Here is a 57,671-nt window from a genome sequence, read left to right on the forward strand (position 1 = left end):
GCGTCTGTTAGATGAAGAAAAACTGGCGGTAGTTCCTGGCTCGGCTTTCGGGAAGAGCGGTGAAGGTTTCTTACGTCTTTCATATGCCTATTCAATTTATGAATTAAAAGAAGCTATCCAACGTTTGGAACGTTTTGTGATACGCTTAAAATAGCAGCAAGGAGCGGAAGAGATCCGCTCCTTTTTTTGTTGGTGCAACAAAGATATGATTGTTGTATAGAAAAAAACGCTAGCAGCGCTTTTCAAAGTGGGATATTTGAAAATAATTGATTTTCTAATTAAATAAATTTTTAGTTTATATAAAGCTTCTTCTCTAATTTCATAAAAAGCATTCTTACTTCATCTTATAAATGATAAGATGAAGCCATATCCTGGGGGATAAGAATTTTTTAAGGAGGCGTTTATGCTGACACGTTTCAAACAATCCAAACTGTTTTTTTGGACGGCCGAGATTGTCTTAACTATCATAGGTATTTATTTTCTGCTGCAAATGCCTAATATTTTTGAACCAGTGCTGGGGATGCTTTCTGCTATCATCATGCCGTTATTGATCGCTGGTTTTCTCTATTATATGTTCGATCCAATCGTTGTTTTTTTGGAGGAACGAGGAGGAGTACCGCGGGTGATCGGTTTTCTTTTGTCGTTTATCGTGATTGCCTTTATCATTGTTTTGATCATGATGAATGCCGTACCGAAGATGATCGAACAGACAGTCCAGCTAACACAAAATTTACCTGTTTATGCGGAGGAATCTGGCCGCTGGTTAAATGATTTAGCGAGTCGCGAGGAGTTTAAGAATTTCAATCTTGAAGAACAGCTTGCCGCGGCGAATTTGACGATCAATAATTTACTGAAGGTCGGGATCGTTAGTGTGACATCCAGTTTGTCGCGAATTGTTGGATTTGCGATGAAATTCTTTGTATTATTGTTCACTGTACCTTTCATTTTGATCTTTATGTTTAAGGACGGACATAAATTCTTGGATGCTGTTTCTCAATTCTTTCCATTATCGATTCGTAAAGAATTACGCCAAACGGTTCGAGAATTGAATGAAACACTGTCTGCTTATATCAGCAGTACGGTGTTAGATGCCTTTATCATTGGGATTTTAAGCTTTATCGCCATGACGATCTTTAAGCAGCCATATAGCTTGCTGCTGGCTCTTTTCTGCGGCGTTACCAATATTATTCCATATGTGGGTCCGTTCATCGGAGCTGTACCAGCCATCATTGTCGGTCTATTTATTTCTCCGCTGCAAGCATTGTACATGGGACTTTCTGTCTTGGTCATTCAGCAGTTGGATGGCAATTTAATCAAACCGCTGCTGTTCGGCAAGTCGTTGAATATCCATCCGTTAACGATTATTTTAGTATTGATTGGTGCGGGCAGTGTTGCCGGAATCGTGGGCATGCTGATTTGTATTCCGGTCTATGCCGTCATTAAAACGCTGATCATTAATATCCATAAAATCTATCAGCTTCGTCGTGAGAGCCATATCATTAAGGATAGCGGAGAAGGATAGCAAAATTTGAATAAATAAGAACCGTCATCCATAACAATTTGGATGGCGGTTCTTTTTGTGAAAAATTTCCATAAGTAGTGCATGAAATAAATAACTGGTTTTAATTCCAAATGTCAAAAATACGCAAAATTTTACTGAATATCGGTTTTTCCCGTTCGAATTTGAAGTGGTAGATTCCTAGAAGTGCGATAAACCAAATGGGTGAAAAGATCAAGGCCTCCCGTGTATCAGCAGCTAGTGCTAATACGAACAAGACGAATGCTAAGAAAATAAACACGAGATAGTTTGTATATGGAAACAGCGGTAATTTGAACGTATTCTTTGCGGCTAATTCTGGTTTCGTTTTGCGATAGCGCATATGTGTAAAGACGATCATTCCCCAAATAAAAATGAAACAGATCGTCGCGATCGAACTGATCATAGTAAAAATATGACTTGGGACGAAAAAGTTAAGGATTACGGCTAAAAAAATGACGAGTGTTGAAAAGACCAGCCCATTTCCTGGTACACGATTACGAGTCAATTTTGTAAAGCGGCTGGGTGCGCTGCCTTCTTGCGCCAGTGAACGAACCATTCGACTAGTGCTATAAATAGCGCTGTTGCAGGCAGACATGGCGGAGCTTAGAACGACTAAATTAACGATGGAAGCTGCTGCAGCAATCCCGATTTCAGAGAAGACTTGGACGAAGGGACTTTGGTCCGCCGACAAGCTTGACCAAGGATAGATCGACATGATCATAAATAATGAACCTAGATAGAATAAAATGATTCGTAATGGAATGGTATTAATCGCTTTTGGCAGAACAGTTTTAGGATCAGATGTTTCCCCGCCAATCAAACCGACTAATTCTACCCCGCAAAAAGCGAAGGTTGCCATTTGGAAGGAGAGGACAAAACCGCCTGCACCTTTGGGAAAGAACCCGCCGTGCCGCCATAAGTTGCTGATATCAACTGGGCCTGCACTCGTTTTGAAGCCTGTGAAGATCATAATTGCTCCCGTGACAATCAGCGCAATGATAGCTACAACTTTGATCAAGGCAAACCAAAATTCTAATTCGCCGAAAAGGCCGACCGCGACAAGATTCAAACCAAGTAAGAGCGCTAGGGCGATAATTTCAGGCAGCCATTGTGGAATGTCAGGTAACCAATAGTTAACGTACATGCCAGTTGCGGTTAAGTCAGCCATGGCGATGGCGATCCAGCAGAACCAGTAAGTCCAACCTGTTACAAAGGCCGCCTTTTTCCCTAAATAATCCGCGATAAATTCTAAAAATGAATGGTGGTTTAGATTTGAGAGCATTAATTCACCTAATGCGCGCATGATTAAGAAGATGACACAACCGGTGATGGTGTAAGATAGAAGAATCGAGGGACCAGTCAGCTGGATGGTTTTTCCGGCACCTAGAAACAGCCCCGTGCCAATAGCTCCTCCAATTGAAATCAATTGGACATGCCGATTTTTTAAACCTCTATCCAATTCTTCATGGGTTTCCAATAAAATCAGTCCTTTTTTTAAGATTAGAAAAAGTTTATCAGAAACGAATCAAAGGTTAAAATATTTTCCTCGAATTAACAGAATGGCTGGAATTTTCTAATAATTTTAAAATAACATAAAAATAAAAAGACTTACTAAAGATTTCACTATAACCTATGTTTTGCAAGGATTAAAATGCTATAATGTTGACAAAATACCTGAATAACTTCTTGCTTTGTTCGTTTTACTTTATATTGCATCAGATTAGAAAAACGGATCGTTCCTCAAAAGTAAAGATCACTTCCTAGAGGTGAGTGGGCCAGCAGGTTTAGTTGAAGGGATAGGATATGAACTTATATTTTCCATTCTTGGAAAATGAATGACATTAAAACAAATAAGGGGGAGCCGGTTTGAACAAAAAAACAATCGGTTGGTTGGTATTAGGACTGGTTGTGTTTGGCGCCGTAAGTTTTGCAAGCTATCACATCTTTCAAGAAAAAATGATCCAATCAGAAAAAGAAACCAAAAAGGTGCTGAATGAACGTTTATCCGATCTATATGAAGATCAGAAGTCTGGCTATTTCAAAGCAGACATTTCAGCAGATGCCTTTGATGATTTAGCAACTGAAGTGAAAAATCAACGTGGCGAGAGCCAGACCTTGGAAGATATTGATCACGCCAAGAAGAATTTTGAGATTCAAGAAGCTTTAAATGCTCTTTTTGAAAGTGATGTGTTAAACGGATTGGACTTATCCGCACACCCTATTTTAAAGAGCCCAGAGCAAGATAAAATCAAAGCGTTGAAGGATGAATTAAGCGAAAGTTCCGCGAAGGACAAAGATTGGGGTCAAGACATCAGTATGCTTCTGCGTATTGCCGAAACACAGTCGAAGGATTTTACAAATGCGGAGAGTGATGTGACGGATTTGTTGAATAAGGGGGATGGGTTGAGTCTATCGGACTATTTAGCAGGCGTAAAAACACTGGCGATCTTGCCAGATGGTAAATACAAACAACAGCTATTAGATAAATTGGACTCTGTCAAAAATCAGCTGGCGAATGAAAATAGTAGTTTTGCGACCCAAATCCAGCAAAGCGATGCCTCTATGGCAGCAGCAGAAAAAAGTTATCAAGAACGGCAAGCCAAAGCATTGGCCGAGCGCAACAAAGAACTAACAGAACTGAAAAAGACTTTAGCGGAGAAACAAGAGACATATGATTCGTATAAAGATATCCTGGATTCGATCGAAGACAGTAAAAACGATGACTCCTCTCGCAAAAGATCAGAATCAGAGTCTCGTTCTCGTGAAACCGATTCTTCAGGTTCTTCCAGCTCATCAAGCTCTAGCTCAAGTTCGTCTTCAGAAGACAATTAAAAAAAGAGCAACGATTTTCTAAGTGAAATCGTTGCTCTTTTTTAGTGTCATCTTTCCATTAGGGGATGCCTGATATTCTTCAAACAATGGGAAAATCTGAGTTCGCTTCTTGATATCCAGTTTGATAAAAATATTGTGGACGTGTGTTTTGACCGTCCCTAGTGAAAGAAAGAGCTGATCAGCAATTTCCTGGTTAGTCCGATGGAACATCAGCAGCTCAAAGACTTCCATTTCTCTCTGTGTGAACTGGTGAGCATGACAAAATTTTTGAATCAAAATCGATGCTTCCTGCTCTTCGGGTGTCGCATCCTCAGTCACTTGGCGCTCTTTTAAGAAGAAGTGGAACAGCAACAAGCAGACGGTGATAGAGAAAATATCTTCTGAGATACTCCGATTATAAATCTTGGTTGTTAATGAACTGTATTGATCCACATTGAAGATCACGAAACTATCTTCAATCACGATCAGGATACTGAAAAGAAAACTGACAATCGCTAATTTTTTCAAATAGCCTTTGTTAAGATCGGGTATCTCTTTTTTTGTGCCCCGCCAGCAGTAAAACCCTAAATAAAAGAGGAAGATCTGATTTCCTAAATAGTACAGCCATACTTTAAATGCTGAATTTGCCAGTAATGGTACGGTGACCATCCACACAGCTAAGGCGATTAATAAGCCGTAATGCAGTGTTTTGAGTTTTTCTTTACGTAATTCGGCAATGATAGAGATGGAGAAAAAGGCATTTCCCATAAAAATGATGGTCTTGACGGCAGGCGCGCTCATAAATGCTTGGTCGTAACTTTGAGCAAAGGAGTTGATGAATTCGGTCATATAAATAATGATGTTATCGAAAATGAAGAAGGCAAGATAGAGACTGATCAACAGGAATACTTTGTTTTTTTCTTTTAGATAGGAATTTATTGCAAAAGCCATAGTGATCGAATATAGAATGATCAAAAGAATATTATAAACGAAGATAGCTATCATATTGAATCCCCTTTCATTTCAGAATTAAAAATCGCATTTCTCAACCTAAGTATAACATCATTTATTCCTCCATCGTGTCAAAATACGCTAAACTTTTACCTAAACTTTTCTAAACCCTTGAAAAATAAAAGGTTTACATCTAAAAATAAACCAGCTAAAACTAGACGAATTTTATAAATGTTAGCGTTTACATCCTTTGGCTTATCGTAAACTTGTCCTTTTTTGCCTAAAGTAAAGATGCAAAAGCAAACAAATTACTTAGGAGGCGTCAACATGGCAAAAAGAGATTTTATTACAACAGAAAATTACACGAAGGAGGAAATTCAGTACATCGTTGATTTATCGTTGAAAATCAAAGCTTCTATTAAGAACGGTTTTTATCCGCCATTATTGAAAGATAAAGTGTTAGGCATGATCTTCCAACAATCTTCTACTAGAACTCGTGTTTCATTTGAAACAGCGATGACGCAATTAGGCGGACACGCAGAATATCTGGCACCAGGACAAATCCAATTAGGCGGGCATGAAACAATTGAAGATACAAGCCGTGTATTATCTCGTTTAGTTGATATCTTGATGGCACGTGTAGAACGTCACCACAGCGTGTACGATCTAGCAAACAACGCAACAATTCCAGTAATTAACGGAATGTCAGACTTCAACCACCCAACACAAGAATTAGGCGATCTGTGTACAATGATCGAACACTTACCAGCAGGCAAGAAAATCGAGGACTGCAAAGTATCCTTTATCGGCGATGCCACGCAAGTATGTTTCTCATTAGGTTTAGTAGCAACAAAAATGGGGATGGAATTCGTTCAATTCGGACCAAAAGGTTTCCAATTAAATGAAGATCATCGTGCAAGATTAGATGCGATCTGTAAAGAATCTGGTGGTTCATACACTGTTTCTGATCAAATCGAAGCAATTGAAGGTTCAGATTATGTTTACACGGATGTTTGGTACGGTCTGTATGAAGCAGAATTATCAGAAGAAGAACGCATGAGCACGTTCTATCCTAAATACCAAGTAAATGATGAATTGATGAATCGTGCTGGAGCGAATGCGAAATTCATGCACTGTCTGCCTGCGACTCGTGGTGAGGAAGTAACAGATGAAGTAATGGACGGACCTAATTCTATCTGTTTCGATGAAGCAGAAAACCGTTTAACTTCAATTCGCGGCTTGCTTGTTTATTTGATGCATGATTACGCGGACAAGAATCCAATTGATGAAAAGAAAAAAGCAGCAGCAAAAGCAGATTTGGAAGTCTTTTTAGGCAAAGCACTATAGACCCCAGAGGTGAGGAAGGAAATGATCTGCGGCTTTAAGTAAAATTCATCAAGATTATTTCCATTCGGGGATTGAGGAAATCCTCAATCCCTGTTTCCCTTGTACCGGAAAGGAAGAAAACAATGGGAGAAAAGAAGAAAAAGTTTAGTTTGATGAGTGCCATATTATCCGTTATCTGTGTCGTGTTCGTGGCAGAGGCAGCGGCGCCGGTCGCGGCGATCGGAAATTCGCAATTCTTTTGGTGGGTCTTTCTACTGATCGCGTTCCTTTTGCCTTACGGCTTGATGTCTTCAGAATTGGGAACGACTTATATTGGATATGGGGGAATCTACGATTGGGTGACTCAAGCATTCGGTCACCGCTGGGGTTCGCGGGTCTCTTGGTATTATTGGATCAATTATCCGTTATGGTTAGCTTCATTAGCTGTGGTATGTCCAGGACTATTGACCACGATTACCGGAATTGAGTTTCCGACGATAGCAGCAATTGTAATTGAGTTAGTATTTATTTGGCTGATTGTTTGGATCAGTTTTTATCCAGTCAGCGACAGCGTATGGATCTTGAATGGCGCGGCTGTTATCAAAATGATTTTGGCTATTTTGATTGGTGGATTAGGCGTCTATACCGCGGTTACAAAAGGTGTAGCTAATGAGTTCACACTGAAATCAATGCTGCCAAGCTTGGATTTGAATAGCTTATCCTTTATTTCGGTTATCATTTTTAATCTATTAGGTTTTGAGGTTATTTGTACATTTGCGGATGACATGGAAAATCCTAAGAAACAAATTCCGCAATCGATCATTGTCGGCGGTATCGTAATCGCTGCGATCTACATCTTCTCAGCATTTGGGATCGGTGTAGCGATTCCAACAGATCAGATCAGTACTGGAAGCGGCTTGATGGACAGCTTCAAGTTATTGACTGGTTCAACTGGCGGCTGGTTCATTATTTTAATGGCGTTCTTGTTCTTGCTTACACTATTCGGCAATATGATTTCTTGGTCGCTTGGGGTGAACAACACCGCATGCTATGCCGCTGAAAATGGCGACATGCCGAAAATTTTCGCGAAACGCGGTGGAAAAGATGAAATGCCGATTGGTGCAGCTATCATGAATGGTATCGTTGCCTCTGTCGTAGTTGTGATCGCGCCGATTTTACCGAATCAAGATTTATTCTGGGCATTCTTCTCATTGAACTTAGTAATGTTCTTGATGTCTTATGTACCAGTATTTCCAGCTTTCTACAAATTAAGAAAAATCGATCCAGACACACCACGACCATTTAAAGTTGGCGGCAGTGATACTTTCTTGAAAGTTTTGGTTGCGCTGCCAATGATCATGATCGTCATCTCATTAATCTTTACGGCATTACCGTTGCAGTTTGATCCAGCAACATTGAGTGAACAACTACCGATTACGATCGGAGCTGTCGTCTTCACCTTATTTGGTGAAGGAATTATATGGGTGAAAAAAATCAAAAAAGAAGGAGTAATTTATCATGGCGAAGAGAATCGAAAAGACAACACCGAAACAAGACGGGTTTAGAATGCCCGGCGAGTATGAACCACAAGAGAAAGTTTGGATGATTTGGCCAGAGCGTCCAGATAATTGGCGTGATGGTGGGAAACCAGCACAAGAAGCGTTTACTGAAGTAGCGAAAGCAATCAGTAAATTCACACCAATGAATGTGGTGGTTTCACAACAACAATTCCAAAACTGTCGTCGCCAGTTACCAGAAGATATCACTGTTTATGAAATGTCGAATGATGATGCATGGATTCGCGATTGCGGACCAAGCTTTGTGATCAATGATAAAGGCGAATTGCGCGGAAATGACTGGGGCTTCAATGCTTGGGGCGGTCTTGTTGACGGATTGTATTTCCCATGGGATCAAGATGATTTAGTTGCGCAAAAGATTTGTGAAATTGAACATGTCGATTCTTATCGTACCGATGATTTCATCTTAGAAGGCGGTTCTTTCCATGTGGATGGTGAAGGAACAGTTTTAGTAACTGAAATGTGTTTATTAAGTGAAGGGCGCAACCCTCACATGACAAAAGAAGAGATCGAGCAAAAATTATGCGACTATTTGAACTGTGAAAAAGTTCTTTGGTTAGGCGATGGAATCGATCCAGAAGAAACAAATGGTCACGTGGATGATGTTGCTTGCTTTGTTCGTCCTGGTGAAGTCGCTTGTATCTATACGGAAGATGAAAACAGTCCATTTTACGATGCGGCGCAAGATGCTTACAAACGTTTGAGTGAAATGACAGATGCAAAAGGCCGTAAATTAAAAGTTCATAAAATCTGCTGCCCGATCGAAAATGTAACGATCGACGGAAACTTCAAGATCGACTACGTTGAAGGAACGATGCCGCGGGAAGATGGCGATATCTGTATCGCTTCTTACATGAACTTCTTGATTACGAACAACGGAGTAATCGTACCGCAATACGGCGACAAGAACGATGCTTTAGCGCTTGAACAATTGGAAATGATCTTCCCGGATAAAGAGATCGTAGGTGTAAATACAGTGGAAATTGTTTACGGTGGCGGAAATATTCATTGTGTCACTCAACAACAACCACAAAGATAGGGGAGAACCTTATGTCAAAAATCGTTATCGCACTCGGAGGAAATGCATTAGGCAATTCCGCCAATGAACAATTAACTAAAGCAGAGCTTGCTGCTAAATCGATTGCGGATTTAATTACTGCGGGGCATCATGTCGTGATCGCTCACGGGAACGGTCCGCAAGTTGGAAAAATTCGTTTAGCTTTTGAAGAAACGAGCAAGACACCAGAGGACACAATGCCGTTTCCAGAATGTACGGCGATGAGTCAAGGCTATATCGGCTATCACTTGCAGCAAGCAATCGACGAGGAATTGGTTTCTCGTGGTTTGGATGATATTCCAGTGGTTTCAATGCTGACTCAGGTCGTGGTTGATCCGAAAGATCCCGCGTTTGCGAATCCAACGAAACCCATTGGCGGTTATTATAGTGAAGACGAAGCAAAGAAATTGATGGCTGAAAGCGACGATGTTTATGTCGAAGATGCAGGTAGAGGCTGGCGTCGTGTAGTGCCATCACCAAAACCAGTCGATATCTATGAAAAGATTAGTCTGCAAACCTTAGTCGACGCGGGGCAAGTCGTGATCGCCTGTGGTGGAGGAGGCATTCCAGTTATTTATGAAGGGACCAAATATAAAGGCGTTGATGCGGTAATCGATAAAGATTTTGCCGCAGCCAAAATGGCGTCATTGATCGATGCAGATGTCTTCATTATCTTAACGGCGGTTGATCATGTATTTGTCAACTTCGGTACCCCAGAACAAAAAGCTTTAGAAACAACCACGGTGGCGGATATGCAAAAATATATTGAAGAGAAACAATTCGCGCCGGGCAGTATGTTGCCGAAAGTCGAAGCAGCAATCAGCTTCGCCGAATCAAAGGCCGGACGTCAAGCCATCATCGCTTCTCTTGAGCAAGCCTCAGAAGCAGTGAAAGGCAATAGTGGAACGACGGTAGAGATGTAATTTTTCGAACTCGACTACTTAAGCAAAGAGCTAAGTAGTCGAGTTTTTTACATTTACTAAAATACATAATTTTACAGGTCTACATAAACTCCATGTACAGTATCTAAAAATGTTTAAGTGTTGAATGGCTTCTAGGAGTAATTCTCAAAGATAATTGAACCGGTTCAATTATCTTTGAATACCTATTGTAAAAGTTGTAATCGTTTGCTATTATAATTTTTGAACCGGTTCAAAAAATGAAAATAAGGAGTTTTATAATGAATATCGTAGATAAGCTGTCCGAAAAATTGTTGCCAATTGTGTCAAAAATCAATAATCAGCGCCATCTTCTAGCTATTCGTGATGCATTCATTATCACGATGCCTCTAGTAATGGCCGCCTCATTTATGGTCTTATTAAATGCGTTAATTTTTTCTAATGCAGCAGTTCAAAAAATCGTTGATTTAAGTTTTTTGTCAGACTTAGCAGTAATTGTTAACAATGGGACCATGAGTATTTTAGCAATAATTGTCTGCTACAATATCGGAGTAAATTTAGCAAATTATTACATCAAGTCAAAAGCAATCGATGATCCTTCATTTAATGCAGTACATGCAGGAGTATTAAGCTTAGCAACTATGTTTATTTTGATGCCTGTAGACACATTGGTAACCCTTACTGATGGTACTACTGCTGAAGTGGGAGGTGTTTTTTCTCAAACATTAACCTCTAGTTCTGGATTAGCAACAGCCATGATTTGTGCATTAGTAAGTACAGAGCTTTTTGTTCGGCTAGCAAAATTTAAAAAACTGAAAATTAAGATGCCAGATGGGGTTCCTCCTGCAGTAGCTACTTCATTCAATTCCTTGGTTCCTGAAGTGTTTGTTGTATTGATTTTTGGGATTTTTGTGTTCGGATTGAAAAAAACTACAGGACTTAATGTCCCAGATTTAATTAATTTGGCTATTCAAACACCTTTAAAAGGTTTTGTTTTATCCGTTCCAGGAATGCTGTTTATTCAGTTCTTTTCTGATTTTTTATGGGTGTTTGGGATGCACGGCTCCAGTATTTTAGCACCAATCAAGCAGGCACCGATGTTGCAATCAATTGAAGAGAATATGTTAGCTTTTCAACATCATGAAGCAATTCCCAATATAATTACCGAACCATTTGCAAATGCCTTTGGGTTGATTGGTGGAGGAGGATGCATTCTTCCTTTGGTTATTGCCATTCTATGGGTATCTAGACGAAAAGATCAACGGCAAGTGGCGAAACTTGGGTTAACGACATGTATGTTCAATATTACCGAACCAGTTATGTTTGGCTTGCCAGTTGTGATGAACCCGATCTTTATGATTCCTTGTGCGATTATTCCATCAATTAACTTGATCATCGCATATTTTGCGACAAGCGTTGGTTTAGTGGGTAAGACAGTGGCGGCAGCACCATGGATCACACCTCCGGTCATTCAATCTTTTATCGCGACCGGGGGAAATATAATGGCTAGCGTATTGACCATTTTACTGATTATACTAGATGTTTTCTTATTTTTACCATTTGTTATCGCTTCTAATAAAGAAGCAAAGTTGAGAGGGGAAGAGTTACTTGAGTAATTATCCATATCAGAATTCTAAACTAACCATAAGAGAACGAGTTTCTGACTTATTAAGCCGAATGAGTTTGGAAGAAAAGGTTGGTCAAGTAAATCAACATCTCTATGGTTGGGAATGCTATGAAAAGAAAAACGATGGACAAATTACGCTAACGGATAAATTCAAAGAGCACGTAAAATGGGGCGAAGGATTGGGGGCCCTATATGGACTGTTTCGTGCCGATCCTTGGTCTAAAGTTGGGTTTGAAAATGGGATTGCAGCAGAGGATAGCTGGAAGCTAACAAATCAGGTTCAAGAATATGTGATCAATCATTCTCGCTGGAAGATTCCTGCTTTGATCGTCGAAGAGTGTCCACATGGACATCAGGGTTTAGGCGGGATTTCCTATCCGACAAATATTGGGCGTGGAAATAGCTTCAATACGGATTTGACTGAGCAATCAAGTCGTTTAATGGCGCAAGAGTTGGCAGCTAAGGGCGTTCATCTAGCGTTAGTTTCCACATTGGACTTGGTGAAGGACCCACGCTGGGGACGCTCTGAGGAATGTTTTGGCGAAGATCCGATTCTGGCTGCAAAAATGAGCAAGGCAGTAATCTCAGGGTTCCAGGGTGGACTGATCACTGAAGGAGAAAGCTATTTGGATAAAACAGTTGCTGAAATTAATCGCCAATCAGACCAAATCGGCGTCGTACTAAAGCATTGTATTGCGCAAGGCGAAGCTATTGGTGGGCATAATTCTGGAACAGTAACTGTTGGTAATAGAGAATTTAATGATGTGTATTTACCATTATTAGCAAGTACACGAAATGCGGTTGGTGTTATGGCAGCCTATAATGATGTAGACGGAGTGCCCTGCCATATCAATGGTCAATTGTTCAAAAAAATCATGCGGGAACAACTAGGCTATCAAGGGATTGTCATGGCGGATGGAATTGCATTAGATAGATTGCAGGACGTTTTTTCTGATAAGATCACGAGTGCGGGAGCTGCTTTAAGTGCGGGAGTTGATTTAAGCTTGTGGGATGAAACCTACTTACAAATTAGCGAAGGCGTACATTCTAAAAAAGTATCGGAGAACGATCTGGATGAGTCTTGTGCTCGCGTATTGGGAATCAAATTTTTATTAGGATTGTTTGATGATCCGTTCATAAAAGATCCAACACAAAAGTTAGCGGAAACAATCAACAAATCTAAGAAAATGAATGTACAAGCAGCAGAAGAATCGCTGACGCTGATCAAGAATAATGGAATTTTACCATTGAAGCGATCAATTAGGAAATTGGCTGTAGTAGGGCCAAATGCAAATACTTTATATGCTTTGTTAGGTGATTACTCAGCTCCACAGGCTTCTGAACTGGCTGATTGTACGATCTATCACCAAATCAAAAAGGCTTTTTCTGAAACCGAGGTCGCTTATGCAGAAGGATGCGAAGTTCGAAATAAGGAAGGACAACGTGAAAAAATAGAATCTGCTGTAAAAAACTGTCAAGATGCCGATGCAGTCATTTTAGTTCTAGGCGGGTCTAGTGCTCGTAATTTCGATATGGAATTTCTAAGAAATGGCGCGGTATCTTCTAAGGGAATCAATATGGATTCTGGCGAGAATGTAGATGTTGCTTCATTGACTTTAGGTGGAGAACAGCTCAAACTTTTGAAAGCAATCAGCGACTTAGGAAAACCTATAATTACCGTGATGATTCAAGGACGAACCTATGATATTCAAGAAGTACAAGAATATTCTGCTGCTGTTTTAGTAGGGTGGTTTCCAGGTCAAGCAGGTGGGCTCGCCATTGCTCGAACGCTAATGGGAGAAAATAATCCTAGTGGTCGATTAAGTGTCAGCTATCCGCTTAATTCTGAACAATTACCAGTTTATTATTATCAAAGAGCTGCTTCAAAGAAAGATGATTACTATGATGAATCGGGCTCTCCGTTACATGAATTTGGATATGGACTTAGTTATACGCATTTTTCATATGAGAACTTGCATGTCAGCACAGAGTCTGACAAAATAATTATAGGTCTTACTGTTAGAAATGACGGAATAGTTGCTGGAAAAGAATCTGTACTTTTGTTTGTTCGATTATCGGGCGGATATGTAATTCAGCGCCATAAAATGCTAAAAGAATTTATCAAAGTTGAATTGGCGCCTAACGAAGTAACAGAGATAACCTTCAATCTATCACGAGAGCAATTATGCTTTACGGATATGGATCAAAAATATAAAAAAGCAGAGGGTTGTAGAATTATGGTGGGAAATTTATCAAAAGAAGTGACTTTTTTCTAGCTGATTCACTCAATCCGGTCAACTTTTCATACAGTAATAATATGAAAGCATGAAAGGAATCAAGAAGATGTCGTCTATCCGAAAAGTTGCTGAATTGGCAGGTGTTTCATTAGGAAGTGTTTCTCGCTATCTCAATGGACATCAGTTGAAGGAACAAAATATGAAAAAAATTGCTGCTGCTATTGAAGAACTGGATTATAAAGAGAATATCATCGCTAAAGGACTAAAAAATAATCGTAGTTTTTCAGTAGGACTTTTGATGAATAGTATATCTAGTCAATTTGGCGCGGAAATCGTCAGCGCAATTGAAGAGATTATGGAGCAAAATGGTTATTCTGTTTTATTAAGTGGTTTTAAAGGTGATGTCTCGCTGGTTGACCAGAAGATCGATTATTTGGTACAGCATGCGGTGGACGGATTGATTGTTTTTATGTCAGAGCAGGACTGGGATGGGATGGAGCGATTGGCTGAATTACCTATTCCGGTACTGACAATTAATAGTCCGGTTCGTTTACCGGGCGTTGATAGAGTGCAAGTAGCTGATCGGAAAAATGTTGCTGAAGTCGTGGAGTATTTAATTCAAGAAGGGCATACTAAAATTGGACTTCTAGCCGCTCCACAAAATGATTATGTTGCTAGAGAACGTTTATTAGGCGCAAAACAAGCAGTTAGCCAATACCCTGGTGTAGAGTTAATGATCGAATACGGAGATTACTCACGTCTTAGTGGATATTGGGGTGGTAAAAGCTTAATTGATCAAGATGTTACGGCACTGATAGTTACTAATTTTAATATGATGACTGGAGTTCTGGAGTATTCACAGCATTCTGAAAAAAATAATTTGGTAGTAGCTCATTACGACTATACGAGTGAGATGGCAGAGTTGTTGAATGATCGAATCGTCCTTAAAGCTCCTACTCAACTAATTGGACAGCGAGCTGCCCAAATGCTTTTGGAACGTATGAATGAAGATACATCTGCCGAAAAAGATGAAATTATCGACAATGAGATTTTTGGGATGTAAGTCTATTCTTAGTAGTTGTCGATTAGAATGATCGAATAGTGTAAAAGCAGCGATTCATTTAGAATGAGTCGCTACTTTTGTGGAAAGATTCAAATAAAAAAAAGGGGATTAAATGATGATTCAATTTCCAAAAAAATTCTTGTGGGGAGCCGCCACAAGTGCACCTCAATCAGAAGGAGCAGCTTTGAAGGACGGAAAAAGTCCGTCGACTTGGGACAAATGGTTCGAAATGGAACCTGAATTATTTTATGATCAAGTGGGACCAGAAAACACTTCAAATGTCTATGAACTATATAAAGAAGAAATTACAAATATGAAGGGTATGAACTTGAACTCTTATCGTACATCAATTGCTTGGACAAGATTACTTCCGGATGGGAAAAAACTTAATCCAAAAGCAGTGTCTTTTTATCGAGCATATTTTCAAGAACTTGTAGACAATGGTGTAGAACCAATTATAAACTTATTTCATTTTGACATGCCTTGGTGGTTGATGGAAAAAGGTGGTTGGGAAGCTAGAGAGTCAACGGAACATTTTGCTTATTATGCCAGTATCGCTTTTGAACAGTTCGGTGATATTGTAAAAAAATGGGTAACTTTCAATGAACCGTTAGTACACATCGAATGCGGCTATTATGGAGATGCTCATTGGCCGAAAGTCCGAGATTTTAAACGTGCGATTCAGGTTGGTTATCACACGATGCTTGCTCATGCCAAGGCAGTAGAGGCGTATAGACTATCACGGTTTAGCGATGGGAAAATAGGAATTATCTTAAATTTGTCGCCAGTATATCCAAAAAATGACGCACCAGAGCACGTTGAAGCGGCTAAATGGGCGGATCATATCTATATAAGAAGTTTCTTAGATTGTTCAGTTAAGGGATACTATTCTGATGAGTTCACTCAAAAATTAAGCAGTTTTGATTTATTGCCTGAGGTAAAAGAGGGCGATGCTCAACTTTTTTCAAAGAATAGTGTTGATTTTATCGGCTGCAATTATTATCAGCCTTTACGAGTACAAGCAGTCTCCGAAAAAGATAAGCAAATAACTGGCCCTCAAGATCTATTCCAAAGCTATGATTGGCCAGAAAAACAGATTAATCCTCATCGCGGTTGGGAAATTTATCCAAAGGGAATATATGATATAGCGATGCGTCTGAAAAATGATTATGGTGAAATTCCTTGGTATATCTCTGAAAATGGTATGGGGGTGTCCCAGGAGGAATGTTTTACGAATGAAGAAGGAATTATTCAGGATGATTATCGAATAGACTTCGTTAAGGACCACTTAGAGGAACTGCATCGAGCAATATCGGAAGGTGCAACTTGCTTTGGTTATCATTTGTGGACATTTTCCGATTGTTGGAGCTGGTTGAATGCTTTTAAAAATCGATATGGCTTCTATCGAGTAGAGCTGGAAGAAAATCACAAACGGATACCAAAAAAATCAAGCTTCTGGATGGCTGAGGTCATTAAAAGAAATGGTTTTGATCAAAATTAATAGCTATAAAGTTAAACGCCCGACTACTTGAAGAAGCTTCCTAGCAGCCGGGTGATTTTTAAGTTCTATCTTTCATTTTAAGCAAAACCTTTGCAATATCTCTCGTGATTAAGCTCTGCATGCTTTCCTTATACTGACTTAGCTCCAAATTTTCCAGTTTTTCACGAATATTTAGGATCAATTCGGGCTTGGCATCAGCTAAATAAATCAAATAGGGAATACATTGGCGAACTACGGGAGCTTTAGAATCATCTAAAATCGCTAAAATATCATCCAGATGGTTTTCGAGAATATTTTGCGAATCCCAGTGTGCATTGATCATAAAAAATTTGAAGACGCGTCCTCGTCCGCAGGCGTTTTCAGCAGTAAGGGCAGGCAAAAAATCTTGAAGTTTATCCGCATAAACTGGTTTGGCCAAGCATTCGACTTCCAATTTTTTGAAAGCGGCCAAAGCTTCTTTAGTATCCTTTGCAGTTAGAAGTTCGAATGTATCGTTCATATGTTCTCCTTTGTGGTTTCCGATGAATGTATTTATTATAGTAAAACAGCCGCCAATTTGGCGACTGTTTTTTTAATCTTCTTCCTCTTCTAGTTGTTTCTTCAATTCATTGATCTGTTTATCCAGATCTTTACTTTGATTTTTCGTGTCAGTGATTTGGTCTTTGACCGTGTTTATTGCGGAATCGCGTGCTGCTTTTTCGTGAGCATACTCGGCTTCTTTGTTGCGATAAACACTAGTATATTGATCGGAAAGCGTTCCGCCTGATGGCTCGACTTGTTGAACCAAAGCGAAGACATCCTGTGCGAACTGATCAAAGGTTTGCCAATTGTCCTGAGTATCTGTCACGATGATCTCAAATTGACTCAAGGTATCGATTCGTTCAGAGATCAATTGATTACTGAAGGTAGAAGCTTCTTCGACCATTGGTGTGCTAAGCTTCGCTGCGGTTAGTTCGTTGGCTCTTTGTTTAGCCAATGTATCAATATTCGTTGTGGCTGCTTGAAGCGAATTCTTCCGCGTCGCTAATACTTGTTTCGTTTGGCTGGAGCGAGTAACCAATTGATCACCGGATTTTTGCACAGAAGAGGGCATCTGGAAGTCAACATCTTCTTTGCCGTTATTCAAGAGATCCATGGTTTGTTTGAAGATTTCTTTGGTCGCCTGGCCGACGCTGGTATTGTCTTGCGGTTGCGGTGTATCATCACCAGCCCAGACAGCGACGGTATAATGCGGCGTAGCGCCAACTGTCCATAAATCTTTTGCCTCATCGGTCGTTCCGGTTTTTACCGCCCAATATTGATTGTGCGCCAGCGTGAGACCCGCTGCTGTTCCGTCAGTATTCTGATGGACAGCTTTCATTGTATCAATTGTTAGATAAGCCGCATCGTCACTGTAAATTTTTTGCTGTGCGACATCATTTTGCGAAAAGATTTCTTGTCCATTATCTTTGCGCTTGATGGTCTGGATATTTAACGGTGAACGATAGTTTCCTTGATTGACCAGAGTTGCGATACCGCTGGCCATTTCTTGAGTAGTAGCCCCATAGGTCATACCGCCGACTGCAATGATCGGGTTGTCATCTTCCACATCAAGGCCAGTGAACTGCATTTGAGCCAATGGCTGATACACAGGTTCCTTCAACTCGTTGCGGTTTTCATCGGCCAATTTATAAGCGACAACGTTGGAAGAAATCGCCAAGGCATTGCGCAAGGTTAGATTTCCCTTTGAGCTATTGTAGACATTATTTGGATACGTATTATTTGGTCGATCATCCGAAACAACGCTGTTTTCTAACAAGCCACGCTCATAGGCAGGTGCATAGGAGACCAATGGCTTGATTGATGATCCAGGTTGACGGTAGGAGAGAAAGGCACGATTATATTGATTTCCCTCTTCACCGCGTCCGCCGATACTTGCGACGACATTACCGGTCTGATTATCGATGACTGTCATTGCGGCTTGTTTGGTGTAAAAATTATTTTCACCGCCACGCTCTTGCCAAGTATTCATTACGTTGCTAACGATTCCCTGTAATTGATCGTGTAGTGCGGGATCGATATTCGTACTGATTTGATAACCACCGGAAAGAATTCGTTGGTACACCTTGTTATAGGCGCTTTTATATTCTTCGTTGTACCGGTCTTCTTCTTCTTTTGAATCAAATTGGTACTGGAAGCGGAAGTCCTGTTGGTTCATCAGAATCTTGGTTGCTGAATCGACAGCTAACGCAACTTCATTGTTGTCTAACTGATTATTTAGAGCGTTGCTGTGGATTTCCGCAGAGATATCGTCGGCCACGGCCTTATCGTATTGATCTTTTGTGATATAGCCTTGCTGGTTCATCTCTTTTAAAATCACTTTGGCCCGTTTTAAGGCATTTTTCTTATTGGTCGTCGGGTCAAAAATCCCTGGGTTATTGGTGATCCCTACCAGTGTCGCCTTTTCTAAAAGACTCGTATCATTGATCGACTTCCCAAAATAAACTTTTGCTGCAGCATTGATCCCGTATGCACCATGACCAAAGTAAACGTTGTTCAAGTAATATTCCAAAATTTGATGCTTGGTGAATTTCTTTTCCAGTGACTGCGCCATGACCATTTCTTCGATCTTACGTGAAATCGAAACTTCGGGTGTCAGGTAAATATTTTTTACCAGCTGTTGGGTGATCGTGGAGGCTCCCCGAACGCCGCGCCCAGTCGCAGCATTCAATGCAACTGTTAACAGCCCCTGCGTATCTACCCCATGATGATCATAAAAACGTTTATCCTCGATGGAAATCAAGGCTTGTGAAACCAACGGATCCATCTTGTCATACGTTAGATAATCCCGTTCTTGGGTTTTCAATTCCTTGAGGACCTGTCCGTTTTTATCCAAGATTGTCGTTGGATGGTATTGTTTGAAGTCACTTTCCTGAATTTTCGCCGCATGCTCTTCACCAGCATCGATTGCTGCGGTAACTTCTTTTCCATATTTTTGGAAGAAGAAAATCGTTCCCGCAATCAAAATCAAGAGCATCGCTGCAAGAATACTTAAAGAAATCTTGGTTGATCTCGATAATTTTCCCCGAGAAGATGCGTTTCGCGAAGTTTTTACTTTCTTTTCTTTTTTTTGTTGATGTCGTTCTTGTCTATTTGCCATATCCGCCTATCCTTAAAAAAATCATTTCCTCTAGTGTAATAGAAAATGGCGAGAATAACTATCATATTCATATTTTTCCAAGAAAAAATTTAGATTATTTCATAAAAATAGTCGGATTTTCACTAGAAATACTTGACGCTTCATTAATTTGTCGCCACAATGTAAATGAGACGAGGTGAACTATGGAGACGAAAAAAAAATGGTTGATCTTTTGGGGAATATTGGCTGCTTTATTTGTTGGCGCGTTTGGTATTGTATTAAGTGGAAATTTTCCGCAATTTACGATTCCATTCAGTGTTTTTGCCAGTGATGACAAAGAAAAGAAAAAAGAAGAGCTTCCTAAATTGGATGTACTGGCATTGAAGGATGTCAATGATCAAACATTATTAGAAGAACAAACTGAAAAAATCGCTGCTTTAAATAAAGCGTTTGAAGATAGTAACAGCTTTTCTAGTTCTCAAGCGATGGCTGATGCGATCGAAAAAATCTACGGATCGGCTAAAGACGGAAAAAATATTTTCAATCTTTACCGAAAAATTTATCCGATGGTGAGTTCAGAAGAAAGCGGGTTTGTTAGTGTTAATTTGATCGGCTTTGGCCAACGCTTAGTGAAGGACCAGCCAATGACGACTCAAAAGCAAGTTTGGAGTTTTACTGATACGAGTGGTTCGCGTCATGACTATACGGTTAATCTTCGCTTTAACCAAAAAGAATTGAACGAGTTGACGGCCGAAGATGGCAGTGATGTAAAATCAGTCATTACGAAGGATGATACGTATCTCGATAAATCAGCAGATTTCGAGACAGCCTGGACGGAACTGATTCGTCGCGGGACGGATATACAGCTTTATCGGCAAATGCAGAAAGCTGGAATGGACAGCAATCAAACGGAATTTAAAGCGTTAGAAAAAAGTATCAATGTGACAGACCCTAGCGGATTCTTTGACCTGTTCAAGGATACACGTGGAGATATCACCCACGCTTATCTGTCTGGGTTTTATCATACGAACACACCGACAGATGGACAATCCGATTATTATTTCCGAGTACCGACCTCCGAAAAGGCAGTCTCAGAATTTGTCGTAGTCTATGATCGCTTACAGCAAAAGATTGTTTCTATTAATAAGCAGTAACTGTATGTGTAGCTTGCAAAGAAGAAGCTATTTCGGGAGCACCGTTTATTCAGAAAAAGGAGATGTGACAAGACTTTTGTCACATCTTCTTTTTTTTTGTTTGCCAAAGGCACCGATTAATTTATTAAATATATTATAAAACATATGGTATATAGCAAAAGTTTTTCATCATAATTCAAAGAATATTTTTGAATTTTGAGGGATCATAGAAATTTATCACAAAAATTGTTACATTTATAGCAACAGGAAAATAACCCAAAAGATCACATTTCTTAGAGGCGGGGGAAACCGAGAGAGTCGTTCCTGTAATCGAACACGCTCGTTAGTGTTTATTTGATGGGGGGTGGTATATGGTAAGCTGCTTTTCGTTTTTGGCCAAAAACAAATTCCGGAAAAATTAAACGACTACTATCTTCACTATGTTGGTAGTAGTCGCAATCGTTAGGGTAGGGTTTATTTGTTGTGCATTTTTTTGCACTTGGGTAGAGAGCAGAAAAGGAGAACGAAATGAAAAGAAAAGGGTTAATGAAAAAGTTAAAAGGGATCATGTCGTTGGTAACGCTATTGATCATGACTGTATCGTCGTTAGGGGTACCGGCACAGGTATTTGCAGCAGATGATGAAAATGTTCCTGCAAATCTGACAGTTAAACATAATGATACGGACAAATGGACAGTGATTCAGTTTGATAAAGTTAAGGATGCTGAAAGCTACAACATTTATCGGGCTGAGGAACAAGATGGTGAATTTGAACGTATTCAAACATTAAAGAGTGATAAAACATATGCAGTTGATCCTTATACGGAGTTAAAGACAAAGGGAACGCTTAAGGCAGACTATCTTTACTACTATAAAGTCTCAGCTGTTGTCGATGGCAAAGAGCAAAAAGCTGCTGGTCCATTAGCCAATCAAGAAGTCGCAACGAAAACAAGTGATGCTAAGATTGATGAAGCCGCAGCGGCACCATCGGCGGCGACTACTGAAGAAAGTGCTGAAAAAGCTGAAGAAACGGAAGAAGCATCAAACGCTCCAGCGGTACAAACTTACGGGTCTTCAAAACACAATACAGGATGCGATGGTAAGCATAGCGGTCGTACGTGTAATAACAATGCAGCGAAGCATGATGAGCATTGCGATAAGAACCATAGTAAATACCGCAAATGTAATTCAAATAATTGGAAACACGGCGATTACTGCGACAAAAACCATAGCGGCAAAAACTGTAACGAAAACAAATGGCAGCATGGTTCGTATTGCGATAAAAACCATAGCGGCAAAAACTGTAACGAAAACAAATGGCAGCATGGTTCGTATTGCGATAAAAACCATAGCGGCAAAAACTGTAACGAAAACAAATGGCAGCATGGTTCGTATTGCGATAAAAACCATAGCGGCAAAAACTGTAATGAAAATAAATGGCAGCATGGTTCAGATTGTGATGAAAATCATAGCGGCCACGGCTGTAACCATAATTGGAAGCATGGAGAGGACTGTGACAAAAACCACAGCGGCAAACATTGTAACCAAAACAACTACAAAGAGAAATGGGATGCAGTTAAAAATGTCTGTGTAACTGAAGCTCAGCATCACTGGTTAAAACTGAGCTGGGAATCTAAAGGCAGCAATGCAGAATATAAGATCTTCCGTGCATCAAAAAAATGTAACGATTACAACTCTGGTGATTTTAAAGAAATCGCTACAGTAACAGGAAAAACAACTTACAACGATATCAAGTTGAACCATAATACGACTTATTGCTACAAAGTAATGGTGAAACGTCCAAAAGTTTGTACATATACGATTGAAACGGTCAGCAGTTCAACTATCGGCAAATTCACTGTTTGCGGGACTACATTGAATCCAACCATCAAAGCAGCAGTAGTTTCCGATAAAACAATCAACGTAACATGGACAAATACGAAGAGCGACAATGCTTCAACTCGTTACGCAACAAGCTACACATTGTACCGCAGTACTTCTAACAACATGAACAACGCGACTGCGATCAACGTGAACGGCAAGCAAGATGGGTCAGAAATGTCTTTCTCAGATGATGGATTGAACCAATGCACAACTTACTACTACTGGGTGAAAGCAAACTATGGTCAGTGGAGCAGCTGGGTAAGCCCGCAATGGGGACCAAGCTGTGCAACAACTATGAAGAAAAAAGACATTGGTAATGGATTGAACGGCTGCATCAAGAATGTTCTTAAATGCGGTTGTATCCCGACCCGTTACTATGGCTCACAAATTTTCTTAGGTACGCAAAATCCAAATTCATTGGATTATACGAAAGTACGCGTTTATCGTCGGACTAGCAGCGGCCAATATGGTTCTGCTTACAAAACGATCGATGTTCGCTATGCGAAATATATGAATGGTGCTTTTGGAAAAGGATATTACCTTGATTATTCGTTGAGTCAAGTTTACCTATCAAAAGGAACTTACTACTTCGCGATTCAAGCTGTGGGTTCAGATTCTGGTAAAGAAATCACCGGACCAATGAAAGAAATCGGCTGTGTTACAGTAAGATGGTAATTTGACGAAACGCTTATCAAATTAGGGTTGGGGGTTAAAAGTGTTTAGTAAATGGAAAGAAACCCGTTTTTGATTTGCTTTCCAACGTAATAGAACCGTCCAAAAAAAGTGTTAGGAGAGGGGTCTCCTAACACTTTTTTACTGTTAATCAATGAAGAGTGCTTCATGGCCGGTATATGGCAAGAACTTCTCAAATAAATCGCTTGTTTTTACTTTCATATAGTTGGTTACAGATCCAGAACTGCAGCCGTACCATTCCCGTTCGGAAACGGATTGATCAAAGACTAATTGGATCTCATGATCAGGATCTTTCAACAGACCGAAGATCGTCGCGGCGCCAGGAATCACTCCTAAGCGCTCCTTCAGCAAATCAGCTGAAGCAAATGATACCCGTGGGATTTCCAACTTTTTGCCAAACTCTTTGGTAACAAACTTGAAGTCTGCCGGTGTAATATACAAATAGAACTTGGTTTTCTTTTGATTGCATAAAAAAATCGTTTTGACGACTTCGATGCCTAGGCGGTTATCAATGTCGATGCAATCCTCCATTGTCAACGCTTCGCCAGTAGCAACTTGATAAAAAGGAATCTCTAATTTTGCTAGCGTTTCATAGGTTTTTCCCTCTAATTCAGAACCAAAGTCAGTCGGCGGGGTAGTAGACATTTCACTAACGTAAACCATATTGGCCTCCTCATTGTATGTAATACCTACTAAGATACCTTTTTTTAATCAAATTCTCAACCTATTTTCATTTATTTTCCAATTTGGCCAGATCCTTCTCCACGATTGCGTCTAAAGTCAGTTCAATATCTCTGTAATCAGAAGAACACATATTTGATCGAATAATGACGGATTTTTGCCCTTCTGACAGAAATTTTTTACAAGTAGGTGTTGTTCCAATAATCACTTGAGCTTCGCGAGGATTTTCTACAAAAGTCAAATGGTAACGATTTTTGAAATACAAATTGATTCTCTCTTTAATGAAAACACTGAAAAGGTCACTATGCTCAGAAAATGCATACACTGAGATAGCAGGTAGGCAGTTTTCTATAGAGAAAAGAGTCACACAGGTCAAGAATGAATAGATTCGCAATTGCCGCCGATTATATCCGGGAATGGCTTGAGTGAATTCTTGCCAGAAAGCATCAAAGCGCCGATAGTAATAAGGAAATTCTGTTTCAACAGTATCTAATGATACGCTATTACTCAAGTGATCGATCATCGGTTCGTTCAGTCGGAAGAAAGTCAGCGCCGCATAGTGCTGTTTAAGCTTTTGAGCAACGAATTTTTGTTCGCGAGCATCCAATGGACGGAAATGAGTCGAAAAAGATGCGATCCATTGAGAAACAGCTTGATCAAAAAAGAGCTCTCTAGAGGGATTTTTTGATTGTAGTTCGAAGTCGCACAAAAGCGAACTGTAAATAGCATAAAGGAAGAACCGCCATTCATTGGTATCCCAAGTCTTTAAAAATGCTGGTTTCTTCGGATATTTAAAGCGATTAACCCATTCTGATTCAGCATTATTAAAGGAGAGGATTCCTTTTTTACTCAATGACAGGTTGGTAATCAATAACCAAAAACTGATCATTTCCAGGTTAGTAGGGCTATTCGCTAGTTTTAAGTAACTCTCTATTTGCTGGGCAAGTTGATAATAGCTATCTATGTTGCTGACCCATTCAACTTGGCTGAATTGATGATACAATCCTCTGACAAAAATATAATAGAAGCGGCGAATATCAACTTCGCGACCTTTTAAGCTGATCTTTGCAGAGCAGGAGATATAAAGATCATAGTCGGCAAGTTCTCGATTGATTTCTTTAATCTTGCGTCGCAGCTTAGATTCACTAATATTTTTATTCATGCAGAACTGGATCGCCGAAATTTTTCGCTTGGTTAATATCGTGCGAATAATTTCACAGGCAAGGTCATGCTTGAATAAATAACTTGTTAAAGATTGAAGGTTCGTCGAGAAGCGGTCTAATTGGATACCGCGGCCGTTATCTATACGAAGTTTCAATGAATAGTCTTCTTCTGTATAAATTTCTTCGATGATCGCCTGCAGTTCTTTACAATTCACACGAATTGTCCCTAGACTTGCGTAACCAATCATTTCTTGCAATTCCTTTAGTGAAATCGGCAATTGCTGGCTATCCAAAATCTCTATGATCTCAATCTTTAACAGTGTATTTCTATCCATCCCAAGCATGAAAAATCCCCCCATTCTTTTTTTATAAAAATTAATCGCATCAATTTATATCATAAATTAAAATATCATTTAACACCAATAATAACCTAATAAATGGTAAAAAATAAAGTGGTATCCTAAAAAAACACTAAAAAATTCGAATTTATTAAAAATAACTTAGGTTATATTTTAAGTGTTCACTATCTTGAGAAAAAATTCGAAAAAAGAATGATTCTGCAAACTTTTTATGAAAGCGGTCGTTTCCGCTTTCTTTCTAAGGTATAATGTATCTAAAAGGAGTCGGCAATGAAAATTTCGGAGATGAAAAATATTGGTGTAGTAAATGAAGAAAAGTTGGAGCAGGTAGGGATCGTTACGCCGGATCAGTTACGGGAGCTTGGAACGGAAGCGGCCTTTTTAAAAATCCGTCATTTAGTAGATGATGGCGCTTGCTTGCATTTGTTGTATGGATTGGAAGGCGCGATCCAAGATATTCCTAAACGTGAGTTAAGCGAACGCCGAAAATCGGAATTACGTGATTTTTTCAAACAATTAAATTAGAGTTCGTTGACTTTACTTGCTGAGAGAGATCATTCACGATACACTACATACAAAAAAGGAAGTGGCTTTTTGTATCTGATCGCATTAGTGATTTTTATTATTATCGCGGGCGCTTATAATATTTTTATCAATCTTGCACGCCGCAAGAAAAAGAATGTGACGGCGTTGATGGTGAATATTCAGGTAACCTTGAATTTGATCCTGATCGTCGCAGGTTTGATTTACTTGATTTTTGGATAAAAAAAGGAGGAAGACAGCTGTCATTCCTCTTTTTTATCGAATTGAAACAATCTGGGCACCAAAAGGCATCAGAGCTAGACGGGCAAGTTTCAACGATTGCACGGCAAATGGGATTCCGACGATTGTAATACATAGTAAAGCAGCGCTGGCTAAGTGTCCAATAGCCAGAGGAACACCAGAAACAATCAACCAGATAATATTGACGATCAAATTGACACCAGTCGTATGATATACGATGTCTTTGCCGAACGGGGCAAAGCTCAGACTGGCGAATTTGAAACATTGCAAACCAATCGGGATACCGATAATGGTGATGCACCATAAAATGCCGGCAAGACACCAAGTCAATCCCCCAATTAGGCCGCCGAAGATAAACCAGATGATATTACCTAAACAAGACATATTTCATCCCTCCATTTACCAATAGTGTACCATTTTTTGGTAAAGACACCTCCAACTTAAGATGGAGATATGCGGGGAAATTTGGAAAGGAGACTATTATGGTCGAAACATTCGAAATACTTTCTGTTGATCAGAAAACACCGCTGCACGGCTACCATTGGATGTGTGAAAATCCATGGGCGGTACTCCAGGTAACTCACGGGATGGCCGAACACCTATTGCGTTATGAACCGTTGGCAACTTATTTGAATGAACGAAATATCGTGGTGATCGGCCATGATCATTTGGGTCATGGCGGATCTGTTCACGAAGAGCCTCACGGCTACTTTCATGATGAGAAGATCAAGCATGGGTTGGTCCAAGACTTGTATCAAGTGACGCAATGGGGCAAAGAAACGTATCCAAATCTGCCATTTTTTGTACTGGGACATAGCATGGGGTCGTTTGTACTGCGGAACTATCTATACGAGCACGGCAAAGCGATCAATGGCGCAATAGTGGTTGGAACGGGGCAGCAGCCCGCCTGGTTAGCACGATTTGGGCAAGGTTCTGCTAAGATGTTGAGCAAGATTCAAGGGGAGAAACACCCCAGCAAATTGATTGATCAACTGGCTTTCGGCAATATGAATCGTAAGATACCAAATAAACGAACAGATAAGGACTGGTTGGTCAGCCTTTCGGAGGAAGTAGACGCGTATTTGGCTGATCCGAGATGCGGATTTCTCTTTACTTTGAGTGGCTATCACGAGCTCTTTTCATTGATCATTCGCTCGCAGGAGCCAGAATTAATCCAAAAGGTGCCAAAAGAACTTCCGCTGCTGTTTTTATCTGGGAAAGAAGATCCAGTCGGAGAATTCGGCAAAGGTGTGATGAAGGCGGCGAAGACCTATCAAGCTGCCGGCGTAAAACATGTGACGGTTCAGTTATATGAAAATGCCCGTCACGAATTATTAAATGAAACCCAAAAACTTACAGTTTTTCATGATATTTGCAAATGGATGGAAAATTATTCTGAAAAATGATATCATTGTAAAAATTTTAGGTAATTGAGGGATCATATGAAAGCAGAATTTTTGATTGATTATTGCCACCAAGGGGATTGGGAGCTTCATGGCGGAGACGGGAAACGTCAATCACCCATTGATATCCAAACATCTCAAATTGAAAACAATGATACTCTTACGAATATAGAAGTGAATTTCTCTGAAACAACTGCGTCTTTTCTTAATAACGGCCAGAACCTGCAGCTATTGGGAACGGGGCAGGCAAGCTTTAAAAACCGCTTGTTCAATTTTGTCCAAGTACATTTTCACGCGGATTCAGAACACCATTTAGATGGGAAGATTTTTCCATTAGAAGGACATTTCCTGTTCCAATCGCCTAATGGTTATATTGCGGTGATGGGCGTGTTCTACCAAATTGGGGCATTTAATCCAGATTTTGAACACGTACTGAATCAGTATGAGCAGCAAGAAGGCGATGGGGCCTTTTCGGTTGAAGGGTTAATTCCTGAGGATAAAAGTTACTACCATTATGTGGGTTCTTTGACGACGCCGCCATTGACCGAAGGGGTTGAATGGTATGTGATGAAAAACGTGATGGATGTTTCCGCAGAGCAGATCCAACGGTTCATTGCTATTCACGGACGAAATAGCCGTAAATGCCAGTTAATAAATGACCGAAAAGTCCTTAGCCATCAAGAATAGATTCATTACGGAATGTTAAAAGCCTTAGGAGGATAATTAATTCTCCTAAGGCTTTTTTTGCAGCTGGGTTATGGATGCCCCCAACGATCTCTAGGACGGTGTTTGACTTGTGGTTCAAGTTCGTTGATTAATTTTGTCAAAATATGGTCGAATTGCTCTTTTTCTTCGTGAGTCAAAACTTCCAATACAACGGGCTGGAAATCATCGCTCTGTTGAGCAGCGAATTTTCCTCGTGCGGTTAGATGAATGTTCATCACTCGTTTGTCTTCCTGTGATTTCTCCCGGGTGATATATTCTTTTTTTTCCAATTTACGAATCATCTCAGAGGCTGATTGCGGACGCATATCCAAGCGGCTGACTAGCTCCTTTTGCGTGATGGTTCCGTGTTCGCGAATAATATTTAAGATTTGTCCTTGACCGCGATTGCGGTTTTCAAATTTGAAGGGACCGCGAGAATTTTCCCGGAAAAATTGCATGAATAAACTGCTTAATTCAAAGTATTTTTGAGTCACATTCAAGTTTAGTTCTTTTTCATCCATTCCTTAAAAACTCCTATTCATGTAAATCGAAAAGTCATTTATCACTTCATTCATCATTTTATCAGGTTACCGAAATAAGTTAAAGAATTACCTGTAGCTTCAGTCGTCTTTGGCAAACGATAATAAACAGGGTGCATCTAGTTTATTGGAACGCCGGACATTCCATCGGCGTTCCATCTCAAGCAAGTTAGCTGATTCTCGGAGGCGATGAGGACAGAGAAAAATGAAAGCCAAATTTTTGACAGATGACACCTTCTCTTCATACAATGTGACCAACGTTAAACGCCGCAAACGTTTTCCGTTGAGCGTTCTCAGAAACATTTTTTTGAATTAACGATAAAATTCATTGGATTATGAGGAGGAAAAATAATGACAGAAAGAATTTCTTTAGAGCAAGCAGCGATTGATTTTAGTGAGGCGAATGCGCCGCACCCAAGAATATATGAATTACCACCGGAAGAAGGGCGAGCGTTGCTGGAGCAGGTGCAAGAATCTCCTGTAGAGAAACTGGCAGTTGAAATAGAAGATCAAACGTTGAGTACCGGGCAATGGGGAGATATCAATGTTCGTTTTATCCGACCAGAAGGAGCAACTGAAAAGCTACCAGTCATTTTCTATATCCACGGAGCAGGCTGGGTATTTGGCAGTGCGAAAACACATGACAAATTGGTTCGTGAGTTAGCGGTTCGAACCCATTCGGTCGTCGTTTTTCCGGAATACAGCCGCTCACCAGAAGCAAAATATCCGACGGCGATTGAACAGAATTATGCGATTTTACAACAGTTGCCGGACTTAGCGGCAGAACATAAGCTGGATATCGAACGCTTAACTGTAGCAGGGGATTCAGTCGGCGGAAACATGTCGATCGTTATGACGATCATGACAAAACAACGCGGTGGTATCCCCATTAAGCAGCAGGTCTTATATTACCCTGTAACCGATGCGAATTTTGAGACGGATTCCTATAATGAATTTGCGGAAGATTACTTCTTGACTAAAGAGGGAATGCAATGGTTCTGGGATCAATATACGACAGATGAGAATCAACGCGCAGAAATAACTGCATCGCCATTACGCGCTTCGTTGGCGGATTTAAATGGACTCCAGCCGGCAATTATTCTAAATGGTGAAGCAGATGTTTTGAGGGACGAAGGGGAAGCCTATGCCCGAAGATTACGCGATGCTGGAGTTGAAGTCACTCAAGTTCGTTTCCAAGGAATGATCCATGATTTTGTGATGGTCAATTCATTGGATCAGACGAATGCGGCTCGTGGAGCGATGACTCTTTCTACTGAATGGATCAAGCAAAAGAATAAATAAACTGGGGTATGCTCTCTTCACTTGGCGGAGGGAGTTTTTTGTCTTGTCTATTTTTTTCTTTTAAAGGACATTTTTGATAGAGGGTGTCTCTATAGGTTTGTATAGCCGATAGTTATGTTGACAGAGATTCTCGCAATCCCGATTTTTTTCGATTTCTATGGTTCATGCTAAGCTGATTTTATCGACTGATAAGTACCATTTATCTAGGTCACTATTGGAGGAATGAGCATGATCTCATGGATAAAAATATTTGGAGCTGCAGCAATCTCCTTTTTAGCTTTGGATTTATTCTGGCTGCTAGTTTTGGCACGGAAAATGTATCAGGATAATTTAGGACATTTGATGGGACAAACGAAATTCGTACCTGCGGTGATTTTTTATGTGCTATACCTGTTGGGAGTTCTCTTTTTTGTTGTAAATCCTGCGCTTGAAAAGGGAAGTTTACTTTATGCGCTCGCAGCTGGCGGATTTCTAGGATTATTGTGTTACGGAACCTATGATTTAACAAATATGGCGACACTTAATGACTGGCCGACTATGGTAACTATTGCTGATTTGATTTGGGGAACCTTTGTTACAGCAGCCGTTTCCGGTATCACTTTTTTTGTCGCACAACACTTTAACTGGAGGTAATTTACTATGGAGATGAGCCGTGAAAATCAACTGATTGATCCAAAGAAACTGCTTTTTGCATTTCAACAAGGCGCAGCCCAGTTGATCAATCAAAAGCAGCTACTGAACCAAATCAATGTTTTCCCCGTATCGGATGGAGATACGGGAAGTAATTTAGCCTCCTTGATGCAAACTATTTTAGAGGAAACAGCAGAAGAGAGTCATTCGGTATTAGAGGTTTTTGAAAAAGTCGCCGATGCTTCTTTGTTGGGTGCGCGGGGGAATTCCGGAATTATATTTGCTCAGTATTTTAACGGTATTTACAACCATATGCTGCAGCTGGAGGAGAAAAATTCGGTCCAAAGCTTTGTGGAAAGTGTGCGTTCAGCTATCGGCGAAGCCTATCGCGCAATCGAGCGGCCAGTAGAAGGAACAATCATCACAGTGATCCGATCATGGGCTGAAGCATTAGATGACAACGAGCAATTATTAACTCTGGAGCTACGATTGCCGAATGCGTTGATTAAAGCGAGACAGGCTCTAGAAAATACGACGAATCAATTAAAAGTCTTGAAAAAAAATCGAGTTGTTGATGCTGGGGCTAAGGGCTTCTATTTATTTATAGAAGGCTTTACTGAGGCGTTTGTAACCAAGAAACCGTCGATTCACTTAATGAAAGAGCCTACGAATACGCTGATGATCGAACGATCGGGCCAAGAACATAGCCAAACGACAGAGCCTGCCTATCGTTATTGCACGGAAATTTTGCTGGATCAGGTGTCATTGACGAAGGAAGAATTGCAGCAAAAGCTGAAACCCTTTGGCGATTCATTGATCGTCGCGATAAATCGCGGCAAGGCGCGTATTCATATCCATTCCAATCAGCCGGCGGAGGTTTTGAGCTACTTAAGCAGTGTTGGCGCTCCAATCCAGCAAAAAGCTGACGATATGCTGCTGCAATATCAAGTCAACAAGCACCGTAAAGCACCGATTGCTTTGGTGACCGATTCGATCGCGGATATTCCCGCAGAATATTTGCTGGACAATCAGATTCATGTTTTGCCTATGACTATTTTAATGGGCGACACTAGCTATATTGATAAAATCACGCTGCAAACAAAGCAGTTTTTTGATTTAGACAAGCATACTAACGGGCGAGCAACAAGCTCGCAACCAACCTTAAAAACAGTTGAGAACTTGTTTTCTTTTCTGGAGACACGATATGAAGCGATCCTAGTAATCAGCGTCGCCGGAAAATTGAGCGGAACGTATTATACAGTCAAGGAAGCGGCGAAACGGAATCGTTCGATCCCCATCGAAGTGATTGATTCTCGACAAAATTCCGCAGCACAGGGACTGCTTGTCATGAACGCGAATGAATGGATTCAAGCAGGAGTATCGTTTGAGGAAATCATCAATCGGGTCACTAAAAAACGCGAGCAGGTAAAAATTTTAGTCAGTGTTGATGATTTGGACCCGATGATTCATTCGGGACGAATCCCACAGGCCGTCGGTAAAATCGCTAAGCAGGTAAATTTGAAACCAATCATCAGTCTGGATGACTTCGGCGAAGGAAAGTTAAGTAATTTCGCCTTCAGCCGTACCGGAAATGAAAAGAAGATTTTCCGGGAAATAAGAAGGGTTCATGAAGAGTATAAAATCAAGCGCTATGTGATCATCCATGCTAATAATGAAGCTAAGGCAAAGCTCTGGGGCAGAAAGCTCCGGGAGCAAATTGCTCTTCCGCCTAGCTATATTGCAGATAGTTCGACTGTGATTGCCATGAGCGCGGGGGAAGGCAGTGTAGCTATAGCGTATGAGTTGGAAGGAGGGGAAGTGCGATGATTGTTTGGCCAATCATAACTGTCCTATTTATTTATTTTACCGCGTTGTTCTTTCTTGCACAGCGGCTGCACAATAATTCAATCATAGATTTAGCCTGGGGGATTGGTTTTGTGATTGTTGCGGTGACCGGCTATCTATTGATGCCTGAGAAAACGAAGGCGGCGACTTTGGTGCTGATCCTTGTAACGATTTGGGGCCTGAGATTGTTCTTCCATTTAGCCAAACGAAATATCGGCAAACCGGAGGATTATCGCTATGTCAATATGCGAAAACGCTGGGGCAAACATTTTGCCAAATTGAAAGCCTATTTGAATGTTTTTGTTTTGCAGGGAGTTCTGCTGTGTATCGTTGCGTTGCCGATTTTCTTTGTGACTACTGGTTCGGAAGAAGCTTTCCACTGGTGGAATTGGCTAGGTGTCATCGTGTGGCTAATCGGCTTTATCTTTGAGACTATCGGCGATTTTCAGTTGACGTTATTTAAACGTCATGCCGAACAGGGCGAACTATTGACGACTGGTCTGTGGTCATTGACCAGACATCCCAACTATTTTGGTGAAGCGCTAGGCTGGTGGGGAATTTTCTTAGTCAGTCTGAATGAGCTGCGAAATTTTTGGGGAATCCTTGGTCCGATTACGATCACGCTCTTGCTGCTGTTCGTTTCAGGTGTGCCCTTACTGGAGAAAAAGAATAGGGAAAAGCCCGGCTATCGCGCGTATGCGAGCAATACACCGAAGTTCGTACCGTTTGTTGGGAAAAAGGGCCTGTAGTTTTCTAAAAGTTTTTAAATCTATAAATGAAAAAGTGCCACTCACCTTCAAAACTGAAAGTGAAGTGGCACTTTTTTTTGTTCCGTTTAGAGGAATCAATGATTCGATTGGTAACGAACCAAAGAAGTTCTAAAGAAGCTTTCCGCAATGTAATACTTGTTTTGCGCTAAGACTTTTCCATTCGTAGAATAGAGGTTTTCAGTCATCAAGACTAGTTTTTCATCCTCAGCGAAGTCCCGTCTAAAACTATCCGGCTTTCTTGAAGAGATGCTGATCGTCAGCTTTGAATTAGCCGCTACGTCATAAATATCCTTTTCTAAAAACTGAATGATCTGATCGCTGTTTTCTAAATCCAGATTGAACTTTTCAATCGTTTCAGGTAATAAGATCGAGAAAATATTTGCAACATTCAACGCATTGATTTTATACCAAACATTCAAGGTGAAATAGGAGATATCCTTGACTTCAAATAGTTTGTCCGTAAAAACACTACTGGGATTTTTAAAGTAATACGCGTCTTTATGAGTGATTTGTTCGATTGGTATCGTCAAGCTATCTAAAATCGGACATCCCAATGCGCGAATTCCTTGGTCATTTTTTTGTGTTTCTGAAAGATTAACAAAGTGTCCCTGACCATGAATACTGCTGATGACCCCATCTTCTTTTAACAGCGACAAGGCGGTCCGCAAAGTCACGCGACTGACGTTAAAATCATTCGTTAGTTGTTCTTCTGAAGGTAATTTTGAACCAGGCGCAAATTGAGACTGTTTGATCATCAATAAAATTTGATTGTACACTTGAACATATTTTGGCGTACGATGCATCTTCATCACCATTCCTTGTAAAATAACTATAATTGCATTGTATCACAATCCCTATTTACATATTCTTATTGGATAGATAAATTCGGTAAAGTCACCGAATTGTTCACGACCAGGCATGGTATATATTCTGCAAGGAACAAAATTGAGACTAGCTAATAAATGTTGAATCGGGATATTCGAATGATTCGTGCTTATTTTTAGTTGTGTCACGTCGTGAATTATTTTCTCCTGTTGAATGATATCTGACAAAATAAATCGCGCGATACCACTTCGTTGATATTTCGAGCTGACAACTAAACGATGGATAAATGCTGTGCGGTCATGTTTTGAAACGGTCACGCTAGCTTCGTAATGATCTCCGTAGAGCCATAAATGCTTCTTTTCGATGTCTTGCCGAATGACTTCTTTGCTCGGATAAGAATCATCCCACTGAGTAATCCCAGCGGATTTCATTTGTTCTTTTCCATCATTGATTAATGCTAGAATATTCGAATAATCACTAAGGTCTGCCGTTCGTTTGCGATAACTCATTTTTTTCTACTGAAATAGAATCAGTGATAAGACTAATGAGAGAACAACCCCGAAAATCATTGGGACTGACGTTCTGCGAACGATTTGCATAGGAGAAAGTTTCGTTGTCCCAGCAACGATTAGGATAACAGCTGCAACTGGAGAAACAGCTCTTAATAGATTCCCAGAAAGCTGCATAGGGATCGATAAAGCAATCGGATCGATCCCTGCGGCTTTAGAAAGCGGGATCATTAAAGGAATCATAGCAAAAAGTAACGCTGTTCCGCTTCCGCTCAGCAGAACGATCACTGCTGTAAAGGCAACCATGATAACTGGCAGAAGAATTCCGGCACCGTTGATATTTTCCATCGTTTTCTGAACCAATTCGATGATTCCGATCGAAGTAAGTCCTTGAACAAATACTTGAGCAGAAACTAATAGAGCAACAATACTCATGACACTGCCCATACCATCAAAAAAGTAACTTGTTTCTTTCAAAACGGAATTAACCGAGCGATGCGTCGAAAATTCAACTAAAACGGCAATGATGAAGCTGATCAAGCTGACGACTTGAACACTGATATTTAAGGTAGTCCCAAGAACGATATTCAAAACAAAAACGATCAGTAATAATATAATCGGTAAAAGAGGCAGTGTACCGTAAATAAATGCTTGTAGTCCAGAGTAAGCAGTCTCGGTATCCGCCTTCGCTTCGTTTCCTTCACTTCCTGCAACTTCTTCTTCATAACTCAACGTTTCCTTTTGTTTCACATCTTCATGCTTCTGCCAAAAATAATGAACGAGAGCGATTGCTAACAGGGTAGGGATCGAAACGATCGCATGACTTTTAAATACATAATCTGTAACGTTTACATTTAATAATGAAGCGATCGCCACATTGTCTGATCCTAAAGGTGTAGGGACGATCGTAGCAGAAGTTCCGATAATCGCCGCGGCACTAAGACGAGACATGCCCGCAGTACGCAAAACAGGGTAGAGTGTGGCTAATAAAATAATGGCCAAATTAGAAGCACTTGGAATAACTAAAGATAATAAATTCCCAATTAAGAAAACGATCGGAATCAAAATATAGATTGATTTTATTTTTGCGATCGGCTTTGTCAGAGCTTGTACCGTTACTTTATTTGCGCCAATGTGATTCATATAAGCGCTGTAACCACCCAGAATCAAGATAACAAAACCAGGGCCAACCAATGTATTTGTAAATTGATCAACGATGACTTGGAACGGATCGAGCAATAGTGCACCGGTCGTTTCGCTTATCTCAAGTTTTCTTCCCATCAAAAGTGCAATATACATAAGAACGACACCTAAAATCAGCAGGGTCATTTTAATATCATTTTTCTTCAATAACATATAAACGAGAATCCCAACAGCTAAGATACCAACAATACAAGTTAATAAAACATTCATACTAATTCAACCACTCTTTCTTTATATAGTTTTAGCAATAGAGTCAATAAACCACTCTTCAAATTGTTTCGGATCGACACTGACAGCTACTTCGGCATTTGCAGGAAGATCAAGATAACCTTTCAGGTCGATCAATGATGCACCCGCGGTCAACACACCCGTTGTTTCTATTTCTACTCTTGTTGAAACAATGTCAAACATCGCTGGATTTAAAACTAATCCGATCGCTAAAGCATCGTACATGCTCAAGCCTGTCGCAAAACTACCTCCACGATATTTTGAAAATAACTGATAGAACATATCGCCGATTGTCCCTAGTTCCTTGATCTTTTCGGAAACTTCAGGCATGACTTTGGCTTGACGACCGACCTCCATCGGGGCTACTTGAATGGAGATACCGCTATCAAAAACGATTTTGGCAGCTTCAGGATCAGCAGCGAAGTTAAACTCAGACAGCACACCGTAATTTCCTCGCCCTAAACTTCCACCCATGACAACGATCTGTTCAATTTTTTCGAAATCTTGCGGGTATAAATGGATATACAATGCGATGTCTGTTAATGGTCCGATACCGATCAGCGTTGTCTTACTTTCTGACTGGTCAACAACTTCGTGCATAGCAGCAGCGGCAGTTAACGATTGATCGACTGAAATCTCAGGTTCAGGGAAAGAATATCCGTCCATTCCGGTTTTTCCATGAACATTGCTGGCATTGATCGATTTTCTTAACAAGGGTTGATGACTTCCTAATACAACGCGTGGTGTTTTCCTATATAGTGTAAGCAATTTTTCTGTATTTGCTTTTGTGTTTTCTAAGCTGACGTTGCCAAAGATAGGGCAGATCAATTTAACATCAAGCTGCTCGCTAAAAAGGGCTAATGCAATGGCGACGGCATCGTCAATCCCCGGGTCTGTACTGATAATTACTGATTTTTTCTTCATAATAGTCACTCTTTCTTTATTAGATTGAAACGTTTCCAAAGAGATAATACAACAAAGTATTATATAAGTCAACGTTGTATTAAAAATACAACGTTGACTTTTTTTGCGATCAGACTGTTAAATAAGCCCTTGGGCGGATGGTTATCCTTGCGATTTCAAGTATAGTAAGGATGAAAGACAAAAAGATTTGTGAAGAGGAGGAAGAGAAATGCTGCTATGGTGTTCTATTATTGTTCTAGCTCTAATTATTATGTATGTTTTTCTGCTAGGTGGCCCTGCTTGGACAAAGTATTTATCAGATGTTGAGAAGTCGTTTCAGCATGAACAAACTTCTTCACAACCGCAACAGATCACTGAAGAAGCGATGAAACTACTGCCGCAGCCTTTGAAGAAATACCTCAGAAAAAACGGTTATGTTGATCAGCCGCTGATGCGCAATATGTACGTACGTTTTGAGCATACTAAATTTCGGATGGCGGCGGATAAGGAGCCGATCTCAATTGATTTTCGCCAAGTTAATTTTGTCGATCGACCGGATCGATATGCGTTTTTGAAGGCGAGAATGTTTGGATTGCCGGTTCATGTCAGAGATAGTGTCCAGGATGGTCGCGGAGCGATGATTGGAGTAATTGCTAAACATTTTCAACTGTTTCATTCAACTGGTCCTGAGATGGATCAAGGGCAATTGATCACGTCATTGGCTGATGCGGTGTTCATGCCAAGCTTGTTTTTACAGGATTATGTGACTTGGCGGACGCTAGATGAACGAACGATTGAAGGGTCGATTGTGTGGAACGGCGTAAGTGCTAAGGGTCAATTTACGTTTGATGATTCGGGAGACATTGTTCGTTTCGATACTGAGGATCGGTATATGGATGAAAACGGCAAGGGGACTTCCTTAGTTCCGTGGTTCGTTCTTTATGAGAATTACGAGAGCGATGGAAATTACCGCAGGCCCGGATGTGTCAGTGTGAATTGGAAGCTTCCTCAAGGCATCGATAATTACTTTGTGAGCGATAAAATAACAATCAGTTATTCCGTCAATCTAACGGACATAAGATAATCGTATCCAGCAATCATTTTCTATCCAAACGATTTTATTGAGCAGTAAAAAAGATATGCTGGGCATGATATACTGAATTTACCGAATGAAAAGGAAAGCTTATTGCAGTGGGGGCCGATCAATGAAAACAAAGAGGCAAAAAGAGCTGATAGAGTCATTTTTAGTAACGCTGGAGACCGAAAATCAATCGTTGTACCGTGAGATTGCAGTTTATCTATCTGAGCTCGGTTACAATCCGAAAAAAGAACGATCTTACATCTCATTTAAGCATGCTTCGCATAATAAACAGATAGTCAAAATAGGGATCAGAGGCAAGAAAGAGCCGACGCCTTTTTTCGCTTTAAGGTTTTCAGGTTGCACAGAGTATTCTCAAAGGTTTGCGGATGTTGTCAAAGATAATATCTCCAAATATCCAAGCAGAGCTCCCGGTTGTATAACCCAAAGCTGCGACTATTGCGCGGGTGACCCAGACACACACATTTATACATACGTATTTCCTGACGGCGAGACGGCGGTACATTGCGGTGCCTATGCACTTGAAGTTCCCGATATTACTGACAAGGATTTAGATGAGATTAAGAAACTTATCAAAGAAGAACATGAATATTTAGTAACACACGAAATGAATGCTTGATAAACATACATGATTTGTTCGATTATCGATAAAAAAAATACAGCCGAGGCTGTATTTTTTTTCTTGGTTTCATGAATCAGCCGCAAAAAAACGGAAACAATTCGTGAAACATTTTTAGTGTCCTTTATGCTTTTCACGTTTCTTGGCTTGCTTTTGTTGAAAACGGGCTTCGGCGTATTCCGCTTTTCTTTGCCGCTTTAGTACTTTGTTCGCCGTTTTTGCTTGATCACGTAACTCACTGATCGCAAGCTGCGCCTTAGTAGAAACGACGGGCTGCTGCTTTTCACGATTGATCAACCGCTGCATGCGCTTCGGGCTCATTTTCTTTTCGGACTTTTGCTTAGCCGAGACAGTACCGGACTGCTCCAATAAATGCGGCAAACGTTTCGCAATAAACTCGAAAACATCCGCATCCTTTGGTTCAGGTCCAAAAACATATCGGATTGCTTGGTAATGGCCGTCTGTTTCAGCTTCCACCAAGCCGCACCAAAAACTGCCATCGAAGTAGATCGTCAACTTCATGATGACACCTCCCTTAATTGGATTTCAAGCAAGGGACAACCCAGGGAGGGCAGGTTACTGACATTTTCATGCGGCGGACTACCAACCGCCATGTGTTTTTATGCTCAACTTAAGTGTACTAGGTTTAGGTAGAAAAGCAATGACATGTAAAAAAAATCCCTATTTCGGCTAACGAAACGAAGTGTTGAACAAAGGGTTCTGCGTTTCTTGAATAGAAAAATATGCACTGGATTGTCTGATCCTTTTACGTATCTTAGTGTAAAAGAATTTTGATAGCGACTATTTTTCCATGCTATACTATAGGCGAGAAAAGCCTTTCAGTTTGGAGAATGATCCTATCTGAAAGGCGGAAAACAATGCAGAAATATTTACCGACGAATGACCTATTGTTTAAAAAATTACTAACATCCGAAGACTCAACTCACATTCTAAAGGCGTTTATCAAGGATCTATTAGGATTAGAATTCCAGTCACTGAAGCCAAAAGAAACCTACCATATCGACAGCTATAAAAAGACCTATAAGGAAACGGCGATTTTTCGCACAGAAGTCGATGTATTAGCAACCGCCGAAGACGGCAGCCATACGACGATCGAATGCCAGATCCAGCCTCATAAGTATTTCCATGAGCGTTCCGTTTTTTATTTATGCGAAGCCTACCGATCACCTTTTGGAAGTATCCAAACGAACGAAGCAGAGAAAAAGAATAACTTTTCTAGCCTACGACCAGCCTATGGGATCAATATTGTCGATTTTCATTTATTTGATTCACAAGAGAAGGCGCTACAGCTATTTCGTTTGTTAAATGAAAAGTATCAACCTTTCCTAAACAAAGAGGGAAAAGAACTGTTGATGATAGGTTTTCTTAGTTTGAAAAATGAAAATGTAGACAGAAAAACGGCGGCTTATCACTGGCAATATTTTCTGAAGACCGGAGAAGTTATGGCCGACACTCCCGAATATATCAAAGAGGCAAAAAGAAGGACGGACTTCTTAACCTTAGAAAGTGAGGAAAAGGAAATGATCATGAACATTGAAAAAGCGAAAGCCATTTCCGATGCTGTATTCGTGACTGCGATGGAAGAGGCAAAGGAATCTGGGATGAAACAAGGTAATGATGAAGCAAAACGCGAAATAGCTATTAATTCCCTAAAGAGTGGTTTGACGATCGAACAAGTATCGAAAATTACTGGATTGGATATGAAGGTTGTCAAAAAACTGTCTGAGGAACACGAGTAATCTAACTTAAGGAAGTTCTTCAAGTGACACTTTCGAGGGTAGCTGATAAACCAATACCACGAATATATCAAAGAGGCGAAAAAAAGGACGGACTTCTTAACCTTAGAAAGTGAGGAAAAGGAAATGATCATGAACATTGAAAAAGCGAAAGCCATTTCTGATGCCGTATTCGTGACTGCGATAGAAGAGGCAAAGAAATCCGGGATGAAACAAGGTGAAGAACAAGGAATAAAGCAGGGGATAGAACTAAAATATACCTAAAATATACCCTATAAAGTAGACAGATTAAGAAGAAGGGATCCCTAAAAGTAGACACTTAGAAAAAGGGATATCCCTCTAAAGTGGACATAAAAATATCTTCGGGAAGATGTTAATATATGCTGAATTGTCAAATTAATTGCAACATTTCTTCTTGAAAGACTTCCCAACAATTTTTCCAGTTCAATGTTTTTTTAGGACGCATATTTATCTTGCGTAATGCTTCCTGTTTCTCCGTAGGGGTTACCTTTGAAAAATCAGTTCCCTTAGGGAAGAATTCTCTAAATAAACCATTCCCATTTTCGTTAGATCCGCGTTGCCATGGGGAGTATGGATCACAAAAATACATAGGTACGTCTAAATCTTTCTCAATTTCTTTCCAGCAAGAAAACTCTTTCCCACGGTCGACCGTAAAGCTTAAAAATGCCTTGTGACTCCCTAGGTCTTGCACAAAAGCTTTAATCGCTTGTGCCATTGACTTCGCGGTACGATCCCTCATTGAGATCGCCCAATAAAAGCGTGTTTTCCGTTCAATAAACGTTGCTTCGCAGGCTTTACTTTCCCCTCTGCTAGAAACAACTGTGTCCAACTCCCAATGTCCAAATTCTTCTCGAGTTGACACAGAAGCTGGGCGTTCATCAATGGTATGCCCTACAGTCATTTTGCCTCGTGCCTCTTCTTGTTTTTCTTGTCTTCTGCCTTTATGTCTCAGACACTGTTTAGACACATTAAGAATACCGGCATAGAGCCAATTGTAAATGGTTTTGAATGAAACTATTTGACGATCATTCGCAATTTGTTCAGGGGACCAGCTGTCTTCAAGATCACATTCAATCTGATAAGCGAATTCAGAAGTCCATTTGGACTTCGCACCACAGGCACTGCGCTTCATTTCCGCATCTAATTGCGCATTGTCGGCATTATAGATCAAATCTTCGGGTACTCGTTTCAACTCACGATCAATCGTTGTTCGGCTAACACCAATTCTGTCCGCTATTTCTTGAATACTCTTGGCATCATAAATCATCGTCTCTATACATTTTCGATTATCTCGTGTAAGCTTTTTGTGTGAACCCATCAAAATCACTCCTAGTAGTTTGTTATCCTAAACTCATTTTACTAGAAATTTTTGATGGGTTCTTTGTTGCGATTAATATTACAATTCAGCATATAACAAAGCATCTAGTAGGAGAGACGAAATGAAAGAATATACTAAGAAACAAATGAAGGAACTAGAGTCTAACAAATACACTTTAAAAGTCACTCCTAAAAAAATGTACTTTACCGCAAAATTTAAAGAAGACTTTTGGATTAGTTATCAAGCTGGAAATACACCGAAAAAAATTATTGGCGATCTTGGATACGACGTAACAATGTTTCCTCAAAAACGAATCGATAGTCTTGTTCAAAGAATAAAAAATCAAGCAATGTCAGGAGAAGGTTTTAAAGAAGGAGAAAATCGCAGTAAAAGAGCAAGTATTAAAAAAATTCAATTACAAGAAGAGCTTTCGCCGCAATCATTAAAGCAAATACAACATGAACTTTTATATTTGCGTCAAGAAGTTGAATTTCTAAAAAAAATTACAAAAATAAACAATTCAAAACGAATCGACTAAACATGAGCGAATCCAGTTGTAAGTTTAAGATTATCCATGAGATGCTGACTCAAGAGGACAATGTATTGTCAGCCGTCATGCTTTGTGAGATTGCAGGAGTTTCACGCTCTGGTTATTATCGCTGGGTGAAAAATGCGCCTAAGCGCGAAGAAAAAGAGGATAGAGATAAAGTTGATTTTGAAAAAATTTTAAATGCATATAATTGTCGAGGCTACGCCAAAGGTGCACGTAGTATACATATGAAGTTGTTACATCAAACACCGCCAATAGTGATGAATGTTAAAAAAATAAGACACTTAATGAAAAAATATGGATTAATTTGCCCTATACGTAAGGCAAATCCATATCGAAGAATATCTAAGGCGTTAAAAACAAACAATGTAGCAGAGAATCTGTTAAACCGGGATTTCACAACGCATGGTGTAAGAGCTGTACTTCTAACAGATATCACATATATTCCATACAATGAGGGATTCTGTTATTTATCAACGATATTGGATGCTTATACCAAGCAAATATTGGCATATGTTCTCAGTAAATCGTTGGAAGTAGATTTTGTTTTAGACACAATGAATCAAATGATGAATGATCACGGTGAAACTTTAACAACGAAAACATTAATTCACAGTGATCAAGGGTTTCACTATACGAGCTACAGCTTCATTCAACTAGTAAAAGACAAAAAACTAAGACAATCAATGTCGCGTCGAGGAAATTGTTGGGATAATGCTCCTCAAGAGAGTTTCTATGGTCATATGAAAGATGAAATAAATATTAGTCAATGCATAGGGTTTGATGAAGTAAAAATAATCATAGATAATTGGATGACCTATTACAATAATGAACGCTATCAATGGCAGTTAGCTAAGCTATCCCCTAATGAGTACTATCAATATATAACAACGGGAGAGTATCCAATAAAAGGAGTCACACCACCTAAAAATAGTTGAACATCTGTAGCAACAACTACCTGAAAAGTTATCTTCCTTTTTCTTAAAGTGTCCTTGACACGGGGGACGTTTCAGAAAAAGCAAGTATTGAATTAGCTAACAACTGTTTAAAACTTGGCCTGACGATCGAACAAATATCGAAAGCTGCTAAATTAGATATTGAGGTTGTTAGGAAATTATCTGAGAAACAAGAGTAACTTTTTTTTATGCAATTTAAATTTTCTAATGAACACCTGCGATTACAAAAATCGTAGGTGTATTTTGTTGTTCTGTCGTCATGGATATCTGCTAGGCAGGGCACCGGCAATCGAGAAAATAAAATCAGGTACTAAGTGGGATTATACAGGGAGTCTAGCCACAAAGCTCCCTATCAAAAAGAGTACACAAATGATTGGGAATTACTCTTTAGGATTACCATGTTTTTTCCAAAATTTACCAAAGTCATCTCCTCTAATATCACCACAAAGAATTTTCCGCTGTTTAATCCAATCTTTATCGTAAATATAGATTGGATAGATAGCGGGTACTCTATAAGAAAATTTTTATCTAACCCCATACCTAACTTCAATATGAGAGAGAGAAAAAGTCTGTTTTCTAAAATTGCCAATTTTTCTTACAACTAATTTATTATTTCCAACTTCTATTATAGTGAATTGCATCATAAGAGCGAATAAATAGAGACAGGAAATAGGCAGGACAGACAACCAAGAATCCATGTTTGTAAAGCCGTCTTCTATGGCAACAGACCATGCAGCAAATATATAAATACTTAAAAATAAAATAAAAGAAACATAGCTACAACTCCAAACGACAATTTTTTCCATGAAAGTCTCCTACAAAATTATTATTGACTACTTTCAGTTACTATATCAAAAAACAGAGCAGAGACGAAAGAGTATTTTTAAATGAGTTTCAGCTACCTCAGCCAATTAAGTAGCTTTCTTGGCTTGACTGTCACAAACGATTTCACAATTCAAGAGTTGGACCAGGGCAAGCGAGAATATAAACTTAAATAAAAAGATGCGCAAAAAGCTATACAACTATTTTCCCGTGATCTACTTTGAAGTTGTATATAGCTATTTTCCTATTATTCCAATAACAGATATCCTTGTTTTGGTGTAAGTGTAGGATCGCGAATAACGTTTTAGTCGTCATTGGCGCTTTTCTATTCTGACGAAAAAATACTAGATTTCCCTCATCAGGTTTTGCCGTAGTAAATTGTACTAAACTACCACCTAACCGTGTATAGATGCCTTTATAGTCATGAAAAGGATTCGCAGTTAGTTGTCTCAATAATTCGCCAGCCTTCATCTCATACCTTCTTTCGAGGAAACCTATTTGATTTAAATTCTAGCATGATTATGGTACTACCTACAATGTATGAAGGTGTAGAAAATTTTTATATGTAATTTTGTAAAATAAAGCGTTAAGAATTTAAACTAATTTCTTCTTAGATAACACCTGCGATCACAAAGATCGCAGGTGTATTTTATCGTTCTGTCGTCATGGATCATGCCCGCTCAGCCAATGGTTAACGAGGGCAATGATCAGCCCCACAAAGAGCGGAGCGAGGACATATCTCATCAGCTCACTCAAAAAGCATCACCTCCTCTCATGCGGGAGGATGACGACATGGGCAGAAATACCTACGCAAAGGTTTAAATTTTCAAAGGACAGAAGTTCGTATTAGGGTTTAGTGTCGCCAGAGCGAATATCTGGGTCGTCTTTATTCCTGTTTTTCTTTCGACGAATCCAGGCAAGGAAGCCTTTCTTGGTATCCTGTTGTTCGAGCTCATCAACCTGCGATGCAATAGGTGCTGAAGGTTCTCCGACAGAATTCCCTTTAGTTTTTGTAATCGATTGTTTTCCGATTTGTGGTGCATGTATTGTTAATGAAGGGCGGTCGTTCGTCGCTTCTGCGGGACCTTCAAGTTTCTGTGCGATCGCGTTTCTTGAGGATTCGAACAAATAATCATAGTTCTCTGGTACTTTGAAAGGGACTCCTTCCTGTGCTTGTTCCTGTTCACAGGGTTCGTTTTCAACGATCATTGGTTCTTTTTCAACATCAAAAACGTCTCGTTCATACGTATCCACGATCTTGGCCGTTACGACCGAATCAAATAGTTTTACGCCATTTTGTTCAAAAATATCCAACGTGGTCAATAGTTCGCAAGCTTCTTTGATCGCTGGTATCGGCAGATCGGGGTTCAAATCTCTGTATGTCCAGTCGTGGTTTTTCCCTAGACTGTTTGCGAATTTGACAACTAAATCCTTTTTCATCTTCTGGTTTCCTTTCTAATTTTTTTGCGTAGGTAAGGTTAGGTTCAAGGTTCGTTTGTTTCTTCAGGACGGACAAATGACATCAGGGAACGGGCAACTGACAAGGCCTTTTCGCCAAAGTTACGGAGCGGGAATGTTCTGATTTTCAACGTACGCCACTCAGGAGCCATGAAGTAATCTTGGAAATAATAGAAGAAGCGCTTCATAGTCCTAGTGGCTTTAGTGTTCATGAATATCTCACGGACAAGATCCTTCAGAATGAACGCAAACTCCTCTGCGCCAAGTTGGTACCTTACGCGCAAGGCGATAATATATTTAATGGTTAAACTGCTGTTTTGTGACTCGAGATAGTATTCAGTAATCCGTTTTTCAAGTGTTTTTGGTGTTAAATTGAACAGCTGGCGGCAGCTGAGTAGTTGGTCATTCATCGAATCGTTCCTCCTAATTTTTTTAAGTAGAGGAGGCGGCACGTCTACCGCACTCCACATCTCATTCAGTTCCTTCTAAAAAATAATTGTTTCCACTGTTTCGACATATTTGGCACTAACCACTTGATTGAACAACTTTTCGTCGTCTTTCTTGAACAAGTTTAGTAAAGTAAATTTTTCTAGGATGCCGTGTACTTCTTGGTTAGACAATGTGTCATTTGGATTTGGATAGCTCCACGTTTGTGAGCGTCCGGTGCTAGTTTTAAAAATCGCTACTATTTTTTTCATTGATCAATTTCCCCTTTTACTTAGTCTTTCGTTACTCGTGATTGGCTGGTGATGATCACGCCGTTTAGTAATGTATTTTCTTGATCAAGCTCTGTCAGGATTTCTCCTAATGTAAGAATCTTTGCTTCGTTTGGTTCATCGACGATATTTTGGAAGGTGACTTTCTTCAATTTCTCAACGCCTGGTAGTTGTAAGTGGACCTGTAATTTTGTGCTTAGCTTTTGAATCATCATTTAATTCCTCCATGTTTTGATTTATTTTTGTTCCGGCCGGTGACTAAAAGATAAGGTATTTCGAAAATGATTGCGAATCGCAAAATTACCATTACCCCCCTCAAAATTACCGTTTTAGAAGCTGTGCCCCGCATTCCTTCGTTCAAACCTGTTAATTTTGAGGGGGGTTCGTGCAATTTTGCGATTTGACAACGAAATCCTGATATGGTAGGTGGATTTTCAGCCGGTTAATTACAATTAGCAGCGTTTCTATTGGGCGCATAAAGATGGCATGGAATTGTTGAAAAAGGAAAGAAGTATCTCAGAGTTGCTAGGGAGCGAGGGTGGATGATCGATACAATAGAAAACACGCACCTTCTGCTAGAAAGTGCGTGTCAAGTATTATGAAAATGATAGCGATTTCATTTGTTTGTAAATTCGTCTTATCGCCAGTTGATCTGATAGAGGTCATCGGGATCATCGATCAAGTTTTCAAAGTGATGGACAGAATAGGACTGATGATAGATTTTCCCTAGTTCGCCGATAAGGGTATCAAAGTTTTGTAGCAGGGGGCTTTGTTTGAGCTTTTTTGCAAAGTAGGTATCTGGAAAATCAAGATAGTCAATGGGTCTGTCGCCGTTGCGATTAAAATGGAAGTGGCCGCGGCGAATCGTCGCAAGGGCAATACAGGCAGATTCCGCTCGAATAAATAATCGCCGGTCATGAACAGGCAAAATTAAGGTTGGGCCATCAAGCATGGACACATAGCACTGCCCATCAATGGTGTGGACATCAGCGATTTTCAATGGGTTTATCCAGATACTGCGGTGAGGAGCTTCTAGCGGGAAAAGCGTGAAGTACTGACAAACCCAAGGATACTTGTATTTGCCGTAGAGATCCGCTGTTTTGAACACACGGGTCAAGATCTGGTAATCAGGGAAGTTATTGGCAGATGAGTAGTGATACAACATGGTTAAGAGACTATTTTCACAGAAATAGACATTCGTATCTGAAAAGATCAATAGACCGTCTCTTTCTGGTAGGGGAATGATACAGCTGATCTCATGAACCTCTAATGGGTTAAAGTGAACCGCCTGATCCATATAATCCTCCCATAAATCAGACCATTGTTTGTCATCTAAGTACTCAAAATCCTTTGGCAACATAAAGCAAACTCCTCTCTCATGTGACAATTATTTTAAACAAATTATACATTAGAGATTGATGTAAATCTTCTGTTTGTTTTATAACCAAAGTATAAAATAACGGTTTCATTTACAGTGTTAAAAGAACATTAATCAGAGGTGGAAGGAGAGAAAGTATTTAAAGAGAGGAAATCATAATAATAGATATTTGAAAATCTAATAGTTCGCTAGAAGGGTTTCTAGAGAAATAAAAAAATGATATTATATTTATCTGCGAAAATTATAAAAATAATGATGAACGGTTTAGTTTGTTACTTTGTCTTATAAAAAACTAGAAAATTATGCGGATTATACAAAAGAAGATTAGATAAATTGTTGTTAGTTCTAAACGTTTATTGATTATATTATATATTACGGATTATTAATATTCAATATCATTTAGAAAAATAATTATTTTCAGACTATCTAGAAAATAACGAGCTTTATGATTATTGTTTTCTCGGGCTTTTCTCAGTTAGTTTTAAGAAAAGTTCGGGAAATACGCCGTCTAATAAGCCGTCAAAATTAACTGAAAGGATGATACTGTGCGAAAAGGCGAGAACATTTATTTGCGAAAAGACAGACGTTGGGAAGGGAGGTATCCCAAAGGTCGAAAAACAAATGGCCGAATCAAATATGGGTACATCTATGGGAAAAGCTACACAGAAGTACGACAAAAACTGTATCCAAAGAAAATCTACTATCATTCATTACAGAAAGTACATGGCACTTCTGCGGAAACAGTGGAAGAATGGACCGCAGAGTGGCTTTCTGATGTTCAAGAAGAAGTCAAACCTTCTACTTTCGCAAGTTACTACTACAAAGTGACGAAATATATCTTACCAGTGATTAAAGATGTCCCGCTAAACGAATTATCGATCGAAAATGGGAAAGAGCTGCTGCGGGAACTACAAACAAAGCTGACGAAGTCAACGATCCAAGTGATTTTCAGAATATTGAATAAATGCTTAAATTATGCGAAAAAGTGCGGGAAATTACTATCGAATCCTTTGTCTGAATTGAGATTACCGAAATCTAAAAATAGAAAGGTTAATGCGTTGTCCTTGTCTGAACAAAAACGAGTGATGACGGTTGCCTCTAAAGAGAAAAAGGGCTATGGTATTCCAACGCTTCTAGCACTACATTCAGGATTGCGTATCGGTGAGATAGCCGCATTACAATGGTCTGATATTGATTTTGACACCAATCTAATCAATGTTAATCAAACGTACCAACGAATAGGGACACTCGAAACACATCATAAAACACAATTAGTTCTAACGGATTCAAAGACAGAAGCGTCAGAACGTGTTGTTCCGATAGGCCCTACGTTGAGAAAATTACTGCTTGAACATCGTAAATGTTCAAAGGGTTCTTTTGTTTTCTCGACAAATGGACAACCTTGCGAACCACGTTTACTTACGCATCATTTTCATAGGATTCGACTGAAGGCAAATCTACCAAAAATTCATTTCCATCAACTAAGACACACGTTTGCGACTCGTTGTTTGGAAGCGAACAAGGATGTGTCATCAGTTAGCGCTCTTTTAGGACATGCTTCTACGCAAATGACGTTAGATACGTATGTGGATGCTATGTTAGAGCAGCGCTATCAAGTGATTAGTGAGATGGATCACTTGGTTAACTAAATAGGAATGAAACCATTTTCAAAAAAACAAGTTGATTTTTTGGCTAACTCTTTTTTTAATTACCGTGTAAGCGCTTTCTGATCGAGAGCTTTTTTTATTTCCTTAATTACGATTCCATTTGCTTAATATTTTTTAAAGAAAAAGAATCGGTTATTTATTTCGCACAAAAATTCGCCGTCATTCGCCGTCAAGACACCTTCTATGCCTTGTTACAAAAGGGATGGGAGGTTTTTTCTAGTTTTTTATAAGACAAAGAACTTTATAACTGAATTATGAATGATTCAGTATTTTCTCGTTGTTAAGGAAAGTAACTTCGAAAGTTATAAATAGGTCGTTTTTAACGATGCAAGGACATTACAAAAGGATTAAATAAAATTACTTAAAAATGAAAAACACTACATATCAATGGAGGTTCTTATGAATATTGAACGCTACAAACCGAAAGTAAATGCCTTTCACTATGATGCCAAAGAAGAATATGAAGAGTATGAAAATCACTTCAACATTCATATTACTCCTTTAAGGATAGCTTATCCAGCGGAACAGGACAATTCAAGTACGCTTGGAATTCGCTTAGATTTCAATATGATTTTTGAGGAGTTTGTGATTTCAGGCAGCTTGGGGCAGGTCAATCTATTCAAAGACCGACGAATCGAATCCCAAGAGGATCTAAACAAGGAAGAGCTGGATGAGCTATTAGAGCCGCTCTTTCTTTTAGTGAAACGACTGACCTATGAAGTAAGCGAGATTGCCTTGGATGAACCGGGGGTCGAGGTTCACTTCGATCAGATGCTTCAACAGTCAACAGAAAATGAACTTAGTGAAGAAGGGGAAATGTAACTTGGTGAGAAAAACGTATTATCAGAAAAGCCTAAAAACAATCTATCGATCCAAACGTGTTCAGCCAGTATTTGTTAAGAATGGGGTGAAGGGAGCAACGACCTTGATCGGTTCTGCTTCGATCCTATTAAGCGGTGCACCGATCAGCTTTGCGGCAGAGGAAGCCGCCGCAACTGAAAATGTAGAAGCATCCACAGAAGAAACAGCAACGACAGAAACAACGGATTCGAGTACGGCAGATTCCGGCACGACAGATTCGAGTTCTACGGAGGAGTCAACCGATCCTGAGCAGCCGATTGATCCGGAAAAACCAGTGAAGCCAGTTGAACCGAATCAGCCAGAACCAGAAGAACCAACCAAACCGACGGAACCGAATAAACCAACAAAGCCTGTTGAGCCTACGAAGCCAACACAACCGGCAGAACCAGAAAAGCCCGTCGAAACACCAAATGAGACACCTGCACAGCCAGCTGAATCTGCAACACCAGTTGTCGAAGCGGAGGTCAGGATCGCGGAACAACCGATCGTTAGTCAGGTAGAGACGCAGCCAGTGACGGAGCTGGTTCCTGCGACGACTGTTACTAGTGATGGTGCGATTCACTTTGAAAAGGATGAATCGGTGGAAAGCTTCATTAAAAAGATCGGCGAACCGGCCCGCAAGATTGGACAGCAGGAAGACCTGTATGCGTCCGTGATGATCGCGCAGGCGATTCTCGAATCTGCCAGCGGCACGAGCCAATTGGCCCAAGCACCGAATTACAATTTATTCGGCATCAAAGGCAGTTATAAAGGCAAGAGCGCGACCTTCAATACGCAGGAGGATACAGGCGGCGGGAATATGACTACGATCCAAGCAGCGTTTAGAGCGTATGAGAATTACGAAGAAAGCTTTGAAGATTACGCCAAGCTAATGAAGGAAGGCTTATCCGGCAACAGTACCTTCTATAGCGGCGCGTGGAAGAGCAATGCCGAAACCTATGAGGATGCGACAAAATTCTTAACCGGAAAATATGCGACGGACACCTCATACAATCAAAAGCTGAATGGTCTGATCGAGACCTACAACTTAACGGAGTATGACAAGGTGAAAGCCGAGGCAGCGATTAGTGCGCAGGGCTTTGCGATTCCAGTCGAGAACTACACGATCTCTAGTCCATTTGGTGTGAGAGGTGCTGAGTTCCACCGCGGATTAGACATGGCGGCAGGGCAAGGCGAACCGATCTATGCTAGCAAAGCTGGAACAATCACCGTAGCGGAGTTCCATTATTCATGGGGAAATTACGTTGTGGTGGAGCATGAGGATGGCATGACGACCTTGTATGCGCATCAATCACAGTATGTCGTGAAGTCTGGGGATCAGGTGGAACAAGGTCAAATTATCGGGTATGTGGGAAGTACCGGTAATAGCACAGGCAGTCATCTGCACTTTGAAGTCTGTCGGGATGGATCATTGAGCCAAGCGCAATTGATCGATCCGGCGTCTGTCTTGTTTTAGGGGACTAACATGAAATTTAGTGTCAAGGATATTAAAAATCTGACCTTCCCAAATGGCGCCATGGGCTATAAGAAAAAGGATGTCGATGATTTTCTCTCTTATGTCGCCAAAGATTACGTATCCTACCAGCAGCAAATCAACCATCTAAAAACGGATCTAGAAGAGGTTACCGCAGAGAAAGAGATCATCCAGCATACCTCGCAGCATCAGCGCAGGTTCGATCTAGACAAGCTGGAAGAACTATTAAACGAAAATCGCACGCTCAAACGGCAGCTGGAAGCGGCGCAAGTTCGCAATCGGGCATCGAAGCCAGGGGAGACGCTGGAGTTATCCCTCTCGCAAAAGGTGGCCTTGAAAATCGAAAGCCAAGCACAGGATGATGCGCTGAAGATTCGCAAGAAAGCCGATGCTTATTATCAGGAGCAAATGCTTCAGGTTCAGCAAGAACGGCATTTCTTGGATCTGCGGGTCAAGGAAAGCTTGTCTGACCTTGCGAAGAATGAACAGATCATCTTCTCCTCAGTCGATCGATTAAAACAGGAATATCTTCTACTGGTCAATCATCTGAGGAGAAATTTTGAAAGTCTCGTAGAAGAAGAACAAAAAAATGAACAGAAGGTTCAGTAAGGAGTGAGCGCATATGTATTTCAAACCCGTTGATATACGGGGACTGACGTTTCGAAGAGGACTGTTTGGTTTTCGGAAAGAGGATGTGAAGGACTTTGTCCGCCATGTCCTAGAAGACTATGATCTTTTTCTAGAAAAGGAGAGTCAATTGACCGATTGTCAGCAGGAATTGGCTCAAAAACAAGAGCTGCTCCTCCAGCAAAATGAAAAAGTCGCCCAGCTGACGATCCGCATCGGACAGCTGACCAGTGACCTCACCAGTCTGCGGGAGCTGGAAGGCGAATACCAAGACCTTGAAAAAATGAAGCTGATGGCTCAGCGTACCGCCAATACCGTTCAGGAAGAAGCGGATAAATTACTCGCCAAGGCCAAGCAGGAAAACGAACGAAACATGCGGCAGACCGAAGCGCAGAAGATGAATCAGCTGATGAACATTCAGATCGAAGTCGATGGACTGGTCAAGAAGCAGCAACGTCTCACCGCTCAGATAACAGAGAAAAAGTCTGAGCTGATCGATCTGGAGATTCAGTGTGAGGAGACCTTAGCTCAGAAACAAGGGTTAATGGAAGAAACACAGCTATTAAAGGAAAACTATCAGTCTTTGCGGGAAAGCCTGACGCAGAACGCTCGTGAGCAAGGCGAGAATCTAAGTGACGAGCAGACGAAGACATTCTTAGATATCAAGGCGAAGCGAATCGGCTAGGAGGGAAGCAATCATGGATTTTGAACAATTGATTTGGATTTTTGATTTCCTAGAGCGGGTCAAGATTAGACGCTATGTCTTTCCCCTCATGGTCATTATGATGACCCTCAGTTATCTAAAAGTCCGCCACGACCGCAGGAAAATCACGCAAGAAGAAGAGGATGCCGCAATCGAAGCGACGTATCAAAGAGATGAGAACGGGCTATTTCCCTGGGAAACAGATACCGATGACCATCCCAGCCGAGTGGCGAAGAACAGCCAACCCCTGAAGAGAGATTGGGGCCCGCAACGAGGAAAATGGTGAAGCATCTCCTTCTTTTAATAGAAGGAAACGAAGGAAGAATGAAGAAAAAGGGGAGTCTAAGTGAAAGAAGCCAGCATTGAACAATTAGTCAAAAAACTGAAGCAAGTGCCCATCGAAACGAAGCAAAAGCATCTGTTTCTTTCTATTTCAAATGGAAAGGAACGCGCAAAGGTCAGAAATGTCCGAGGAGAGACCTTAGAGGATTGTATCCAATGGCTGAAGCCGGAGTTAGCGAAGAGTGAAGCCGCTTATATCCGCGTGGATGCAGTAACACATATTCAAGAGTATAACTACGCGGAGCTGAACAAGCGGTTATCGATCGTTGAGCGGAATAACTATTTCCGGACAGGGATCGCCTTTGATCGGAAATTCCGTACGGCTTTTCTAGGAGAAGAAATCATGGGAAGTGCGCTGATCCGACCGTCACAGAATCACCGTGTCGGCTTTAACAATCCCGAGCTTTCCATTGATAGGACCAACCTAGAAAAATACGTGCAGCGAAAGTACAACGTACCGTTAAGAGATAAGTTGAAGCAGAAGACCTTCTATCTATTCGATACCCAAGGCTTCTACTTTGACAACGACGAATGGCTCACACTATCCACGAAGAAGGATCAGGAAGGGATTCGTGAGAGTAACTATGGCAGCTTGCCAACGCAGATCGATCACGCCATCGAATATGGCGAAGACTTCTTGTATCGTCAGATCAAGGATTCGGGCCAGTTCATCTATGGCTACTATCCGACCTATGACTATGAGCTGACCGGGTATAACTCTGTCCGACATTTCTCCAGTGTCTATGCCTTATTAGAAGCGCAGGAATATTTAGGAAAAACAGAGGAATTGAAACACTCGGAGCAGGCGCTTGATTGGGGCGTGAAGCACTTATTGATGGAAAAGGACGGAGCGCAATACGTTCAAGAACAGATGCGTTCAGGTATTTCGATCAAATTAGGGGCACAGGCCTTAGCAATCTTAGCCATGGCGAAGTTCCAGACGATTACTGGCGATGATAAGTATCAAAAAATCATCAACCAGCTGATCCAAGGCATCGATGAGCGCTTCGTTAATGAAGCAGGGGAAACCACCCATATATTAAATGATCAGCTGGAGGTCAAGAAGAAGTTCAACATCATTTATTACGATGGGGAAGCCGTCTTCAGTATCTTACGAGGCTATGCCATTACCAAAGACGAACGCCATTTACAGTTAGCTAAAAAGTTGTTTGATCGTTTCGTAGAGAAAAGGTACGAACGTTACCACGACCACTGGCTAAGCTATGCCACCAATGAAATTCTACTTTACCTGAATGAGAAGAAATACTATGAATTCGGACTAAAGAATGCATTTGAGAATATGAATTTCATTGAATTCCGTGATACTGCCTATCCGACCTTGTTGGAGCTATTAATGGCAGCGATCAAAATGACCGATAAGGTCCAAGAAACCAGCTATTTTAAACAAGGCGAGTTTACTCAATTTGTTTCTAAAATAGATTTCTGGCGCTTGCGGCAAGTCGCAATCAAGCGTGCAGAGATTGAGATTGAAAAAGGCGTGATGTTTCCAGAGATGGCCATGTTCATGAAGAATCCAGATCGGATCGTCCATGGGTTCTACACCAGACATGACAAGTTCCGGATGCGGATCGATGATCAAGAGCACTTTCTGAGCGGCTTGATTAATTTTTTTGACTATTTTTACAAATAGTTCAAGCAAAGCACTACCGGCAGTAAAAAATTTATTAAAAAAGGAGTTATTACGAATGAGTAAAAGGAAATTGACGTATCGCCGAGAGCCGATAAAGAAATACCGGATGCATAAAGTGAAAAAGCATTGGGTTGTTAAAAGCGGTGTCGCAGGTGCGATGCTCGTTGGTACGGTCGCGGCACCAGCCAGTACGTTGTACGCGCAGGCAGCAGAAACAGAAGAAGTAACGTCAACAGAGGAACTGGAGAAGGACGAAGCAGCAACATCGGAAGCAACTGAAAAACCAGAGAACCGCGCGACGGAGAATGAAGATGGTACGAAGACTTGGGTGACTAATGAAGATTCAGAAGTTAGTTTAAATAGTTTTGAACGAATAGATGTAAATGGAAATAAGGCGACAACAAGTTATACAGGAGCTAATATCACAGATGATAACGTGGCAATTTCATTAACGATTGATAACAGTGTTAAGGAAAATGACAAAATTATTATACCTGTAACAAAATCTAATACGACAAAACTATTTGAGACTTTGGGTGGAAGTATTAGTGGCATAGGAAAAATTGAATATGTTATTGATGTAGGATTTGTGATTACTATTGAAAATGAAATAACAAAAACTATGAAGATAGATTTCAAATTATTTGGTCGAGGTTCGGTAGCATTTTCACTAATTTATGATTCAAACAATCTAAATTTAAAGACTGATGATGAATTTATATATATGAATGGTATAGAAATTGAGAGAATTACTTCATCACGTGTCCTAAATGGTAGTAAAACTGCAAGACCTAGATTGAGAGGGATATTGTCTGGTGGAGCTAATAGTATAAATACGTCTTTTGATTATGATAATTCTTATGAAACATCAAGAATCATAGATCAAACAAATTATACTCCTATTGACGAAAACATCGTTCAAATTGAAAGGCTTACTTTTGAATCAGAAGCGTCTATAAATAGTTTTACTGGTCAGAATAAAGAAAATTTACCAGGATGGATAGATATTTTTGTACCTTTGCCTGACGGATCAGGAAATCAATTAAGCGTTACTTTAGATTTAACTGGAAACGAATTTTCTTATATTGAAGTTCCGGCAGATTCAACTGATGAAGAGATTATTGGAATTTTGAAGGCTACCAATATAGATTCTTATACAGCTATTGAAAACTCAGATGGAACCTATACAATTGCAAGAAAAGTTCAAGGTGGGAAACATGGATTTAAGTTGTCAGATACTATTGAGTATAAAAACAGTGGTGCAAATAGCCCAGTCGAATTCTTTGAATACCAATTCGGTATTGTTTACGAAGATCCAGAAATAATAGATAGAATTAATACAGCCTTTGATGAAGTGGTTCAAAGCTCAAGACTATTATTTAATTTCGTATTTGACGATGATACGGTTAAACATATTGCAGACATGAAGTATTCCGATTCCTTAGGAAACACGAGTTCAGCTAATCGTGAAACTACTCCAAACCAGGTAACAACACAGGGGCAAAGTTCTATCAGAATTAATTATGTCGACGAAGATAACCAACCACTACAAAACCCAGTAACAAAACTTGGCTTCCCAACTACAGAATCTTCTCCTGAACAAGCAATGATCACGGCAGAAGACTTAGTAGTTGAAGGTTATGAAATTGATTTAGAACAATTACCTACTGGCGCAGATCCTCTTACTGGAACAATATCTGTTGATTTCCCAGATGAAGGTGAAACGACAGATATTACTTACAAATATAAGATCAAGACTACGAAAGTCAACGTAAGATACATGTTGGATTCCGATGGTGATGGAGTTGCGGATACGAAGATCAATGATGGTGCGGATGATGACTCATTAGAAGGAATCTATAACTCAGTTTATCGGACAACTGCAATAGATTACCGTGATAAGAACTATTACTTAGTCGCAAACCCAGCAAATATGGCTGGACGTTATGCGGACTCAACCACTGATGTTGAATTTGTTTATCGTGAAGTCGGAAGTCTGGTGATCGATACTTCTCGTCATGATGGGGTAACAGAACCAACGGCAACTAAATTTACGATTAATACGAATTTAAGAGATTTGGCAGATGTAACGGTACCGAAAGCACCAACCGGTTTCCATTATGTGAATACTAAAACAAATGAAGCGTTGACAGAAGGCGCGAAGGTAAAACCCGGCGCTCAAAACACGTTAGACCCTAGTGAAGATACGCGTTCACAAAACATGGAATGGAAGTTAGTTCCAGATGAATACAAAGTGATTTATCACTATGTTGATAAAGAAGGAAAAGAAGTCGCAGAAGATGTTGTCGTTCCTTCATCTGAAGGTGCAGCGATCGAAAACAAGATCAATGTGGTTGAAGGCTACTTATATGTAGAGACAGACCCAA

The 57,671-nt window shown here is 40.2% G+C and carries 57 protein-coding genes (2 of these 57 running past the window's edge); 35 read left to right on the forward strand and 22 right to left on the reverse strand.

Annotated features, from left to right (window positions below; all coding sequences use genetic code 11):
- Positions 1 to 154, forward strand: partial view of an aminotransferase class I/II-fold pyridoxal phosphate-dependent enzyme gene (locus IGI38_RS16800; protein WP_438732682.1) — the 3' portion only. The gene continues 1,010 nt to the left of window position 1, outside the view; 154 of the gene's 1,164 nt are visible here — the last part of the coding sequence; its start codon lies beyond the left edge, outside the window; its stop codon occupies positions 152 to 154.
- Positions 155 to 403: 249 nt separating this feature from the next.
- Positions 404 to 1,522, forward strand: coding sequence for an AI-2E family transporter (locus IGI38_RS16805; RefSeq protein WP_438732683.1), 1,119 nt, complete (start codon positions 404 to 406; stop codon positions 1,520 to 1,522).
- Positions 1,523 to 1,622: 100 nt separating this feature from the next.
- Here the strand turns inward: IGI38_RS16805 and IGI38_RS16810 are convergent, their stop codons facing one another.
- Positions 1,623 to 3,017 carry an amino acid permease gene (locus tag IGI38_RS16810; protein ID WP_438732685.1) on the reverse strand — a complete coding sequence of 465 codons (1,395 nt, stop codon included), beginning with the start codon at positions 3,015 to 3,017 and terminating at the stop codon, positions 1,623 to 1,625.
- Positions 3,018 to 3,406: 389 nt separating this feature from the next.
- Between IGI38_RS16810 and IGI38_RS16815 the strand changes: the two genes are divergently transcribed.
- Entirely contained in the window at positions 3,407 to 4,372 is a 966-nt protein-coding gene (locus IGI38_RS16815) for a hypothetical protein (RefSeq protein ID WP_438732687.1), read from the forward strand.
- 18 nt (positions 4,373 to 4,390) lie between these two features.
- Here the strand turns inward: IGI38_RS16815 and IGI38_RS16820 are convergent, their stop codons facing one another.
- Complete coding sequence (locus tag IGI38_RS16820) at positions 4,391 to 5,356, reverse strand: response regulator transcription factor (RefSeq protein ID WP_438732689.1); 966 nt, start codon at positions 5,354 to 5,356, stop codon at positions 4,391 to 4,393.
- Positions 5,357 to 5,629: 273 nt separating this feature from the next.
- Here IGI38_RS16820 and ptcA point away from each other — a divergent pair, with 273 nt between their 5' ends.
- From ptcA to IGI38_RS16860, 8 genes are all read left to right on the forward strand, one after another.
- Complete coding sequence (gene ptcA / locus IGI38_RS16825) at positions 5,630 to 6,649, forward strand: putrescine carbamoyltransferase (protein WP_438732691.1); 1,020 nt, start codon at positions 5,630 to 5,632, stop codon at positions 6,647 to 6,649.
- Between the two features lie 122 nt (positions 6,650 to 6,771).
- On the forward strand, positions 6,772 to 8,193 hold the full coding sequence (locus IGI38_RS16830; protein WP_438732692.1) for an APC family permease: 1,422 nt from the start codon (positions 6,772 to 6,774) through the stop codon (positions 8,191 to 8,193).
- Positions 8,147 to 9,244, forward strand: a complete 1,098-nt coding sequence (gene aguA / locus IGI38_RS16835) for an agmatine deiminase (RefSeq protein WP_438732694.1) — start codon at positions 8,147 to 8,149, stop codon at positions 9,242 to 9,244. The genes IGI38_RS16830 and aguA overlap by 47 nt, the downstream gene beginning before the upstream one ends.
- An 11-nt stretch (positions 9,245 to 9,255) precedes the next feature.
- A complete protein-coding gene (arcC, locus tag IGI38_RS16840; protein WP_438732696.1) occupies positions 9,256 to 10,185 on the forward strand; it encodes a carbamate kinase in 930 nt (309 codons plus the stop codon).
- A 257-nt stretch (positions 10,186 to 10,442) separates the two neighbouring features.
- Entirely contained in the window at positions 10,443 to 11,777 is a 1,335-nt protein-coding gene (locus IGI38_RS16845; RefSeq protein WP_438732698.1) for a PTS sugar transporter subunit IIC, read from the forward strand.
- Complete coding sequence (locus IGI38_RS16850; RefSeq protein ID WP_438732700.1) at positions 11,770 to 14,064, forward strand: glycoside hydrolase family 3 C-terminal domain-containing protein; 2,295 nt, start codon at positions 11,770 to 11,772, stop codon at positions 14,062 to 14,064. The genes IGI38_RS16845 and IGI38_RS16850 overlap by 8 nt, the downstream gene beginning before the upstream one ends.
- Positions 14,065 to 14,131: 67 nt before the next feature.
- On the forward strand, positions 14,132 to 15,088 hold the full coding sequence (locus IGI38_RS16855; RefSeq protein WP_438732701.1) for a LacI family DNA-binding transcriptional regulator: 957 nt from the start codon (positions 14,132 to 14,134) through the stop codon (positions 15,086 to 15,088).
- 115 nt (positions 15,089 to 15,203) lie between these two features.
- Positions 15,204 to 16,589 (forward strand): glycoside hydrolase family 1 protein, encoded by a 1,386-nt coding sequence (locus IGI38_RS16860; RefSeq protein ID WP_438732703.1) that lies wholly within the window; start codon positions 15,204 to 15,206, stop codon positions 16,587 to 16,589.
- A gap of 58 nt (positions 16,590 to 16,647) precedes the next feature.
- Here the strand turns inward: IGI38_RS16860 and IGI38_RS16865 are convergent, their stop codons facing one another.
- Together IGI38_RS16865 and IGI38_RS16870 are read right to left on the reverse strand one after the other, a co-directional pair.
- A complete protein-coding gene (locus IGI38_RS16865; RefSeq protein ID WP_438732705.1) occupies positions 16,648 to 17,088 on the reverse strand; it encodes a hypothetical protein in 441 nt (146 codons plus the stop codon).
- Between the two features lie 72 nt (positions 17,089 to 17,160).
- Positions 17,161 to 19,728 (reverse strand): transglycosylase domain-containing protein, encoded by a 2,568-nt coding sequence (locus IGI38_RS16870; RefSeq protein ID WP_438732707.1) that lies wholly within the window; start codon positions 19,726 to 19,728, stop codon positions 17,161 to 17,163.
- Between the two features lie 182 nt (positions 19,729 to 19,910).
- Here IGI38_RS16870 and IGI38_RS16875 point away from each other — a divergent pair, with 182 nt between their 5' ends.
- Both IGI38_RS16875 and IGI38_RS16880 read left to right on the forward strand, forming a co-directional pair.
- Positions 19,911 to 20,861 carry a hypothetical protein gene (locus IGI38_RS16875; RefSeq protein ID WP_438732709.1) on the forward strand — a complete coding sequence of 317 codons (951 nt, stop codon included), beginning with the start codon at positions 19,911 to 19,913 and terminating at the stop codon, positions 20,859 to 20,861.
- Positions 20,862 to 21,368: 507 nt separating this feature from the next.
- Positions 21,369 to 23,399, forward strand: a complete 2,031-nt coding sequence (locus IGI38_RS16880) for a hypothetical protein (RefSeq protein WP_438732711.1) — start codon at positions 21,369 to 21,371, stop codon at positions 23,397 to 23,399.
- Positions 23,400 to 23,543: 144 nt separating this feature from the next.
- Here the strand turns inward: IGI38_RS16880 and IGI38_RS16885 are convergent, their stop codons facing one another.
- Positions 23,544 to 24,080 (reverse strand): prolyl-tRNA synthetase associated domain-containing protein, encoded by a 537-nt coding sequence (locus tag IGI38_RS16885; protein WP_438732713.1) that lies wholly within the window; start codon positions 24,078 to 24,080, stop codon positions 23,544 to 23,546.
- Between the two features lie 67 nt (positions 24,081 to 24,147).
- On the reverse strand, positions 24,148 to 25,605 hold the full coding sequence (locus IGI38_RS16890) for a helix-turn-helix domain-containing protein (RefSeq protein ID WP_438732715.1): 1,458 nt from the start codon (positions 25,603 to 25,605) through the stop codon (positions 24,148 to 24,150).
- A gap of 285 nt (positions 25,606 to 25,890) precedes the next feature.
- Between IGI38_RS16890 and IGI38_RS16895 the strand changes: the two genes are divergently transcribed.
- Positions 25,891 to 26,145, forward strand: coding sequence for a TfoX/Sxy family DNA transformation protein (locus IGI38_RS16895; RefSeq protein WP_438732717.1), 255 nt, complete (start codon positions 25,891 to 25,893; stop codon positions 26,143 to 26,145).
- A 69-nt stretch (positions 26,146 to 26,214) separates the two neighbouring features.
- Positions 26,215 to 26,385 (forward strand): hypothetical protein, encoded by a 171-nt coding sequence (locus tag IGI38_RS16900; RefSeq protein WP_438732719.1) that lies wholly within the window; start codon positions 26,215 to 26,217, stop codon positions 26,383 to 26,385.
- 33 nt (positions 26,386 to 26,418) lie between these two features.
- Here the strand turns inward: IGI38_RS16900 and IGI38_RS16905 are convergent, their stop codons facing one another.
- A complete protein-coding gene (locus tag IGI38_RS16905) occupies positions 26,419 to 26,787 on the reverse strand; it encodes a YccF domain-containing protein (RefSeq protein WP_438732721.1) in 369 nt (122 codons plus the stop codon).
- Between the two features lie 98 nt (positions 26,788 to 26,885).
- Here IGI38_RS16905 and IGI38_RS16910 point away from each other — a divergent pair, with 98 nt between their 5' ends.
- Both IGI38_RS16910 and IGI38_RS16915 read left to right on the forward strand, forming a co-directional pair.
- Complete coding sequence (locus IGI38_RS16910; protein ID WP_438732723.1) at positions 26,886 to 27,809, forward strand: alpha/beta fold hydrolase; 924 nt, start codon at positions 26,886 to 26,888, stop codon at positions 27,807 to 27,809.
- A gap of 36 nt (positions 27,810 to 27,845) precedes the next feature.
- Complete coding sequence (locus IGI38_RS16915; RefSeq protein WP_438732725.1) at positions 27,846 to 28,493, forward strand: carbonic anhydrase family protein; 648 nt, start codon at positions 27,846 to 27,848, stop codon at positions 28,491 to 28,493.
- Between the two features lie 68 nt (positions 28,494 to 28,561).
- On the opposite strand, the gene IGI38_RS16920 is transcribed toward IGI38_RS16915, so the two are convergent.
- Positions 28,562 to 29,032, reverse strand: a complete 471-nt coding sequence (locus tag IGI38_RS16920) for a MarR family winged helix-turn-helix transcriptional regulator (protein ID WP_438732727.1) — start codon at positions 29,030 to 29,032, stop codon at positions 28,562 to 28,564.
- Between the two features lie 369 nt (positions 29,033 to 29,401).
- Between IGI38_RS16920 and IGI38_RS16925 the strand changes: the two genes are divergently transcribed.
- From IGI38_RS16925 to IGI38_RS16940, 4 genes are all read left to right on the forward strand, one after another.
- A complete protein-coding gene (locus IGI38_RS16925; protein ID WP_438732729.1) occupies positions 29,402 to 30,352 on the forward strand; it encodes an alpha/beta hydrolase in 951 nt (316 codons plus the stop codon).
- Positions 30,353 to 30,580: 228 nt separating this feature from the next.
- Positions 30,581 to 30,985, forward strand: a complete 405-nt coding sequence (locus IGI38_RS16930) for a DUF2177 family protein (RefSeq protein WP_438732731.1) — start codon at positions 30,581 to 30,583, stop codon at positions 30,983 to 30,985.
- 6 nt (positions 30,986 to 30,991) lie between these two features.
- On the forward strand, positions 30,992 to 32,809 hold the full coding sequence (locus tag IGI38_RS16935) for a DAK2 domain-containing protein (RefSeq protein WP_438732733.1): 1,818 nt from the start codon (positions 30,992 to 30,994) through the stop codon (positions 32,807 to 32,809).
- Positions 32,806 to 33,576, forward strand: a complete 771-nt coding sequence (locus IGI38_RS16940) for a DUF1295 domain-containing protein (RefSeq protein ID WP_438732735.1) — start codon at positions 32,806 to 32,808, stop codon at positions 33,574 to 33,576. The genes IGI38_RS16935 and IGI38_RS16940 overlap by 4 nt, the downstream gene beginning before the upstream one ends.
- Positions 33,577 to 33,671: 95 nt before the next feature.
- Here IGI38_RS16940 and IGI38_RS16945 read toward each other — a convergent pair whose 3' ends face one another.
- The 4 genes from IGI38_RS16945 to IGI38_RS16960 are packed head-to-tail and all read right to left on the reverse strand — an operon-like array spanning position 33,672 to position 37,286.
- Positions 33,672 to 34,400: a winged helix-turn-helix domain-containing protein gene (locus IGI38_RS16945; protein ID WP_438733395.1), complete on the reverse strand. Its 729-nt coding sequence runs from the start codon at positions 34,398 to 34,400 to the stop codon at positions 33,672 to 33,674.
- A 51-nt stretch (positions 34,401 to 34,451) separates the two neighbouring features.
- Positions 34,452 to 34,931, reverse strand: a complete 480-nt coding sequence (locus IGI38_RS16950) for a GNAT family N-acetyltransferase (protein WP_438732737.1) — start codon at positions 34,929 to 34,931, stop codon at positions 34,452 to 34,454.
- A gap of 6 nt (positions 34,932 to 34,937) precedes the next feature.
- Positions 34,938 to 36,344: a C4-dicarboxylate transporter DcuC gene (gene dcuC, locus IGI38_RS16955; RefSeq protein ID WP_438732739.1), complete on the reverse strand. Its 1,407-nt coding sequence runs from the start codon at positions 36,342 to 36,344 to the stop codon at positions 34,938 to 34,940.
- 21 nt (positions 36,345 to 36,365) lie between these two features.
- A complete protein-coding gene (locus tag IGI38_RS16960) occupies positions 36,366 to 37,286 on the reverse strand; it encodes a nucleoside hydrolase (RefSeq protein WP_438732741.1) in 921 nt (306 codons plus the stop codon).
- A gap of 208 nt (positions 37,287 to 37,494) precedes the next feature.
- Between IGI38_RS16960 and IGI38_RS16965 the strand changes: the two genes are divergently transcribed.
- Complete coding sequence (locus IGI38_RS16965) at positions 37,495 to 38,349, forward strand: DUF6544 family protein (protein WP_438732743.1); 855 nt, start codon at positions 37,495 to 37,497, stop codon at positions 38,347 to 38,349.
- Positions 38,350 to 38,470: 121 nt separating this feature from the next.
- On the forward strand, positions 38,471 to 38,983 hold the full coding sequence (locus IGI38_RS16970; protein WP_438732745.1) for a hypothetical protein: 513 nt from the start codon (positions 38,471 to 38,473) through the stop codon (positions 38,981 to 38,983).
- A gap of 114 nt (positions 38,984 to 39,097) precedes the next feature.
- Here IGI38_RS16970 and IGI38_RS16975 read toward each other — a convergent pair whose 3' ends face one another.
- Entirely contained in the window at positions 39,098 to 39,505 is a 408-nt protein-coding gene (locus tag IGI38_RS16975; RefSeq protein ID WP_438732747.1) for a YjdF family protein, read from the reverse strand.
- 356 nt (positions 39,506 to 39,861) lie between these two features.
- Here IGI38_RS16975 and IGI38_RS16980 point away from each other — a divergent pair, with 356 nt between their 5' ends.
- Together IGI38_RS16980 and IGI38_RS16985 are read left to right on the forward strand one after the other, a co-directional pair.
- On the forward strand, positions 39,862 to 40,743 hold the full coding sequence (locus IGI38_RS16980; RefSeq protein ID WP_438732749.1) for an Rpn family recombination-promoting nuclease/putative transposase: 882 nt from the start codon (positions 39,862 to 39,864) through the stop codon (positions 40,741 to 40,743).
- Between the two features lie 123 nt (positions 40,744 to 40,866).
- Entirely contained in the window at positions 40,867 to 41,004 is a 138-nt protein-coding gene (locus IGI38_RS16985) for a hypothetical protein (RefSeq protein WP_438732751.1), read from the forward strand.
- Positions 41,005 to 41,131: 127 nt separating this feature from the next.
- Here IGI38_RS16985 and IGI38_RS16990 read toward each other — a convergent pair whose 3' ends face one another.
- Positions 41,132 to 42,079, reverse strand: coding sequence for an IS30 family transposase (locus IGI38_RS16990; protein ID WP_438728510.1), 948 nt, complete (start codon positions 42,077 to 42,079; stop codon positions 41,132 to 41,134).
- Between the two features lie 121 nt (positions 42,080 to 42,200).
- Between IGI38_RS16990 and IGI38_RS16995 the strand changes: the two genes are divergently transcribed.
- Both IGI38_RS16995 and IGI38_RS17000 read left to right on the forward strand, forming a co-directional pair.
- Entirely contained in the window at positions 42,201 to 42,617 is a 417-nt protein-coding gene (locus IGI38_RS16995) for an HTH domain-containing protein (RefSeq protein ID WP_438725573.1), read from the forward strand.
- A gap of 2 nt (positions 42,618 to 42,619) precedes the next feature.
- Positions 42,620 to 43,567, forward strand: coding sequence for an IS3 family transposase (locus IGI38_RS17000; RefSeq protein ID WP_438725572.1), 948 nt, complete (start codon positions 42,620 to 42,622; stop codon positions 43,565 to 43,567).
- Positions 43,568 to 44,109: 542 nt separating this feature from the next.
- On the opposite strand, the gene IGI38_RS17005 is transcribed toward IGI38_RS17000, so the two are convergent.
- From IGI38_RS17005 to IGI38_RS17040, 8 genes are all read right to left on the reverse strand, one after another.
- Positions 44,110 to 44,391, reverse strand: coding sequence for a hypothetical protein (locus IGI38_RS17005; protein WP_438732753.1), 282 nt, complete (start codon positions 44,389 to 44,391; stop codon positions 44,110 to 44,112).
- A gap of 208 nt (positions 44,392 to 44,599) precedes the next feature.
- Positions 44,600 to 44,878: a hypothetical protein gene (locus tag IGI38_RS17010; RefSeq protein WP_438732755.1), complete on the reverse strand. Its 279-nt coding sequence runs from the start codon at positions 44,876 to 44,878 to the stop codon at positions 44,600 to 44,602.
- A gap of 192 nt (positions 44,879 to 45,070) precedes the next feature.
- Positions 45,071 to 45,151, reverse strand: coding sequence for a type I toxin-antitoxin system Fst family toxin (locus IGI38_RS17015; protein WP_111945109.1), 81 nt, complete (start codon positions 45,149 to 45,151; stop codon positions 45,071 to 45,073).
- A gap of 102 nt (positions 45,152 to 45,253) precedes the next feature.
- On the reverse strand, positions 45,254 to 45,847 hold the full coding sequence (locus IGI38_RS17020; RefSeq protein ID WP_438732757.1) for a DUF2922 family protein: 594 nt from the start codon (positions 45,845 to 45,847) through the stop codon (positions 45,254 to 45,256).
- Between the two features lie 44 nt (positions 45,848 to 45,891).
- Entirely contained in the window at positions 45,892 to 46,275 is a 384-nt protein-coding gene (locus IGI38_RS17025) for a hypothetical protein (protein WP_438732759.1), read from the reverse strand.
- A gap of 75 nt (positions 46,276 to 46,350) precedes the next feature.
- Positions 46,351 to 46,563: a DUF2922 domain-containing protein gene (locus tag IGI38_RS17030; RefSeq protein ID WP_438732144.1), complete on the reverse strand. Its 213-nt coding sequence runs from the start codon at positions 46,561 to 46,563 to the stop codon at positions 46,351 to 46,353.
- A 20-nt stretch (positions 46,564 to 46,583) separates the two neighbouring features.
- Positions 46,584 to 46,796 carry a hypothetical protein gene (locus IGI38_RS17035; RefSeq protein WP_438732761.1) on the reverse strand — a complete coding sequence of 71 codons (213 nt, stop codon included), beginning with the start codon at positions 46,794 to 46,796 and terminating at the stop codon, positions 46,584 to 46,586.
- A 422-nt stretch (positions 46,797 to 47,218) separates the two neighbouring features.
- Complete coding sequence (locus tag IGI38_RS17040) at positions 47,219 to 47,968, reverse strand: hypothetical protein (protein ID WP_438732763.1); 750 nt, start codon at positions 47,966 to 47,968, stop codon at positions 47,219 to 47,221.
- Positions 47,969 to 48,504: 536 nt separating this feature from the next.
- Here IGI38_RS17040 and IGI38_RS17045 point away from each other — a divergent pair.
- From IGI38_RS17045 to IGI38_RS17080, 8 genes are all read left to right on the forward strand, one after another.
- Positions 48,505 to 49,608, forward strand: coding sequence for a tyrosine-type recombinase/integrase (locus IGI38_RS17045; RefSeq protein ID WP_438732765.1), 1,104 nt, complete (start codon positions 48,505 to 48,507; stop codon positions 49,606 to 49,608).
- A gap of 417 nt (positions 49,609 to 50,025) precedes the next feature.
- Entirely contained in the window at positions 50,026 to 50,448 is a 423-nt protein-coding gene (locus IGI38_RS17050; protein ID WP_438732767.1) for a DUF1149 family protein, read from the forward strand.
- A gap of 4 nt (positions 50,449 to 50,452) precedes the next feature.
- Positions 50,453 to 51,943 (forward strand): glucosaminidase domain-containing protein, encoded by a 1,491-nt coding sequence (locus IGI38_RS17055; RefSeq protein ID WP_438733396.1) that lies wholly within the window; start codon positions 50,453 to 50,455, stop codon positions 51,941 to 51,943.
- 9 nt (positions 51,944 to 51,952) lie between these two features.
- Positions 51,953 to 52,570 carry a DivIVA domain-containing protein gene (locus IGI38_RS17060; protein ID WP_438732769.1) on the forward strand — a complete coding sequence of 206 codons (618 nt, stop codon included), beginning with the start codon at positions 51,953 to 51,955 and terminating at the stop codon, positions 52,568 to 52,570.
- A 13-nt stretch (positions 52,571 to 52,583) separates the two neighbouring features.
- Positions 52,584 to 53,273, forward strand: a complete 690-nt coding sequence (locus IGI38_RS17065; protein WP_438732771.1) for a DivIVA domain-containing protein — start codon at positions 52,584 to 52,586, stop codon at positions 53,271 to 53,273.
- 13 nt (positions 53,274 to 53,286) lie between these two features.
- The gene (locus IGI38_RS17070) at positions 53,287 to 53,577 is read left to right on the forward strand and encodes a hypothetical protein (protein ID WP_438732773.1); all 291 of its coding nucleotides are present in this window, start codon (positions 53,287 to 53,289) and stop codon (positions 53,575 to 53,577) included.
- A gap of 60 nt (positions 53,578 to 53,637) precedes the next feature.
- Positions 53,638 to 55,284, forward strand: coding sequence for a hypothetical protein (locus tag IGI38_RS17075; RefSeq protein ID WP_438732775.1), 1,647 nt, complete (start codon positions 53,638 to 53,640; stop codon positions 55,282 to 55,284).
- A 55-nt stretch (positions 55,285 to 55,339) separates the two neighbouring features.
- Positions 55,340 to 57,671, forward strand: the 5' end (the start) of a protein-coding gene (locus IGI38_RS17080) for a KxYKxGKxW signal peptide domain-containing protein (RefSeq protein WP_438732776.1). Its footprint extends 5,297 nt past the window's final position; the window shows 2,332 of its 7,629 coding nt (coding positions 1-2,332); it begins with the start codon at positions 55,340 to 55,342; its stop codon lies off the right edge, out of view.

The sequence above is a fragment of the Enterococcus sp. AZ128 genome (assembly GCF_051714485.1).
Classification (GTDB): Bacteria; Bacillota; Bacilli; order Lactobacillales; family Enterococcaceae; genus Enterococcus_A.

Coding starts and splice junctions, on each gene's coding strand:
- IGI38_RS16805 (WP_438732683.1), top strand. CDS start 404: ATGCTGACACGTTTCAAACAATCCAAACTGTTTTTTTGGACGGCCGAG.
- IGI38_RS16820 (WP_438732689.1), bottom strand. CDS start 5,356: ATGATAGCTATCTTCGTTTATAATATTCTTTTGATCATTCTATATTCG.
- ptcA (WP_438732691.1), top strand. CDS start 5,630: ATGGCAAAAAGAGATTTTATTACAACAGAAAATTACACGAAGGAGGAA.
- IGI38_RS16830 (WP_438732692.1), top strand. CDS start 6,772: ATGGGAGAAAAGAAGAAAAAGTTTAGTTTGATGAGTGCCATATTATCC.
- aguA (WP_438732694.1), top strand. CDS start 8,147: ATGGCGAAGAGAATCGAAAAGACAACACCGAAACAAGACGGGTTTAGA.
- arcC (WP_438732696.1), top strand. CDS start 9,256: ATGTCAAAAATCGTTATCGCACTCGGAGGAAATGCATTAGGCAATTCC.
- IGI38_RS16845 (WP_438732698.1), top strand. CDS start 10,443: ATGAATATCGTAGATAAGCTGTCCGAAAAATTGTTGCCAATTGTGTCA.
- IGI38_RS16855 (WP_438732701.1), top strand. CDS start 14,132: ATGTCGTCTATCCGAAAAGTTGCTGAATTGGCAGGTGTTTCATTAGGA.
- IGI38_RS16860 (WP_438732703.1), top strand. CDS start 15,204: ATGATTCAATTTCCAAAAAAATTCTTGTGGGGAGCCGCCACAAGTGCA.
- IGI38_RS16865 (WP_438732705.1), bottom strand. CDS start 17,088: ATGAACGATACATTCGAACTTCTAACTGCAAAGGATACTAAAGAAGCT.
- IGI38_RS16870 (WP_438732707.1), bottom strand. CDS start 19,728: ATGGCAAATAGACAAGAACGACATCAACAAAAAAAAGAAAAGAAAGTA.
- IGI38_RS16875 (WP_438732709.1), top strand. CDS start 19,911: ATGGAGACGAAAAAAAAATGGTTGATCTTTTGGGGAATATTGGCTGCT.
- IGI38_RS16880 (WP_438732711.1), top strand. CDS start 21,369: ATGAAAAGAAAAGGGTTAATGAAAAAGTTAAAAGGGATCATGTCGTTG.
- IGI38_RS16885 (WP_438732713.1), bottom strand. CDS start 24,080: ATGGTTTACGTTAGTGAAATGTCTACTACCCCGCCGACTGACTTTGGT.
- IGI38_RS16890 (WP_438732715.1), bottom strand. CDS start 25,605: ATGCTTGGGATGGATAGAAATACACTGTTAAAGATTGAGATCATAGAG.
- IGI38_RS16895 (WP_438732717.1), top strand. CDS start 25,891: ATGAAAATTTCGGAGATGAAAAATATTGGTGTAGTAAATGAAGAAAAG.
- IGI38_RS16905 (WP_438732721.1), bottom strand. CDS start 26,787: ATGTCTTGTTTAGGTAATATCATCTGGTTTATCTTCGGCGGCCTAATT.
- IGI38_RS16910 (WP_438732723.1), top strand. CDS start 26,886: ATGGTCGAAACATTCGAAATACTTTCTGTTGATCAGAAAACACCGCTG.
- IGI38_RS16915 (WP_438732725.1), top strand. CDS start 27,846: ATGAAAGCAGAATTTTTGATTGATTATTGCCACCAAGGGGATTGGGAG.
- IGI38_RS16920 (WP_438732727.1), bottom strand. CDS start 29,032: ATGGATGAAAAAGAACTAAACTTGAATGTGACTCAAAAATACTTTGAA.
- IGI38_RS16925 (WP_438732729.1), top strand. CDS start 29,402: ATGACAGAAAGAATTTCTTTAGAGCAAGCAGCGATTGATTTTAGTGAG.
- IGI38_RS16930 (WP_438732731.1), top strand. CDS start 30,581: ATGATCTCATGGATAAAAATATTTGGAGCTGCAGCAATCTCCTTTTTA.
- IGI38_RS16935 (WP_438732733.1), top strand. CDS start 30,992: ATGGAGATGAGCCGTGAAAATCAACTGATTGATCCAAAGAAACTGCTT.
- IGI38_RS16940 (WP_438732735.1), top strand. CDS start 32,806: ATGATTGTTTGGCCAATCATAACTGTCCTATTTATTTATTTTACCGCG.
- IGI38_RS16945 (WP_438733395.1), bottom strand. CDS start 34,400: ATGCATCGTACGCCAAAATATGTTCAAGTGTACAATCAAATTTTATTG.
- IGI38_RS16950 (WP_438732737.1), bottom strand. CDS start 34,931: ATGAGTTATCGCAAACGAACGGCAGACCTTAGTGATTATTCGAATATT.
- dcuC (WP_438732739.1), bottom strand. CDS start 36,344: ATGAATGTTTTATTAACTTGTATTGTTGGTATCTTAGCTGTTGGGATT.
- IGI38_RS16960 (WP_438732741.1), bottom strand. CDS start 37,286: ATGAAGAAAAAATCAGTAATTATCAGTACAGACCCGGGGATTGACGAT.
- IGI38_RS16965 (WP_438732743.1), top strand. CDS start 37,495: ATGCTGCTATGGTGTTCTATTATTGTTCTAGCTCTAATTATTATGTAT.
- IGI38_RS16970 (WP_438732745.1), top strand. CDS start 38,471: ATGAAAACAAAGAGGCAAAAAGAGCTGATAGAGTCATTTTTAGTAACG.
- IGI38_RS16975 (WP_438732747.1), bottom strand. CDS start 39,505: ATGAAGTTGACGATCTACTTCGATGGCAGTTTTTGGTGCGGCTTGGTG.
- IGI38_RS16980 (WP_438732749.1), top strand. CDS start 39,862: ATGCAGAAATATTTACCGACGAATGACCTATTGTTTAAAAAATTACTA.
- IGI38_RS16985 (WP_438732751.1), top strand. CDS start 40,867: ATGATCATGAACATTGAAAAAGCGAAAGCCATTTCTGATGCCGTATTC.
- IGI38_RS16990 (WP_438728510.1), bottom strand. CDS start 42,079: ATGGGTTCACACAAAAAGCTTACACGAGATAATCGAAAATGTATAGAG.
- IGI38_RS16995 (WP_438725573.1), top strand. CDS start 42,201: ATGAAAGAATATACTAAGAAACAAATGAAGGAACTAGAGTCTAACAAA.
- IGI38_RS17000 (WP_438725572.1), top strand. CDS start 42,620: ATGAGCGAATCCAGTTGTAAGTTTAAGATTATCCATGAGATGCTGACT.
- IGI38_RS17005 (WP_438732753.1), bottom strand. CDS start 44,391: ATGGAAAAAATTGTCGTTTGGAGTTGTAGCTATGTTTCTTTTATTTTA.
- IGI38_RS17010 (WP_438732755.1), bottom strand. CDS start 44,878: ATGAAGGCTGGCGAATTATTGAGACAACTAACTGCGAATCCTTTTCAT.
- IGI38_RS17015 (WP_111945109.1), bottom strand. CDS start 45,151: ATGAGATATGTCCTCGCTCCGCTCTTTGTGGGGCTGATCATTGCCCTC.
- IGI38_RS17020 (WP_438732757.1), bottom strand. CDS start 45,847: ATGAAAAAGGATTTAGTTGTCAAATTCGCAAACAGTCTAGGGAAAAAC.
- IGI38_RS17025 (WP_438732759.1), bottom strand. CDS start 46,275: ATGAATGACCAACTACTCAGCTGCCGCCAGCTGTTCAATTTAACACCA.
- IGI38_RS17030 (WP_438732144.1), bottom strand. CDS start 46,563: ATGAAAAAAATAGTAGCGATTTTTAAAACTAGCACCGGACGCTCACAA.
- IGI38_RS17035 (WP_438732761.1), bottom strand. CDS start 46,796: ATGATGATTCAAAAGCTAAGCACAAAATTACAGGTCCACTTACAACTA.
- IGI38_RS17050 (WP_438732767.1), top strand. CDS start 50,026: ATGAATATTGAACGCTACAAACCGAAAGTAAATGCCTTTCACTATGAT.
- IGI38_RS17060 (WP_438732769.1), top strand. CDS start 51,953: ATGAAATTTAGTGTCAAGGATATTAAAAATCTGACCTTCCCAAATGGC.
- IGI38_RS17065 (WP_438732771.1), top strand. CDS start 52,584: ATGTATTTCAAACCCGTTGATATACGGGGACTGACGTTTCGAAGAGGA.
- IGI38_RS17070 (WP_438732773.1), top strand. CDS start 53,287: ATGGATTTTGAACAATTGATTTGGATTTTTGATTTCCTAGAGCGGGTC.